Origin of the sequence: Paucibacter sp. PLA-PC-4 (assembly GCF_026241155.1) — a bacterium.
Lineage (GTDB): Bacteria > Pseudomonadota > Gammaproteobacteria > Burkholderiales > Burkholderiaceae_C > Roseateles_E.
The window spans coordinates 57,672-105,341 of the sequence record NZ_JAPFGP010000019.1; the positions used below are offsets into that span (position 1 = coordinate 57,672).

The window sequence follows — 47,670 nt, forward strand, 5'->3', positions numbered from 1 at the left end:
AAACACGAGGTAAACGCTATTTTCATGGTGGCCGGTATCCAGTTGACGCTGCGCAGCAGCTAAAACGCATCGCCTTCCAGCCGGGGGCGATCGCCAAGGCCAAGCATGGCAGCCCAGCGCAAGGCCAGCGGATGTTCTGCGCAAACCCGGCTGGGAAGCATCATCAACATGAACCAGACTGGTCCTTCCAACGATGGCTCGCAACCGTACCCAAGGCGCAGCTTGCGGGGGAGCAGCCCACGCAGCCGTATGGCCTGCCTGTTCGGGCAATGACGCGAGCCGCCCGCACAAGCAGACTGCGGCTATCGGAAATCCAGGCTCCCGCCATCAGGACGACGAGGCTTGCATGAGCGGCGGCGTCTGCGCTGACGTGCGTTTGCTTGTTCTGGCCGGCGGCAGCATATGCACACCAGGCCCTCGCCCTGGTCGTCAAGACGGCACCTGACTCCCCGTCCCCGCTCCCCATCAGAAGCTACGGATGGAGCCGCCCGACCGGCACGGTGAGCTTGGCCAGCACATCGTCGGTCTGGCGTCAGTCAAGCAGCATCAGTGGGTCGCACAACGCGCAGGCATGCACCTGCTCAACGACCTTGACCCCAGCGCCCAGCGCCCAGCCCTGGCAGTTTGGCGGTGATGCATTGCCCGGACCGGGTACGGACGGGCAAGCGCCACTTGCCTTCACGCCCTGCGTCAGCGTGGTCTCGCCGTCAGGGGCGCAGTCCCTGGTGTGCGGCTGCCCTCTCCCACTTTGGCCAGAAGCACGAAGGCCGCCCAGTCACGGGCTGGTGCGCCATCCGCCATCGCCTGCCGCTGGGCCTGCCGCAGCGCGGTGGCTGCGGCATTGCCATCTTGGCTCGCACGGGCGGCATACGCGGCGTAGAAGCGTTGCATGAAGCGCGCCGTTGCGCGGTCGTCGACTCGCCACAGGCTGGCCAAGACCTGCGCAGCGCCGTTGTCCAGCAAAGCCGCAGCCAAGCCATCGACCTCGCGACCGTCAGCGCCGCTCACATCGGCAACGGCTGTCTCGCAGGCCGACAAGGTCACCAGTTGCGGCGTCCCCCACCTCATGCCGCGCATGCGCTCCAGCGGCAGCCGCGTGCCATCGCCGAGCAGCAGCCATGACTTGGCGATGCTGCCGGGGCGCAGCACAAAATGGGTGCCGATATGCAGCAGATTGCCCGAGCCGGACATGGCGCCCGCACGGGTCAATGCGTCCTCAGTAAACAGCGAATTGAGCCGGCCTTGACCGGGCACCGGGCCATTTCCGCGGGCGTCTTTGCCGCAGCGGCTGATGTTGCCCGCATCAAGCCCGAGCACCGGACCATCCACAATGTCACAAAGCTCATCCGCCACGGCCGGCAGTGCAGGCAAGCCTTGCAAGGCCTGGGTCACCCCGAAGGCGGCGATCTGCGATGTGCCGCTGTGGCGAGGTACGGCCGATGTCTGGGCCTGCCCTCCGGCCACGACCCAGCGGTAACGTGTCGCCAAATGCTGCTTGCCGTCGTGCATCACGCCCAGCGGCAAGTAGCGCAGCGGCCCGTCCAACCAAACGACGATCTGCTCAGCCTGGTTGCGATGGGCCGACTGGGCGATCAAGTGTCCGAGCCGACCGTACAGGGCTTCGCTCAATAGCCTGACAGGGCCCGTGTCGGCAAGCGCATCCCTCAGCGCAGCAACCTGTTGCGCCAGTTCTGAGGCCGGCAGATCGAGCTGATGCAGCTGCGTGCCGGTAGCGCCGACGAGTAGCAGGCTCAGACGTTGCTCGCCGGCCAGTGTGTAGACGTAGAGTTGTCCGGCTGGCGGCCGTTGCACGGTGCTGCCGCGACCGAGCTTGCGCGCCGGGGCTTGCAAGCCGATCAGCAGTTCGTTCAATCCGGCCAAGCGGGAGCCCTGCTGCAAAGCGTCGTCGCGACGCAGCTGTGCCAAGCGTGCGGCCTCCTCGGCGGTGATGCGCTGGGCCGCTGCCCGATCACTCAAAGCGCGCAACTCGGCCGCACGAGCCTTGTTGTCACTTTGTAGGGTTGCTTCGAAACGCTGCCATGCGGCCTGTTCCGCCGGATTGAGGCTCACGCCGTCGCCCGTGAAGGCTTCGCTGAACCCGCGCTCGTTGAAATCAGCTTGCTCGTGTGCCTTGAGCAAGCGCATCACCTCCAAGGCTTCCGGCAGGCGCTGCGCTTGCAGCAGCCAGTCGGCCACGCGGCGGTACAGCGGCGCCTTGTCGGCCAGGTAGCGCGCGTCGGCAACTGTGCCCATGGGTAGCAGCCGCTGGCGCTGCTGCTGCAGTTGGCCCAGTGCCAGCTTGCCCAGGAAGATCGCTTGCTCGCGTTGACCGGCATCGGCCTTGATGTCAGCCCACAAGGCCAGCGCCTGCCATTGCAGGCGCGGTTGACCCGAGGCCAGTGCCGCCGATACGGATCGGCGCGCTGCAGCGTCTGCGCCAATGCCATCGCCTGCGACGCGGGCGCGGCGCGCCAGCGACATCTGCATCAGCGCGTCAATGTCCGGTTGGCCTGCAGCTGCGGCGGCCGCATCTTCGGCTGGGCAGGCGGCGGCCGCCAACTCGCAGGCCTGGGCTTGGATGAGGCGGCGGCTGGGGTGTTCGGGCGGCAGCGCGCCGGCGAGTGCTTGGTCGGCGGCCAGCCAGGCGAGGGCTGCAGTCGCGCCATCGCCCCGGCGCTGGGCCAGCGTGGCTTGCAGCACCTGCGTGCGCGCTTGCTCCTCGGGGCTGCGCGGCCTTGCATCGGCCATCACGAGCTGCAAGTTGGCGGCGGCCTCGCCCAGTTCGCCCAGCTCGATCATGGCCAGTGCATAGCCCAGGCGCAGCGCATAAGCGGTATCGGCCTCCGGAGCTCCCACCGTCGTGGCCAGCAGCGCCAGCGCGCGCCGGTAGCTGGCAATGCCCTGGCCCAGGTCACCGAGCGCCATTTGAGCCTCAGCCAGTCGACGCAGCGGCCGGGCGCCCCGCGCGGTCTTGGACTCGGGTCGGCCGGCCACGCTGGCAACCGCATCCTGAGCCAGTTGCAGGGCTTCGGCCGGACGGCCCCGCGCGAGAAGCAGACCCGACAGCGTTTCTCGAACCGAAGCCTGGTGACCCATCATGTCGACGGCGCCAGAGGCTTGCGCCTGCCTGGCCTGTTGCAAGGCGGCTTGTAGCGCAAGCTCGGCCGCGTCGAAGCGCGCCAGGCTCATCAGCAGCAGGCCCCGGTTCTGCAGCGCTATGGCGATGTTCACGGGGTCGTTGGTCAAACGCTCCTGACGCAGCGAGATCTCTCGCTCTGTGTAACCAAGGGCTTGCTCCAGGCGCGACTGGCGGCGAGCCAGATTGGCCAGCGAGTTCAGCGCACCTGCCGCATGAGCAGCCAGGGTGTCGGGATCGGACAGTGATTCGTCGAGCAGCCCCAGCAGCAGGGTGTTTGCCTCGTCGAACCGACGTGCGCTGGACAGCAGAGCCCCATGGTTCAGGCGCAGGCGCAGGCGGTCGCCCGTACTGAGGCCCGACGCCGGGCTGCTGGCGGAATCAATTGCACGCTGGGACCACTGCAGCGCCGTTTCCAGTTGGCTGCGCTGCAACCAAATCACCACCAGCATGCCCGCAATCATGCCGCTCTTGCCACTGTGTACAGGGCCTGCGGCGACGTAGCGTCCATACGCGGCGGTCAGTAGCGGCTCCGCGTCTGCCGACCGGCCCGACCAGACCAATGCCGACGCAATCTTGGCTTGCCAGTCGGCGCGCAGCAACACGTCATCCGGGTGGTCGCGCATCACCTGCCGCCAGCCCAGACAGGCCTCCCCGATCCCAGTGCCGGACTGCGCCGTCTGTGCGTCGATGATGCGCTGATTCAGCACGTCGAGATCGACCCATGTGCCCTGCTGGATAGGCGGCACGGCCGCGCAGGCCTTCTCAAGAATCGCTGCTTCGTCAGCCAGTGCGGCACTGGCGGCCACTGCCGTCAGCACGCCGGTAAGCAGCAACACGTTTTTTCTTGTCTTCTTCCATATCGAGGTGCTCATTGGCGGGCTGGAGGCGGCGTGGTGATTTCTATCTGCAGGCTGGGGCCTTCAGGCGGTTCGAGACCAAGGCGCGTCAACGTCGCAGCCTGGGTCGCAGGCAGCGGCACGGGCAGCGCCAGGTCGATACCGATGCGCCCCAGGCGTTCGAAGGGCTGGGCGTCGAAGCCGGCCCCCCGCAACTCATGCAGCAGTTGCTGGCGGCGTAGCGTTGCGTCCCGCGCTTCGATGCGCTGCACCGTCGCTCCGCGCCAAATGCCGTCGGCCGGTCCAGCCTCGTCGATGCCTTGCCGGGCGGGCAGCAAAATCAGCACGGCGCCAAACGCAACAACGCTGGCGGCCAAGGCGTAGCGCCATTGATTGGCTGCCTTGCGGGAAGCCGGCGGTTCCTGCGCGGCGGCAGCCAGCACACCGGCTTCACGCGCACGGGCCAGCAAGCGGCCCACTCGATCGTCGGCCGCCGCCGGCGCCCCCGGTGGCGCGGTGACCCGGTAGCTCAGCAGCGCCGCGCGCAGCCACGCTGCTTCCTTGCGCGTGCGAGCGTCGGCCTCGGGTACAGAGCGACCTGCCAACAGATCCAGCCACTGCTGATCGTCGTTCGCATCGTTCGTGCTCATGGCACGCCCCCTGGGCTGACCAAACCATACCAGTCCGCGAAATAGGGTCGAGCCTTTTTACGGCACTGTGAGATGAACTCTCGCGTTGCGCCGGGGCTGCGTTCCAGCAAGGCTTCGATGGCAGCATTGTCCAGTCCATCCTCGACCACCCATCGCAACACGGTCCCATGCTCGGGATAGTCGGCCGCGAACCGTTCGAAGCAGCGGCGGAACACGAGCTCGACCTGGCGTTCGGACAAAGCGCTCTCTGGAGTGCTCCCCTGCACCGCCGACAGATCCTGCACCGCCTCTTGCACCTGCACAGTGAGTTGCCCCGCGTCATCGTGCAGCGGTTCCTCATGGGGCGCCTGCGACTTGCCGCGGCGCAGCGCATCCAGCAAGGTGTGGCGAACGATCTGGTGGATCCATGCAAGCGGCTCACCAGGTCCGCGAAAGGTCGCGCAGCGCTGCCAGACCTTCACCATCGCCTCCTGCACCACATCCTCCGCCGCCTGCCAGCTGCGCAGCGCGGCAGCGGCCTCGCGGTAAAAGCGCGCGCCATGCTCGCGATCGACTACGCGCAGCCAGGTCTCAATTTGCTGACCGCCTTCGCGGCAGGCTTGGGTGAAGGCGTGGGCGGATAGTGGCATGGGGCAGACGAAGCCAGGTTCGGACAATCCTACGGGCAATACAGGCTGACTGGCGAGGCTCGGCACAGAAAATGGCGTCGATGCCCTTTGGCGGGATTAAACCCGGCCGGCCAGTGAAGCCAGCCGGCCGGGTCGCCTCTCTCTTCAGATCTTGATTCAGCAGATACGGTCCAAGCCGCGACGAGCCCGCAACTTGCGGACACCGACCAGAGCCAGCCCCAATGCCCACAAGGCGTAGGTGGCAGGCTCCGGCACCGCGGTCACCCGCAGCGTGATGCTGTCTGCGTTGTATTCGACCGCGAACTGGTCGGCGGCCAGGCCGTGCCAACTGATGCTGTCAAAGGTGGAGTTGGACAAGCGTTGGTTGAACGTGGCGATGGTGTAGACGTCGCCGAGTTGCAGCGTAGTGCCCGCGCTGGCCCATACAGACAGCTCACCGTTCCACGAGGCATCATCGGTGACGACCAGCATGTCTGACGCGCCGGCACTGGCGAGGTCGATTCGCAGCACCGCGCTGTCCCTGAACACCAGGTCGCCGTCGATGGTCAGTGTGCCAAGGACATTGCCCAGGCCCGGATCCAAGGTGCCGCGGTTGACAAGCGCATAGTTGTTGCGGCCGGCATCGACGGTTCCCACACCTGTGATCAGGCCCGCGTTCTCAAAATCGGACTGCAGCACCGCCGCTTCGGAGATCTCCACAGTGCCTGTATTGCTGAAGCTGTCGTAGGTGCCGAAGGTACCCGACTTGATGCTCAGCAGCCCGTGGTTTTCGAAGCCGTAGGCCCGCGTGGTGCCCAGGCCGGTGCGGACATAGCTGCCATTGTTGACGAAGGTGCCCACGTAACCGCGCAGGGTCTTGTAGGCATTGGCAGCGCTTGATGCCGTACCGAGATCCGTAAACTGGGCGTTGTTGATCACAGCGCCGTTGAAGACAGAGCCCGCGATGCCCCCTTCGCCGGGCGTCCAGGTGCTGTTGCCCTGCAGTGTCAGCGTGTGGTTGAGACTGACACCTTGGCTGCTCGCACCGTCGAAGACGGTGTTTCCGGTGACGGTGGTCTGTCCAGTTTGGTAGGAACCTGCAATACCGCCCAGGTCACCTTTTCGGAAGTCGAGGCTGGCAACAGTCAGGTGCCCCGTGCCGGTGAGTTGCCCTCCGGACATCACCAGTCGATTCAAGGTATTGGTGCTGGCATTGTCCAGCGTGCCATCGAAGATCTGCACATTGCCGTTCAGCACAGCGCTGCTGGCGACGTCTACCTTGGCGCGTTCAACGGTCATCCAACCTTGGTTGTCGACCTGCCCGCTGAGGGTCGAGTTGCCGAATCGGTACGCCAACTCGGCGCCTGCAGCCACATTGATCAGCCCGGCCGAGGCGCCGCGCTCTCGGAACTCGAACGTACCGCCTTGGATGTGCAGGGTGCCAGCATTGTCAAAGCCGTAGGCCCGCGTGGTGCCCAGGCCGGTGCGGACATAGCTGGTGTTGTTGATGAAACTGCCAGCAGAACCGCCCAGGGTCTTGTAGGCATTGGCCGCGCTGGAGGCCGTCCCGAGATCCATGAACGTGGCATTGTTGATGATGCTGCCGATGAACACGGAGCCAGCAATCCCCCCCTCGCCAGCCGTCCAGGTGCTGTTGCCCTGCAGTGTCAGTGTGTGGTTGAGGCTGACACCTTGGCTGCTCGCACCGTCGAAGACGGTGTTTCCGGTGACGGTGGTCTGTCCAGTTTGGTAGGAACCTGCAATACCGCCCAGGTCACCCTTTCGGAAGTCGAGGCTGGCAACGGTCAGGTGCCCCGTGCCGGTGAGTTGCCCTCCGGACATCACCAGTCTGTTCAAGGTATTGGTGCTGGCATTGTCCAGCGTGCCATCGAAGATCTGCACATTGCCGTTCAGCACCGCGCTGCTGGCGACGTCTACCTTGGCGCGTTCGACGATCATCCAACCCTGGTTGTCGACCTGCCCGCTGAGGGTCGAGTTGCCAAATCGGTAGGCCAACTCGGCGCCTGCAGCCACATTGATCAGCCCGGCCGAGGAGCCGCGCTCTCGGAACTCGAACGTACCGCCTTGGATGTGCATGGTGCCAGCATTGTCAAAGCCGTAGGCCCGCGTAGTGCCCAGGCCGTTGCGGACATAGCTGGCGTTATTGATGAAGGTGCCAGCAGCACCGCCCAGGGTCTTGTAGGCATTGGCCGCGCTGGAGGCCGTACCCAGATCCATGAACGTGGCATTGCTGATGATGGCGCCGCTGAAAACAGCGCCGACGATCCCCCCCTCGCCAGCCGTCCATGTGCTATTGCCCTGCAGTGTCAGCGTGTGGTTGAGGTTGACAGCTTGGCTGCGCGCACCGTCGAAGACAGTGCTGCCGGTCACGGTGGTTTGTCCGGCTGGGTAGATGCTGCTGGAGCCACCCATATTGCCACTGAAAAAATCCAGACTTTCGGCAGTCAGCATCCCGCCGTACAGCTGGCCACCGTTGAGCACCAGGCGTCCCACACTGCGCACGGAAGACAAGGCCGTGCTTCCGCCCGTCAGCGCCGCCGTGTCGCCGGGACCTGGCACGCCCAGCAAGGTCCACTGATTTGCATCCTCCCAGTTTCCGTTGGCCCCCTTCCACAGATAGTCCAGCGCCGTGGCTGGCGTCTGCAAGGCCATCAGTGCCAATGCAATGCTGCCCAGGCGAAGTGCAGCGCGGGCGTCGCGCCGCTTACGTTCCGAGCCAGTTTGAGAGCGGTTGGTGCTTTTCATGATTGGGTCCATTTCAGGAGATGACAGCGAAATCACAGGCACTCGCCGGCGGCGGGCTCAGGTATCGGGGGACTGTGCTCGGCGGGAGCACCCGTGTCGTTGCCCGTTTGGGCAAGACCTGGCACCTGAACGCTGCAGGCCCCTTCAAGCGAGGGGTGCGGAGGCATCGCTACGCTGCGCAAGATCAGCGATACAAGCTGCGACTGCCGACGCGTCCCGCTCTTTGCCAGCAAGCGTTTGATGTGCGACTGGATGGTGTTGGCTTGCACACCCATGGCCATGGCCAGTGCTGCGCTGTCCAGCCCCTTCGCCAGTCCGGCGGCGACCTGCGCCTCGGTGGGCGTGAGCCCAAAGAGGCTTTGCAGCAGCGTGGGGTCGGGCAATTCGAGCTCAGGGTCACGCAGACTGACAAGAATCCACGAACCGAAGTTCGCAGGAAGCCGCTCGGCACGCAGGGTGAGGGCGAGCTGTCCGGGCCTTGGCAGTTGCAAGGCCGAGCGTTGTCCCCGAGCGGCCAGATCAAGACTTTGCTTCAGACCCGGTCCATCGCCGGGCGCGTGCAAGCGGCGTTGACGAATCGCCAGCACCTGGACGTTCCTACCCAGCAGACTGAGCGCGGCAGGGCTTACTTGAACCACCGTGAGCTGTGTGTCAAGAAGAATGCCCGGCCTCTCGGGTATGTTCGCTTCGATCATGATGCTCCTCCCCCTGCAACGCGGGGCGAACGCCACTCCGATGGAGTGAGTTGCCTGCGTTTGTCACAGTGAAGACGAAGGCGGCGCCGATTTGTCAGGCCGGCGAGGCCGCCAAGGCCGCTGTGGCCAGTAAAAGCTCCAACAGGCCGGCCCCACGGCAGTGCAGCTGAGGGAAACGGTGAGGCCGGCAAGAGGGGGTCACCCGGGAGGGTGATTCGAGGTTGTGGGGTGGCAGGGCGGAATGGATCCTGTAGCGCTTCGCGACAGGCAAGGCTGGCGCGTCAAGAGCAGACGAAGCCGCGCGAAGAACGTCAGGCCTCACGCACCCGCCCTCGATAAAACCATCAAGGTCCCATGCGAGCGAACGCAGTGCCAACTCTCAGGCGTGTTGCCCAGGTAGCCGCACCTCCACTGGGTACGGTGACGGCGGCAGCGGCCGGCATGCCCCCCATTCGAAGGGGTAGAACGCAGCCGCAGTCCAAACTTGCCCATATGGGCAACGACGTCAAGTGCAGCCGCCGATAGGCTTTCACGACATGTTGCCAGCTCCCCTGCAATGGCAACCCTCCAACGAAGCCGAGCCATTGCCCATGACCAGACTCTCCCGTGTTAGCCGCCGCCTTCTGCGCCACAGTGCGCTCACCACCGCCTCGGTGCTGGCCCTGCTGGGCAGCCAAGCAACCATCGCCAGTTCCGTCACGGTGGGTGTGAACAGCTGGCTGGGCAGTGCCAACACGGACTGGTTCCACGCCTCCAATTGGTGGGCAGGCGACTTGTTCAACCTGCCAGACCCTATCTTTCCGGTCTACTTCGGTCCAGTGCAGTGGATCGTCAATGGCGTGCCGACCGACACCTACGACAAGCCCTCCTCGGAGGCGGTACTGCGCGGCGCCTTCAGCACCAGCAGCCTGGACATGCGGGCCTGGGACGGCATCTCGCAGCTGCGCTTGGACAGCGGTGCACAGCTGGCAGCCGGTAGCGCCTCGATCGGCCAGTTGCATACGGTCTACCAGCCCAGCGGACCGATTCAGAAAGCCACACTGGTGCTGGCCGGCGGCCAGATCTCAGGCAGCTTGAGCTTCTACTCGCAATCAAGAGTCGTGGTGTCAGCGCTCTATGACAGCCCATCGGGGAACTGGTCGGGCACCTTGGGTGAACTTCAGATCGACAGCGGCGCTGCGCTGACGCTGCCTTCCGGCAGCCTCACCATCGCCCAGATCAGCAATGCGGGTGAATTGAAGATCGCCAGTGCAGGCAAGCTCACCCTGGCCGGTGCCGTCCAGAATTCGGGCAGCTTCACCTTGGGTGGCAGCGGTAACGTCGGCACCGCCGCGCTCTACCTGGCCGGCAACACAATCTTGACCGGCAACGGCAGTACCGTTCTCACCGATGCCAACTACAGCTACCTCGGCGGGACCGGCGTGCTGACGGTTGGTCAGGGGCACACACTGCGCGGCAGTGGCTATGCCGCCGTCGGCATTGTCAACCAAGGCAGCGTCGTCGCCGACGGCGTGCTCACCGTCAACGCCGGCAGCGGCAACACCTTCGACAACAGCGGCGGGCAAGTCCAGGTGGCCGGTGCGGGCATGCTGGCACTGTCGGGCGGGACCTTCAGTGGGGGCACGCTGCATGGCTTGGATGCAGGCAGTCGCCTGGGCGGCAATGGTCGGTTCCAGAACGTTGCGCTGTCCGGCTCGCTGACATTGACAGGCGGCACCACGCTGGACTCGGTGTCGAACACCGGCGCGCTCGCCTTGGCGGGCGGACATCACGTCAATACCCGGGGCACACTGACCAACACGGGCACGCTGACCATCGGCGGCAGTGGCAACGTAGGTACCGCCGCACTCTATCTGGCCGCCGACACCACCTTGGCCGGCAACGGCAGTACCGTTCTGACCGATGCCAACTACAGCTACCTTGGTGGGACCGGCGTGCTGACAGTCGGCCAGGGCCACACCTTGCGCGGCAAAGGCTATGCCGCAATTGGCATCACCAACAATGGCAAGGTCATTGCCGACGGCACGCTCACTGTCAATGCCGGCACGGGTGCAATCTTTGACAACAGCAACGGTCTGGTCCAGGTCGCCGATGCAGGCCTGCTGTCGCTGGCAGGCGGAACCTTCACTGGCGGCACACTGCAGGGCCTGGGCGCCGGCAGCCGCATGGGTGGCAGCGGCACGTTCCAGAACATCGCGCTGCAAGGCACATGGCAGGTGACGCCGAGCGTCCCGCTCAGTGTCGCAGGCACCGTGACCAACTCCGGCACGCTGACGATCGGCGGCAGCGGGAACACAGGGACGGCGCGGCTGAATCTGGCCGGCAACACCACGCTGGCCGGCTCTGGGAGCACGGTCTTGAGCGATGCGAACTACAGCACAATCAGCGGCAACGGCGTCCTGACAGTCGCCCAGGGCCACACCCTGCGCGGCAGCGGCTACGTCACGGCCAGCATCGCCAACCAGAGCAGTGTCATCGCTGAGGGCCAACTCACCGTCAATGCCGGAACCGGTAACGCCTTCGACAACAGCGCCGGCCAGGTGCAAGTGGCCAGCAATGGCCTGCTGTCGCTGGCAGGAGGGACCTTCACTGGTGGCACCTTGCACGGCATGGGCACCGGCAGCCGCCTGGCCGGCAACGGCAGTTTCAAGGACGTCGCCGTGTCCGGCACGCTGCTATTGACTGGGGGCACCACGCTGGACTCGGTGTCAAGCACTGGCGAGCTGACGCTGGCCGGCGGTCACAGTGTCAATACTCGAGGCACACTGATCAACACGGGCACGCTGACGATCGGCGGCAGCGGGAACACAGGCACGGCGAGGCTGAATCTGGCCGGCAACACCACACTGGCCGGCGCTGGCAGCACGGTCTTGAGCGATGCGAACTACAGCACGATCAGCGGCAGCGGCGTACTGACAGTCGCCCAAGGACACACCCTGCGCGGTAGCGGCTATGTCACAGCCAGCATTACCAACCAAGGCAGTGTCATCGCCGACGGCCAACTCACCGTCAATGCCGGCACCGGCAACGCCTTCGACAACAGCGCCGGCCTGGTGCACGTGGGCAGCAATGGCCTGCTGTCATTGGCAGGGGGGACCTTCATCGGCGGCATGCTGCAGGGCACGACAATAGGCAGCCGGTTGGCTGGCAACGGCACATTCAAGGACGTCGCCCTGTCCGGCACGCTGCTATTGACTGGGGGCACCACGCTGGACGCTGTGTCAAGCACTGGCCAGGTGACGCTGGCCGGCGGTCACAGTGTCAACACCCGAGGCACACTGATCAGTACGGGTACGCTGACGATCAACGGTAGCGGGAACACGGGAACGGCGAGGCTGAATCTGGCCGGCGACACCACACTGGCCGGCGCTGGCAGCACCGTCTTGAGCGATGCGAACTACAGCACCGTCAGCGGCAGCGGCAGCCTGACAGTCGCACAAGGCCACACCCTGCGCGGTAGCGGTTATGTCACAGCCAGCATTGCCAACCAGGGCAGCGTCATCGCCGACGGACAACTCACCGTCAATGCCGGCACCGGCAACGCCTTCGACAACAGCGCCGGCCTGGTGCGAGTGGGTAGCAATGGCCTGCTGTCGCTGGCAGGGGGGACCTTCACTGGTGGCACCTTGCACGGCATGGGCACCGCCAGCCGCTTGGGCGGCAGCGGCACGTTCCAGAACATCGCGCTGCAAGGCACATGGCAAGTGACACCGAACCTCCCACTCAGTGTCGCAGGCACCGTGACCAACTCCGGCACGCTGACCATCAGCGGCAGCGGCAACACGGGAACGGCGAGGCTGAGTCTCACCGGCAACACCACGCTGGCCGGCAGCGGAAGCACCGTCTTGACCGATGCGAACTACAGCACCATCAGCGGAACCGGTGCGTTGACAGTAGCCAAAGAGCACACCCTGCGCGGACCAGGCTATGTGACGACCCAGCTCACCAACCAGGGCAACGTGCTGGTCGACAGCGGTGATGTGCTGCATGTCGCCGGCGTCGCCCTGCGCAACCAGGGCCAGTTCCATGTCAACGCCAACGGCACACTGAACGCGGGCGGCATCGTTTCGGGCTATGTGCAGGACGGCGCCAGCGCCACCACCATCGTCGACGGATTGCTCAAGGCCAGCACCTTGCGGCTCGAGGCCGGGACACTCAAGGGCAGTGGAACGGTACAGGCCGACGTCATCAACCTTGGCGGCACCATCGCCGCCGGCAACTCGCCCGGCGTTCTGACCATCGATGGCGATCTGACGCTGGGCACAGACAGCCTGCTGGTGGTCGAGGTAGCCGGCTTGCTGCAAGGCGCGCAGTACGACTGGCTGCGGGTCAACGGTGACGTGACACTGGGCGGTGCACTGCAACTCGACTTTGGCGGCTACAAGCCGGTGATCGGAGAGACATACAGCTTTCTCACATCTGGCAACGGCCTCATCGACGGCAGCTTTGCAAGAGTCTTTGCCAACGGGTACGAGCTGACCATGAACTACGGCACCGACGGGGTCATCGCCAAGGTCGCTGCCGTCTCAGCCGTACCCGAGCCGGCGACCTACGGGCTGATGATGCTCGGCTTGGGCCTGCTGGGCGGGTATGCACGGCGGCAGCAAAAGTGCGGACGCGACAACCCAGCGCGTCTTGCCGCCTCACGACCCTGCACGATGGCCTGAGCCTGGTCCCTTCCAGCGCAGGGTTCGGCTGGCCGCAAGCCGGCGGACCTCGCGCAGCCAGGGCATTGGCATTGCCCTGCCACAGCTCGAGTTCCGTGTCATCGCGAAGCTGCCGAACTTTGAGGCCATGCAGCATGGCCACTGTGCGCGCAAAGCTCGCGCCCTCTCCCGTCTTGAACGCCCGGCTGATTTGCAGACTGCCCAGCCCGGCGCCATCGAGCACACGGGTCGGCGCCAAGCTGTAGCGGTTCATCTCGACCAATTTCTGCGCAACACAGGCGTCGTCGAGGATCGCCTCCCCACGTCCACAGCCCAGCACCTGGTCGAGCCGTAGTCGGTTCATCTGCGCCTTGAGCGCAGCATCCGTCTGACCACACAGCCGACCTGCCAGCCGCCGATGCTGCCCCGGCGTCTTCGCGACGGCCGGCACGAAGTCGGTAGCAGGCGAGCCTTGGGCCGCACCGCGCAGCACCACCCTGCCCTCCTCGGCAGCCTTCGATGGCCGCGTGCGGCGCTCTATGAAGACCGTGCCCACGACCACCCAGCTGCTGCGAAACCATGCCGGGAGAAGGCTTTCCCAGCTTCGCGATGGCAAACGCAGGCAATGCCGCAGCCCGGGCTTGGCCTCAAATCACCGCCGCCGCACTCGAACGCCGCCGCCGCGTCCAGGCAAGGGCTGCGATACCCGCCAGCAACATGGCCCAACTGGTGGGCTCCGGCACGGGAGCGGTGACGACATTGATACGCACTTGGGCGCGATCCGGTTCGAGCATCGCGATCTGCTCATCGAGCAAGAACTCATAGGTACGCGTTGCCAACTGGCCACCGCCGAGGTTCTGCAGATGCAGACCCATCCAGTCACCGCCTGATGCCACGCCGAGGCGCAGCAGCGACGTGATATCAAAAGCTTGGCTATCGGGACTGCCGTTGAACACCTCGTGCTCGACCGACCCGAGCGAGGTAGCGGGCGCGTCCCAGGCCATTCCCAGATTGCCGACACCGTTGTCGAACCCTGTGAACCGAACCAAGGCCGTATTCGGCGCGTCCTGGCCGTCAAGGATCTTGAAGCTGAGTGTGGCCGAGACAATCTGCTGGCCCTGCAGTGGCGCCAGGTTCACTTGCATCAGCGTGCGGCCGTCATTGGCGTTGTTGAGATCGAGCGCATGCGACCAAGTGATGCCGTGATGGCTCCAGCGGTCGTTGTACATGCCGACAAAGCCGTTTCCCGTGAAAGTGGCAGAGCCGTCCTCGGCAATGAAGTCGTCGAACTTGCCGATGTCGGGCAAGTCGAACTGATAACCTGCAGCATGTGAGTCCGGTGCGGTGGCCGCGGCAATGGCCAGGGCGCAGGTGCAGATAGCGAGCAGTCTTTTCATGATTTCCTCTGGAGCAAAAATGGAGAATGACGGGAAAGGCAGGAGAGAGTCGCCCCCCTCTTGGGCCGCTGACATCAAGCAGCAACAGCAGCGCAAGAAGAAGCACCGCGGCCCTGTCGTCGAAGCCACCGATGCCGTTGGGCTCTGAGGGAGTAGCGGTATGCACTGTCTGCGCGGCCCGTCTGCTGAGCGTCCGGTGGGCCGGGTGTTCGCCTTGGCTGCCGGGCAGGTCGCGAGACTTCAGGCGCGAGCCTCCTGGCATCGCGTGACAGGGACTGCGCGCGGTCAGGGGCAGTTCGTGAGCCAGGCACTGCCGATCGAGTTCTGACGCGAAGAGGGCGCAGTCACGCAAGGCGGCGGCGCTTGCCGCCCTGAGGTCTGGCAGCGGCAGCGCCCGCCTTCAGTCAGCGCTTGGTCGAGCAGGTCGCGCTGAGCACCTGTGGACGGCAAAACAACGCAGCGGCGGCAAGCAAAGCGCGGATGAATCCGTCAAGCGCTGTGTGGGCCCTTCCCAGGTCCGTTGTGCAAGTGCTTGCCGCAATGCCATGGCAGAACCTATGAAGTCCGGCTCGCCACGAATTGCTCCATCTGATCGAGCACGGCCGCCGTGTCGCCGCACCACATGAGGTGGTCGTTGCCGTTCAGCATGACCAACTCCGCACCGGGAATGCTGGCGGCCAGATGACGCGCGGCGCCGGCGCGAACGACCCGGTCGCCTTCGCGCTGCACGATCAAGGTGGGCGTTCGCAGGTGCGGCAGACGATCACGAACGTCCATCTGCGCGAAAGCCTGAAGCACAAGCGGCACGCTGTTGCGCGACATCGACTGGCGCAGCATGCGCGCCCACCAGTCCTGCGCGACAGGGTCGCTGGCCATCGACGGTGCGAACTGCTGCCAACTGGTGGCCTGGCCCCATGAAGTTCGAAGCTCATCGAGCCAAAGTTCGAGTTGCTGGTAGGTCAGCGCCCAGGGGTAGTCCTCAGCCCATGTGCCGCGTGAGCCGGCACCGTACAGCAGCAGGCCCTGCACATGATCGGGGTAGCGGTGGGCATGTTCGATAGCGATCGTGCCGCCGACGGAGTTCCCCATCAGCCACACCCGTTCTGCGCCGATTGCCCGGCGCACGGCCTCAACATCGTCGGCACCCGTGCGTGCGGACAACTGAACGCCGACCCGCTCGGACAGGCCGGTGCCGCGTCGGTCCATCAGCACCACACGCCAGCGGCGTGCGAGCCGTTGCAAGATCGCGCGGATGCTGGGCTCTTCCCACGCCACTTCGACATGCGACCACAGGCCGAACAGGATGATGACCGTGGTCTGTGCGCTGCCGAGCTCCAGGTACGCCACTGCGCCGTCGTCGGCGTCCGCAAAGCGGATCGGCGGCAGGCGGTTCGGGCGCGGGGCTTCCTGGTCAGTGCTGGCCTTCAGCCGCGCCTGCGCAGCCGCGTAAGCGGCCTCTATCCTGGCGGAGGGCCGCACGCCCAACTCGGTGCGCATCAACTCCGCACACGAAAAATACGCCGACTCGACCCCTGATGCGTCACCAAGCATGGCGCGCGCCTCTAACAGCAGCGCGTGTCCGGTGTCTCCCAGCGGCTCCAGGCTGATGAGCCGCACCGCGGCTTCCGCAGCCAGCCCCGGCTGCCCGGAGGCGACCAAAGGCCCTGCGGCATTGCCCAGCGCGCGTATCACCAGACTCTCGTGCTCCAAGCGGCGCGCGTCGAGCCAGGCGTTGAAGAGATCGCTGTTGAGCTCAAAGCCGTCGGCGATCTGGTGGGCTGTCGGCGCCAGCAATGTTTCAAGCGACTGGCGCGACTCACTGGCGTCCGGTGAAGCGAGCAACTGCCGAGCTGCACGACGAACCTGCACCACGTCCGAGTCGATGTCCACGGCTGCGTGGTCGAGCCACAGGGTGTCGGCGTCACCGAGCACAAGAGTCAGCCCGAGGATGGCGTTGATCTCATGGATCAGACGACGCAGTCTGGCGCGGCCGACATCGCCTGGCGCGCTGGCCCACAGCATCTCCGCGAGCTGCCCGCGCGCCAGCTGCCGAGGCGCCTCTGACAGCAGCAACAGCAGCGCCAGGCCATGCTTGAGGCGCAGCTGCACCGGCCTGCCATCGAGCGCGAGGGCTGGATAAGCCTGGCAATGGAATACCAGGGTCTGACGGGATGCGGAATCGGCTGGGGACGCGATGCTCATGGGGCGTGCTTGGATTGCAGTGGCGCTCGGAGGGTCTGGCATGCCGGTGGACTGCCAGTTTGCCAGCACACCCCGGCTCTGGTCACCAGGGGCGAACACGCGCAACACGCATCCTAGGGAGTGGGCATCCGCCACCCGTCCGTTGCCTTGCCAGGCGGCTGGCGGACGCCGAACAGACGCTTATTGCCGACAGTTGCGACATCGCCGGAACTCGTCCGCAGTTTCAGTGCCACAGCGGCGTCCCGCCCATTCAGACAATTTATAGGAGCTTCCATGTCCTGGCTAGAGATCTTCGCGCTGGCACTGCTGCCGGCCTTCTTGCTGCTCGACTTCTTCAACCCACCGCCCAAGGGCGTGCGCACGCGCTGGTGGCGAAGCCGTGCCTTCGCGGTGACGGCGGTCAACTTCGTCCTTGCGCTCTTTGTCGGCCAGGCCTGGGGCAGCTGGATGGGTGGTGCTCACCTGTTCAACGGCGCCGCGCTCGGCACCTTCGGCGGTGCGGTGCTCGGGGTCGTGGTCTACGAGTTCTTCCACTATTGGTACCACCGCTCGGCGCATCGCATCGGATGGCTGTGGCGCTTGGGCCACCAAATGCACCACAGCGCCGAGAGCCTGGACGCCTGGGGTGCCTACTATCTTCATCCGATCGACACCGCGCTGTTCACCACCTTGTCGAGTCTGGTGCTTTTCCCACTGCTGGGCTTGAGCCCCGAAGCGGGTGGATGGGCCGCTGCCACGCTCACCTTTCTTGGCATCTTCCAGCATGCCCACGTGCGCACGCCGCGCTGGCTGGGCTACCTGATTCAATGTCCCGAGAGCCACGCCGTGCATCACGCTCGCAGCGTGCACGCCTTCAACTATGCGGACCTGCCCTTGTGGGACATGGTATTCGGCACGTACTGCAACCCGCGCAGCGGCCGCGATGAGCGGCGACTCCAGGGCTTCTACGACGGCGCATCCTCGCGTATCGTCTCCATGCTGTTCTTTCGGGACGTCAGCGCTGCGGCGCACAAGCAAGGTGGGGGCCAATGATGCGCATCAATGACATTCAGGGCTACGCGCTCAGCGGTGCCAATGGCGCGGCTGTTGACGCCTACGAACAAGCGAGCCACGAGTTTCGCTGCTTCACCGGCGACCCGCTGGCCGGGGCTCAACAGGCGATCGCTCTGAGTCCGGACATGCCCATGGCGCATGCGCTGGTGGCTTGGCTGAACCTGCTGGGCACCGATCCTGCCGGCATCGAGCCGGCTCGCCATGCACTGGCACAGGCCAGCCGGCTGCCCGCCACCGAACGCGAGGCCTTGCACCTCAAGGCAATAGGCCAGCTCATCGACGGCCATTGGCACGCCTGCGGCCGTACGCTGGAAGACCTGTCGATCGGCTGGCCGCTGGACACCCTGGCCCTGCAGGCAGGCCACCAGGTCGACTTCTTCACCGGCCACTCTCGCATGCTGCGCGACCGGATCGCGCGGGCCTTGCCGCACTGGCAAAGCGGCCGTCCCGGCCGCCACGCGGTGCTGGGCATGTTCGCCTTCGGTCTGGAGGAGATGGGTGACTATGCCCAGGCTGAACGCCTGGGCCGTGAAGCCGTCGAGCTGGAGCGGCGCGACGGATGGGCCTGGCATGCCGTGTCGCATGTGCTGGAGATGCAGGGCCGACGCCAGGAGGGTATTGCCTGGCTGCAGTCCGACGACAGCGCCTGGTCGGACCGCAGCTTCCTTGTCGTGCACAACACTTGGCACCTGGCCTTGTTCCACCTTGAGCTGGGTGACACCGCCCAGGTGATGGCGCTGATGGACCGGTGCATCGTCGCTGCGTCGTCGGCCGTCGTGGTCGAGATGATCGATGCATCGTCGCTGCTATGGCGGCTGCATCTGCGCGGTATCGATGTGGGGACGCGCTGGCAGGCGCTGGCCGAGCGCTGGGCACCGCTGGCCGAAGCGGGCAACTACGCCTTCAACGACATGCACGCCATGATGGCTTTTGTCGGTGCGCATCGCCACGACGACGCCCAGCGCCTGCTGGCCTCACAGCTGCGCGCGGTGCACGGCGCGGGCGACAACGCCGGTTTTCTGCGCGACGTGGGCTGCGAGGCCACGCAGGCCATCGCTGATTTCGGGGCTGGCCGCTACGGCCTTTGCGCTGATCGGCTTCGCAGCGTGCGCAGTCATGCTCATCGATTCGGCGGCAGCCATGCCCAGCGCGACCTGATCGACCAGACCTTGATCGTCGCAGCCGAGCGCGACGGACAGGTCTCGCTGGCGCAGGCGCTGCGCAACGAGCGGACGCGGGCTCTGCCGATCAAGCAGGGATGAACCTGCCATGAACTGCCTGTTTTTCAAATCTCCGCGACCGTCCCTACTGCCTGCCGCTGCATCAGGCCTGGGCACGAATCTGGTGCTACCAATGCCGGCGCCGTTCTCGGCTCGGGCATTCGCCCGCGTGCGCTGCAGCCGCAGCATCGACACGCTGAACGTGCCTTCGAAGCTGGCCGTGCTCTGGGCGGCACTCGCGCACGCCCCCAAGCACGGCGGCAATCTGCTCGCCTGCGGCCTCGATGCCGCGATCGCCATCCACGACCTCGCTGCCGACGGCCGATCGACGCTTGACGGCGGCGCCGGGCAGGTCTTCATGCATCAGTGAGCTGGCCATGCACGACACCCGCACTCTCAGCCATCGCCTGATCACGCCGCTGATCACCGCGATCCTGTCATTCGCCGCCGCGGGCTGCGGCGGCGGCGCCGGTGATGCGCCGCAACCGGTGCCCCCGCCGCCGGCTACGCCTCAGTTCATTCCCGAAGGTCTGCAAGGTCGCATTGTCAGCCGCCTGCGCCCAAGCGATGCGGGCGTGCTGGCCGCCACCGACGCCGGTGTGTTCCAGCGCAGCGGCGGTGCATGGGAGCCGCGCGGCCTGGCTGACCAGACCATACTCGATGTCATCGCCATCAGCGGTCAGCGCTGGATCGCCAGCGCCCGTCCGACGGCCGATGGCCCGGCGGCGACGCCGCAGTTGCTCAAGACTGTTGATGGCGGTGCCAGCTGGGAGCCCATTCCCAGCAACTTCGGTGGGCCCCTCGGGCCTGAGCCGGCGCATGCGCTGGCATTCGACGGGCCGCGCCAGCGTCTGGTGGCCACGGGCTCGGACGTGCTGGCCGAGTCCCGCGATGAGGGTCGGACTTGGACCGTGCTGCACGGGGACTGGCACGGATTCTCCCAGCCCAAGGCAGCGCTGGTCGTTCACGCCGGCAGTGGCGACATCTGGTACGGCGGGCAGGACGCTATCGAAGGCTTGATCCTGTTTGGGCGTGCCGAGGCCACGCGACAGGTGGTAACGCATGCAGGCCTCTTGCCCAGCCCCAGCGTCGTTAAAGGCCTGCAGTTCGCCACCGCTGTGGACGCCGCTCACCTCCTGATCGCCGGAGAAGGAGGCGTTGTGCAGACCCGGGACGGCGGTGCGACCTGGGAAAAGCTGCTGCACGATGGCTACAACTTCTACTTCGACGTCGCGTTTGACGCCTACAAACCCGGGCGCCTCGTCTCGGCGCGTTGGATGAAGAACTACGACACGCCACAAGCGGCACACCTCGTGGTCTCCGACGACGCCGGCAAGACCTGGCGCAGCTTCCAGACCACGGACCCCGCGCTGTTTGGTGGCGCCTGGGCCATTCACGCATTGCAGGAGTCGGGCCGCACGTCCTACCTGCTGGGTCTGTACAAAGGTGGCGTGATGCGCGTCGAGCTGCCGTGAAACCTTGTCGAGCCTCTGAAGATTCCACCGTGCGAGCCGCCGTCCTCATTGCACCCGCGCTGGGCGTGCCACCCGGGTACGACCAACCCCTGCAGGCAGCCCTGCGCGAGCTGGGTGCAGATTGCCACTTCGTTGCATTGCCCGCGCTCGCACCGGGCTGCAAGCGCTTGTTCAAACCACGTTCGCCCGGTCTTGAGTCCTTCATGCAGGCCATGGCCGTGGCCGCGCAAGGCCTGCGCTAGCGCGGAGCGGAGCGGATCGGATCATCCTCATCGGGCACAGCGTGGGCGGACAGATGGGCATAGCGGCCGCCGCAAGAGCGCCCGAACTCTTCGACGGCTTGGCACTGGCGGCCTGTGGCACCCCCGACTGGCGCGCGTGGCCCGCCGCCAGGCAGCGCAGCATTCGCCGCGGCTTGATGATGATCGACTGGGTATCGCGACTGCTGCCGTGGTACCCGGGGCGCCCGCTCGGCTTTGGCGGCAAGCAGCCGCGCCGCCTGATGCGTGACTGGGTCGGCATGGCGCTGACAGGCAGCTACCGCCATCTCGCCATCGGCCAGAGATGCGAGCAATCCATGCGTCATCTGCAGCTGCCGGTGCTGGCCATCAACATCGAGGGCGATGAACTGGCGCCGAGGTCTGCGACGGACTTCCTGCTCGCCCGAGCTGCCGCAGGTCAGCACCCGGCGCGCGAATGTCGACGCCGCAGCACTGGCAGGCGCCAGGACAGGCGTCCCGGGAGGCATCACGGGAGGCAAACGCCACACGGCCTGAGTCGAGCAGCCCCTGTGCGTTGTTCCCACGATTGGCCGATGGGTCGATGGGTCGAGACCCTGAAGTGAAGCGGCGCTGGCCGCCCGGCCGACGGACGCCAAGCGGACGGTTGCACGGCACATTGGGACTGGGTCCTCAATAGCGCCTGGACATGCCTCTACTTCAAACCTCCGTCTCACTGCTTGCCCATTGGAGCCCGCGCCTCATGTTCAAGGTCATCAAAAGCCAGCTCAGCCGCTCGGTGCCATTCACCAAGCTTCTCGGCATCGAGATCACCGACATCTCGGCAAGTGACGCCTCGGTCAGCATGAACGTGGGCCCGACGCTCAGCAACCATGTCGGCACTGCCCACGCCGGCGCCTTGTTCACGATCTGCGAGTCAGCCTCGGGCGCAGCCCTGACCGGCGCGCTGCTGCCGGTCATCATGCAACTACGTTTTGTCGTGCGCGACGCCCGAATTGACTATCTCAAGCCTGCCAAGGGCCAGGTGTGGGCCAAGGCAGTCCTTGTTGAGGAGCCAGCAAGCGTTCTGGATTGGCTCCAGCGAACCGGCCGCGCCGAAGTTGCAGTGGACGTCAGTGCTCGCGCCGACGACGACACCGTGGTGGCCAAGGCAAGCTTCAACTGGAATCTGAAGTTGACGACGCCCCCCTGACTGCTGCGGCTGGGAGGCGTCGTAGAGAGCGCAAGCGCTCGTGAAGACCCTGCCCGGTGCCCGCAGGTGGAGATGCAGCGCCGGCCTTCTGGCCGTTCGCATCAGCAAGGAGAACTTCCCCTTCGGCTCAACACGCGTCCACTTCCTGACCGATTTGGCCCTCAGCACTGACGGCAAAGCTCCGGGTTCCAGGCATAGGCGCTCTCAATCTCACACTGCGAAATCCGATGAATTTTGGTCAAAAGTCATCGCCCGAGTGGGTGGTTATGGCGCCTAGAGTTTTCTCACAGGACGCAGCATCGCGGCCTGCAGCGAAACCCCAAGGTCTTCACCACTGCCAGCGCCGCCATGACTACCTGCCCGACATCCGCGCCCTGCCCAGACACCAGGCCTGTCGCTGCCGCGCCCACCTGCCGCAGGGTCGGCGTTGTCACCACGCTCACGACCGCGGCCGCGCTGCTCAGCACCAGCCTTCCCGCCGCAGCCGTCGACGGATGCAAGGTCTTGCTCTGCCTGGCCGCGCCGAGCTGGCGGGCCATTCCCCCGTGTGTGCCGACGATCACACAGCTGCTGCGCGACCTGGCCCGGGGCAAGGCCTTCCCCTCCTGTGCGATGGCGGGCGGCGGCAACGCTGCCGGCCACGCCTGGGCGAGCGCGCCCAGCTTCTGCCCGCCCCAATACACACGCCTCGTTGAGACCCAGGGCGGTCCCCGCTATTTCTGCGACTACTCCGGTGCCGTGTCCGTCACGGTCAATGGCACGGCCTTCACCCGAACCTGGTGGAGCATGGACGGCAGCACCGTGACCGAGTTCAGCCCCGCCGCCAAGGCTCAGCTGGGCCGCTGGGACCCTCGCTTCGACGACGACTACGCCGCCTGGCTCGCCACCCAGCAGCAGGAGACACCGGCGGCTGAGCCCAGCCACTGAGGTTACACACCATGGACGCCTCCACCTTCCTCTCCTTGACCCTGGCCTGTGCGCCGCAGCTGCATGCCGACACCGCACGCGCACTGGTCAGCACCGAGAGCGCCTTCAATCCCTGGGCCATCGGCGTGGTCGGCGCTCGACTGACCCGCCAACCGCGAAACCGCGCTGAGGCGCTGGCCACCGCGCGCGCCCTGCAAGCCAGCGGCTGGAACTACAGCGTCGGGCTCGGCCAGATCAACCGGGGCAATTTCGCGCGCCTGGGCCTGACGCTGGACACCGCCTTCGACCCCTGTACCAACCTGAGCGCCATGCAGACAGTGCTGACCGAATGCATGGCCAGAGTCCCGCATCTGCATAGATTGCCGCGAACTGAGCAGCTCGCATTGCGACAGGCACTGTCTTGCTACTACAGCGGCAACTTCGTCACCGGATTCAAGCACGGCTATGTGCGCCGTGTCGCTCGAGCCATGCCTGGCGCCCCGCCGTAGCCACCTGCGGCTGATTCCACACTCGTCGATACGCGTTCCCACACCCGCAGGGAGGTGATCTCATGCGCCCGATTCTTCGTACACACACGGGCCCAAGCGCCCGCGCTTCACTCGTTGCCTACGTCCTGCTGTGCTGCGAACTCGCGGCGGCGCAGGGCTTCGAGAAGGTCAACACCACGGTGATGAACGTCAATGCCATCTTGGTGGTGGTGTCCGTCGCGGTGGTCACTATCGCCATCATCTGGGCTGGATTCAAGATGATCTTTCAGGCGGCACGCCTGTCGGATGTCGCGAACATTCTGATCGGCGGCACGCTGATCGGCGGCGCCGGCGCCTTTGCCGCCTTCATTGTCAGCTGACGGCGAAGACACCGATGCAAAGCGAAGCCATCTTCAAGGGCGCGACGCGACCGGCCATGACCTTCGGTGTTCCGCTCACCCCACTGGTGGTGTTGGTCGGCAGCGGCATGCTTGTGATCGTCTGGGGCGGCATCCTCATCAGCTGGTGGATCGCTCTGGGCGTCCTGTTGGCCGTCGGTCCCGCGTGGCTTTGGATGAGGATCGTCACTGCGCAGGACGATCAGCGCTTCAAGCAGGTCTGCGTCGCTCTGAAGCTGCGGCTGCACGACCGCAACCACCGGTTCTGGGGCGCGCGCAGCTATGCCCCCCACCTCTACCGAGGAGCTCGGGATGCCTGGCATGTCTGACAGTTCCGGCGCAGCACCAGGCTGGCCGTGGCGCCGCAAGGCACAGCCGCGGCACTGGTACCAAGCGCATACCGAAAACCCCGTCGCCGCCTTTGTGCCCTTCTCGTCGCTGCTCGGCGCACACGACGTGATCACACGCGGCGGCAACTACCTGCGGGTTTGGCGCTTGGATGGCATTGCCTTCGAGTGCGCGGACGAGCACCAGATTGCAGAGCGCCATGAGGCGATGTGCAATCTGCTGCGCAACCTGGCCGGCGGTCACTGGGCCGTGTGGACCCATCGGCTGCACCGACGCGTCCTCGATCAACTGCTTGACCCCCAGTCGCCCGGCTTCGCCCGCGATCTCTCGCGCGCCTACCAGGCCAGTCTCGGCCACAGCCAGTTGAGCGGGCGGCCGATGATGAGCACCGAGCTCTACCTGACCCTGGTCTACCGACCCGACTCGTCGCGCCTGCACCGCGCGCTGCACTCAGCGCCGCGATCCAGGGCCGCCGTTGCCGAGGCACAGGCGCAGGCCATGCGCATGATGCAGGAGCAGTCCGCGCTGGTGGCGCGCGTACTGAGGGGCTTCGGCCCCCGGCTGCTGGGCATACGGCATCAGGGCGGCCGCCCCTACTCCGAGCTCGCCGAATTCCTCGGCTATCTGGTCAACGGACGCTCAGATCCAATGCCATTCGTTGCGGGCCCGCTCTATCGAACCCTGCCCACTGCCCGGCTGTTCTTCGGCGGCGACAAGCTCGAGCTGCGGCACGGTGATACCCGCCGCTACGCGGCCCTGGTCGACATCAAGGAGTACGCCGATTCGGTCGAACCCGGCATCCTGAACGCGCTGCTTTACGAGGACAGCGAATTCATAGAGACGCAGAGCTTCTCTATCCTTCCCCGCCGCGACGCCATGCGGGCGCTGGAGCTGCAGCGGGATCAGCTGATCGCCAGCGAGGATGTCGTTGCAAGCCAGATTGCCGAGATGGACACCGCGCTCAATGAGCTCGGCGATGGCCAGTTCTGCATGGGCGAGTACCACTACAGTCTCGTCGTTTTCGGGGAGGATCTGGCAGATGCGGGCAGGCGCGCCGCGCAGGCGATAGGCGCCGTCGCAGAGGCGTCGAGCTTGCAGATGTCGGCGGTAGACCTGGTGGCGGATGCCGCCTGGTTCGCCCAGATGCCGGGAAACTGGCAATGGCGGCCCCGGGATGCCAAGCTGTCCTCACGCGCCTTTGCGGCGCTGGCCAGCGCTCACAACTTTGCCAGCGGCAAGCGCGACGGCAACCCCTGGGGTGAGGCGCTGGCGCTGCTGCGCACGCCCTCTGGCCAGCCCTTTTATCTGAATCTGCACAGCAGCCCGGAGGGTGAGGATTCCGCCGACAAGAAGCTGCCGGGCAATACGCTGATCATCGGCTCCACCGGTGTCGGCAAAACCACGCTGGAGATGTTCCTCCTGACGCTCACGCGCAAATGGGATCCCCCACCCCGCCTGGTGCTCTTCGATCTGGACCGAGGCTGCGAAATCGCCATCCGCGCGCTGGGGGGCCGCTACTTCACGCTGGAGGCCGGCAAGCCGACCGGGTGCAACCCGCTGCAACGCGAACCGACGCCCGCGCGCATCCAGTTCTGGGAACAGCTGGTGCGCACCTGCATCACCAGCGCCGCCCTGCCCCTGCTGCCCGCCGACGAGCGCGCCATTGCTGCGGCGGTACGGGCCGTGGCGATGATGCCGGCACCTTTGCGCCGCTTGTCGACCATCCGGCAGAACCTGCCCAAGTCTGGCGAGAACAGCCTCTTCGAGCGGCTGGGCCGCTGGTGCGAAGGGGGAGCACTGGGCTGGGTGTTCGACCAAGCCGACGACCGGCTGCTTGAGCTGCAGGCAGCGGCGATCATCGGCTTTGACACCACCGAGTTTTTGGACCTGCCCGAGGTGCGCACACCCGTGATGATGTATCTGCTGCAGGTGATGGAAGAACTCGTCAACGGCGAGCGGCTCATCTATGTGATCTCGGAATTCTGGAAGGCGCTTGATCACGAGATCTTCAGCGACTTCGCCAAGCAAAAGCAAAAGACCATCCGCAAGCAAAACGGCCTTGGCATCTTCGACACGCAAAGTCCGTCCGACGTGCTGCGCCACCCCATCGGGCGCACGATGATCGAGCAGAGCGTGACCAAGATTTTTCTGGCCAATCCCGAGGCCTTGCGAGAGGAGTATGTCGAGGGCTTCGGCCTCAGCCAGGCCGAGTTCGACATCGTTCGAGGCCTCAGCGCGCAAGGCGGGCGGCGCTTTCTTGTGAAGCAGGGCCATGCCAGCGCCATCTGCGAGCTGGATCTGGCCGGCATGGATGACTTCATCGCCGTGCTCTCGGGCACCACCGACAACGTGGTGCTGCTCGATGCGCTGCGTGAGCGCCACGGCGACGATCCGTTTGAATGGCTCCCGGTTTTTCGGCGGGATGTTCAGAGTCGAAGGCTTCGCAATTCCGGGAGAACGGCATGAACACAGTTCAGCATCTCGCAGCGCTGAGCGCGCTGGAACTTGTCCTTGCACTGGCGGCAACAAGCGCCTGCGCGCAGTTCGTCAAGGGGAACGAGGCGGTCAGTCTCGCCCCCGACGGCAGCGCCAGAGTCGAGACGCCGCCCTTGCCGAAGGCGACGCTGGGCAAGCCTTGCCCGGCTGCCTCACCGGCATGCAGTACTGGGGGCTGGCTGATGGTCGAAACGCACGAGGGCTTGCGTGAGTGCTCCGAGATCTATGCGCGACCGGGTACATGCCGCCCATCTTCGTTCGGTACGGAGAAGCGACCCAGGCTATGGATCGTCAAATCCAAGGGCAAATGGCTGCAGTGCGAGCGGCCGACCCTTCACAGCAAGTGCGTCACCACCAAAACGTTGCCCAACGTCGTCGTTCAGTGAGTAAGCATCATGTTCGCCTGGGTCGGTTCGCAATTCGACAGTGTGCTGAACACCTACGTCATCAGCGTCGTGGCAGCGCTGATGACGGGGATTACGCCGGTGGCACTGTCCGCGATGACGATCTGGGTTGCGCTTTTCGGATGGGCCGTGCTGCGCAACGAGGTGTCGGACACGGTTCCAGCTTTCACCTGGAGGGCCTTCAAGATCGGCCTGGTGCTGGCATTCTCCCTGCAGTCCGGCGTCTACATCAGCCATGTGGTCGACACAGCCAATGCACTCGCAACCGGTGTGGCCACGACCTTCCTGCCGGCGGCAGCGAATCCCAACGCGATCGCCACCCCTTACGCCATTCTTGACGCGTTCAATGAGCGAGCCAGTCAGCTCGTGGTCGATCTTCTGAAGGATGCCGGCATCACACGTCTGGACCTGGTGTTCGCGGCCATCGTCACGGCCTTCGGCAACGTCGTCTTCCTCTGCTTGACGCTGTTCGTTGTGACACTTGCGAAGGTGTTCCTCACCTTCACTTTGGCGGTGGGTCCCCTGTTCATCCTCTGCCTCGCCTGGCGGCCGACAGCCCGCTTCTTCGACAGCTGGCTGTCCATGGTGCTGAACGCCGTCGTGCTCGCCTGGTTCGCGTTCTTCGCGCTGGGTCTTAGTGCATCCTTGGGCGAGAGACTCGTACAAGTCATTCAGGATCAGGGCGGCTTCCTCGGCCCCACCTTCAATGTCGTTGCGGAGTCGCTGAAGTACTGCATCGTGATGGTACTGATGGCCATCCTGTGCTTTCAGGCGCCGAGCCTCGCGTCTGCACTCACCGGCGGCGCAGCCGTGCAGCAAGGCGTCCAGATGATCCAGAACGTCATGATGGTCTCGGGTTTGCGCTCGCGGTCCTTCACGAGAGGGCCAGCCGGCAACAGTTCACCAGGCGGGGTTGTCCGCGCCGCAGGCGGCGCTGCATCCACCACAGGCCGAACGGCCGGCACGGCACGAACCGCCGCCTACCGGTTCGCCGCGATGCGCGGCCGGGTGTGATCACCCTCCAGTTCAGGAGTATTGCCATGTCTACACGTCTGAAGCTTGTCGCCGCCATCTGCGTGATCGCCAGCGCATTCGGCCCGCACCGAGCGCAGGCTCAGGGCATCCCGGTCATCGATGCCGCCAACCTGGTCCAGACCATCCAGCAGGTGATGAACGACATCACCTCGATCAACAACCAGGTGCAGCAGATCGTCCAGTTGCGGGATCAGCTCCGCAGCATCACCGGCATCCGAAATCTCGGCGAGGTCTTCAGCAACCCGCTGCTGCGCAACTATGTGCCGGCCGAGGCCTACACCCTGATCAATGCGGTCGACACCTCCGGCTACCCGGGGCTCAACACCACGGCCAAGGCGCTGCGTGACTTGCAAATGGTCTACAACTGCCTCGACCGCAACGGGGACGATCAAACCCGCTGCCAGGCCGCGCTGGCCCAGCCCTACCAACAAAAGGGTCTGCTGCAGGACGCCATGAAGTCAGCAGCGGGCCGGCTCAACCAGATCCAGTCCTTGATGCGCCAGATCAATGCGACGGTCGACCAAAAGGCCGTGCTGGAGATCCAGGCTCGCATCGGCGCAGAAAACGCCTTGTTGGCCCACGAGATGTCCCAGGTGCAGATGCTGCAGGGCATGTCGGACAGTGAAGAGCGCATCGCGCGCTCGCGCGAGCGAGAGCGTCAGTACCAGATGCTCAGCCGTACGGGCAAGGTCGCCGACTACTTGCCCTGAACACTGACCCGGGCCACGCGAGCGCGTGGCCCTGAGAGGATCCGCCATGAGTGCATTCTTGATGCGAGGTCGAGCCGCCGCATTGCCTGACCCCATTGATCACGGTGACGATGAAGAAGCGATCTCGATCGCCGCCAACAGCGCCTGGGAGATCGACCGCGCGCTGATGCTCGAATCCTCTGAGCGGCGCGCCTGGTGGGTCGCGTGCGCTGGGATGCTGCTGGGTCTGACGGGGATCGCCGCGGTATTTGTCCAGGGTCCGCTGCGCAAGGTGGTCGAGATTCCCATCGTGGTGGACCGACTGACCGGAGAGACCACCATCCAGCAGCGGCTCAGCGTCGAGACCGTGCCTGCGCTGGAGGCGCTCGACAAACACAATCTGGCCCGCTTCGTTCGCGCGCGGGAGGGCTACAGCTGGATGTTCCTGCAACGCGACTTCGACCAGGTCGCCCGCATGGCCGTGCCGCCAGTGTTTGCGGACTACAGCCGGCAGTTCGACGGTGAGGGCGCCCTGCACAAGAAGGTCGGCGCGTCCGAGGACTGGCGCATCAACATCGTCAGCGTCCGACTCTCCGCCGCCGGGCGCAGCGGCAACAAGGGCGAGGCCACGGTCACCTACGACAAGCTGGTGCGCGCGACCGACCGCAAGCTGCCGGAGATCAGTACGCGCCATGTCGCGAGCATCGTCTTCCAGTACCAGCCTCACGTTCTCGCCAAGGAACGCGACCGGCTCGAGAACCCCTTCGGTTTCGTCGTCGTGGCCTACCGGTCCGATCCTGAGATCGCTACCTCGGGAGCCCGGCCATGAAGGCGAGCGATCGCCTGGCAATGGTCTGCGGCTTGCTGCTCGGCAGCGCCGCTGCAGCCCAGGGAGCCACGACCCTAGGCGGCGATGCCCGCCTGCGCGAGATTGTCTACGACCCCAACTCGGTCGTCACAGTACCGGTCAGGCGTGGTGTCGTGACCCTGCTGGTGCTCGATACAGACGAGGCCATCGCCGAGGTGGGAGCGGGTCTGGGCGGTGACTGCGCCAAAGCGGAGGCGGCCTGGTGCATCGCGGCACAGCCAGGCGGACGGACGGTCTTCATCAAACCCAAAAGCACGGCGGCTGCCGCAAACACACTCGCGGTGGTCAGCAACCGGCGTGTTCACAACTTCCGGCTCTTGGTGCTCGGTGACGAGGACCCGAGGCCATCGGTCTACCGGCTCGTCGTCAAGGCCCCGCCTCTGGCCGTGCGCGCGACGCTCCCGCAGGCCCAGCGATCCACGCCAGCGCTGAAGGTCCCGCTGGCGCCGCCGCCTGTGCGACCCTCGGCTGAGCAGTTGGTGGCTGAACGACTCCGGGCGAAGCCGGTTGTGCTCAACACCCGATACGCCCTGGCCGAAGGCGAGAGCTCCGAGGACATCGTGCCGACCCTGGTCTTCGATGACGGCCGCTTCACCTACTTGAGGTTTCCGGGGAATCGCGAGCTGCCAGCGGTGTTCCATGTGTTGGGCGACGGCAGCGAGGCGCTTGTCAATGCACGCATGGAAGACGACTTGCTGGTGATCGACCGAGTCAGCCGCCGGCTCATGCTGCGCGCCGGTGCGGCGGTCGTGGGGCTTTGGAACGAGGCTTTCGATCTCGACGGCGCTCCTCCCGAAGGGGCCACAACGGTGCCGGGACTGCGCCGTGTGCTCAGGCATGCAGCCCGAGCTGGCCAAGCAGACCCCCGATCCGAACACACCGCAGGTGCCCCATGACCGAAGCATCATCACACATTGATGCCCAGGCGGCGGCACAGCCAGCCGGCTCGGCAGGCGCAACTTTCACGCCCTTGCCTGGAGAAGCAGGACTTCCGAACGTCGCGGCCCAGCCGCGCCAGCCGGTGTCCAAAAAAGGGATGCTGGCTGTGGTGCTGCTCGTCGGCAGCTCGGTGATCGTGTCGGCCCTTGCCATTCAGCGCTGCACAGCCAGCGCCATGAAGGCCGACGAGGGGGACGGCAAGAGGGTCCGCAACAAACCGGCTGCGGCGACCGCCGAGCCGCGCAGGCTCGACTTGGCGGGCGCACCGGCGGCTGAAGCAATGACGCCAGGCTCAGGGGCACCCGCGCCGAGAGTGCCGGCGGTGGTGCCGGCGCTGGTGCCGACCGAAGAAGAACTGGTCGAGCCGATCGGCGTGCGCCGCAGCGGGTCGGCCGCAGGCAACGCCCAGGGCGTCAGGCCGCAGTTGCCCGAGGACGCGCCCGTGCTGCTCGTCAGCACCCGACCCAAGCAAGGAGCGGTCATGGGCGCCGCGCCGGCGGCGATCGAGGCGCGCGGGCACAGCGATGCGACAGAACCCGACACGGACTCCCCTGCCGATGCCCTGTCGGACACATCTCGCAATCTCAAGCGCTACCAGCAGCAGCTCCAAGGACTGCTGGACAACCTGACCCGAACAACTGAGCTGGCCCAGGGCGCAGGCGCAGGCGGCTTGCCGGCCGTGCCATCGGCCGGCGCACCCGCATCCACCGGATTGTTCGGCGGCCAGCTCCTGGGCTCCGCAACGCCAAAGGCAATGGCGAGGCAACTCGGCCACACAAGCCTGATTTTGCCCAAAGGCAGCGCATTCACCTGCGCCTTGAAGAGCCGGGTGGTCACGGCGAGCTCCGGCATGGTCGGCTGCATGGTTCAGCGCCATGTGTACAGCGACGACGGGCGGGTGCTGCTGATCGAGCGGGGCTCACACCTGGACGGCGAGTACCGCGTGACCACGGTGCGACCCGGCATGGTGCGCATCCCCGTGCTGTGGACCCGGGTACGCACGCCGCTGGGCGTAACCGTGGACATCGACTCACCAGCCACCGGACAGCTGGGCGAATCGGGGATCGACGGCCATGTCGACAAGCGCTGGGGCGAACGCATAGGCGCAGCCATGCTGCTCTCGCTGATCGACGACTCGGTGAAGCTCATCATTCAAGAGCAGTCGCAGGACCGACAGGGCGACACCATCGTGCTGCCCGCCACCACGGCCAACAGCAGCAAACTGGCCGAGAAGGTGCTGGACAGCACGATCAACATTGCGCCGCTGATCTATCAGAACCAGGGCGCCATCGTCGGCATCTATGTCGCACGGGATGTCGACTTCTCCGGCGTGTATGCGCTTGAGCCCACCGAGCCGTCCCGGCCCTGACGCCATGGCCGAACTTCTGTCTCATGGGCTGCCCAAGGAAGCCGACATCGAAGCGACGTGGCAGGGCGACGCGACCTCGGTCGTGGAGTTTCTGCGGCCGCTGCGCGAGCAGCTGCAGGCGCCGGGCGTCGTGGAAATCTGCCTGAACCGACCCGGCGAACTGCTTGTGGAGAGCGCAAACGGGTGGCGGTCGGTGAGCGCGCCGGACATGACGATCGAGCGCTGCCTGTCGCTGGCAGGCGCGGTGGCGACCTTTTGCGACCAGCAGATCAACCAGGAGCGGCCGCTGTTGTCGGCCACACTGCCGTCCGGCGAGCGCGTGCAGTTCGTCATCCCGCCGGCCGTGCCGCGCGGCACGGTCTCCATCACCTTGCGCAAGCCGGCATCACTGATCAAGGACCTGCGCACCTTCGAGCAGGATGGGCTGTTCTCGCGCACGGTCTGCGCGGCGACGGCCAACACGGAGATCCGCCCATTCGAGGCCGAGCTGAGCCAGCTCAAAGCGGCGCATCGCTACGCCGACTTCCTCAGGCTCGCCGTACAAGAGCGCCAGACCATCGTCATCAGCGGGCGGACCGGCTCGGGCAAGACGACCTTCATGAAGGGCTTGATCGAAGCAGTGCCCAAGCAGGAACGCCTGATCACGATCCAGGACGCGGCCGAACTCACGCTGCCCAACCACCCGAACGTTGTCCACCTCTTCTACAGCAAGGACGGCCAAGGTACGGCCCGCGTGAGCGCCAAGTCCTTGCTGCAGGCCTGCCTGCGTATGAAGCCAGACCGGATCTTCCTGGCGGAGCTTCGTGGTGAGGAGTGCTTCCAGTTCATCCGACTTGCCGCTTCGGGGCACCCCGGCAGCATCACCAGCGTCCACGCCGGCAGTTGCGCACTGGCCATCGAACAGATGGCCCTGATGATCCGCGAGTCTGGCGCCGGCGCCGGCATGACCATGGACGAGGTCAAGCGGCTGCTTCGCCTGGTCATCGACATCATCGTGCAGTTCGACCGGGACGAGCGGGGTCGCTTCATCTCCGAGATTCACTACGAGCCTTTGGCATGCCGGCTCAGGCGCCAGGGTGATCCACCGGGCGACCTGCCATGAGCGCGGCAGGAGCTCTGCCCTCTTCAGCCTGGTCCCCCGGCAGGAGGCTCGCTGCCGGGCTCTTCGCGCTGGCCGCCTATGCCGTGCTGGCCTGCGCAGCGACCTACCTCTCAGGCGCTCTATTTCTGCTGCTGAACAAGGCGAACCCTGCGCAGGCCAGGCTCTCCAGCATCGTCCAGTACTGGCGGCTCTACGCCGACGATCCGCCACTGAGAAAAAAACTCCTGGCAGCCATCGGCGTGTCCGCAGGTGGCATGCTGGTGCTGGTGCCGCTGGCATTGGTCGCGGCAAGCCATCAGCGCCGCCCCCTTCACGGCAGCGCCCGATTTGCCACGCCGACCGAGGTGCGCCTAGCGGGTCTGAACCGCACGGACGGGCCGGGCATCCTGGTGGGGCGGCACCGCGGCAGGTTTCTCAGCCTGCAGGGCCAGCTGTCGGTGATGCTGTGCGCACCGACACGCAGCGGCAAGGGTGTGGGCGTGGTCATCCCGAATCTGCTGAACTGGCCCGACTCGGTCGTCGTGCTCGACATCAAGGGCGAGAACTACAAGATCACAGCCGGCTATCGCCGCGCCTGCGGCCAGCCGGTGTATGCGTTCTCACCCTTTGACGACGACGCGCGCAGCCACCGCTGGAATCCCATGACGGCGGTGAGAACGAGCGAGCTGCACCGGGTGGGAGATTTGTTGAACATCGGGCATATCTTCTATCCGAACGACGGCAGGGGCACCTCGTCCGAGTCCTTCTTCAACGATCAGGCCCGAAATCTGTTTCTCGGTTTGGGCCTGCTGCTGCTGGAAACCCCGGATCTCCCCCGCAGCATCGGTGAGATGCTGCGGCAATCCTCAGGCAATGGCCGATCGCTGCGAGAACATCTAGCCGACTTGATGGCGCAACGCCGCAAGCTGGACAAGCCGCTGTCCGACGAATGCGCCGACGCGCTGCAGCGCCTGCTCTCCAACTCCGACAACACCATGTCGAGCATCGTCGCCACCTTCGTGGCGCCGCTGACGATCTTTGCAGATGCCGTTGTCGACGCCGCCACCAGTGCCAATGACTTCCACCTGCAGCACCTGCGTCAAAGCCGCATGTCCGTCTACGTGCGTATCCCGCCGCATCGCCTGGCCAGCGCAAGGCCTTTGATGACGCTGTTTTTCTCGCAACTGGTCAGCCTCAATACCCAGCACCTGCCGGAGCACGACCCGACCCTGCGCTACCAGTGCCTGCTGATCAACGACGAGTTCACGGCCATGGGGCGCGTGAGCGCGATCACAGACTCAGCGGCCTTTCTTGCCGGCTACAACCTGCGCCTGCTGACGGTCATACAAGCCATGTCCCAGCTCGATGCGGTGTACGGCGAGAAGGAGGCACGGACCTTCGCCACCAACCACGGCTTGCAGATCATGTTCGCTCCTCGCGAGCAGCGCGACGCCAACGAGTACAGCGAGATGCTGGGCTGCTTCACCGAACAGGCCACGTCCCGGGGCCGCAGCCGGTCCTTCAGCGGCCAGGGCAGCACGACAGTCAGCCGCAATGACAGCGACCAGCGGCGCGCCCTGCTCTTGCCTCAGGAGTTCAAGGAGCTGGGAAGCGAGCGCATGGTGCTGGTGATGGAAGGCTGCAAGCCCATCCTCGGCGAGAAGATCCGCTACTACCGCGACCAGGCGTTTGGCCAGCGTCTGCGGCCGCCGCCCGAGGTTCCCAGAATGGACATGGAACTGCACACCGCCCGCGTCCGGCAGAGCCGGCGCAATGCCCCCCATGAGCTGCCGGCCGGACAAGGCCCCGGCATCCATGCCAAGGCTCAGGACCTGCCGCAGTTGCCAGACAACTTTGATCGACCGCCCGAGCAGCTTGCGACCACGCTGATCGATTTCTTCGCCCAGCCTGGCCCTGACGGCTCGCGCGCAGGAGGCGCCGTCGAGCCGATGGCCGACGGCGACGGCGTGCTCATCACTGGTCCCGAGCCCAGTGCAGACCGCGGTCAGGAACTCAACCACTCCTGAAGGGAGACGACCATGAGAACAGCGATCCTGCTCACCCATCTCGTAGCTTGGCTTGTGCTGCTGGCATCCTGCAGCGCACCGCCCAAGCCACCATCGGTGGACGAGTCGCGCAAGCGCCCCGCGAACACCGCAATGGCCGTAGACCTGCAGGTCTGCAAGCACGATCTTCAGAACACCCACCTGCGGGCGGTCGACTTCGGTCGGGTTGCTCAGGCCCAGGCCATCACCCAGGCGAATATCGCCGCGCTCCAGAAGGCGTTGGTCGAGCTGGATGCACAGACGCAGGCGAGGCTGTCGACGAGGGCGCAGCCCAACAGCATTGTCAACGTGCGCTTTGACTACGGCAGCACCCGGGTCGACATCCCGCCAGATATTGCAAGAAAGCTCATCGAGGAAGCGAAGGCCGCGCCGCTGGTCGTGCTGCGCGGTCGCACCGATGGCCAAAGCGAAACACCGGCCGAGAGCCAGATTGCGCGGGCCCGCTCCGCAGCGGTCAGCGACTACCTCGTGGCGGCCGGCGTGAAACCCTCACAAATCAGGATGACCTATCAACCTACCGGCGATCACGCCGCAGACAACCGAACCGCGATTGGCCGCGCACTGAACCGTCGCGTCGAAATCGAGATCTACCAGGCCATGCCCGTGGCGCTGGCGACAAGCGCGCCGACCACGAACTCCGCGCACTGAGCACGCACACACACGGCGTCCGGATCCGATGACCACGCGATACGACACACCCGAGCTGGCCGACCAATCGGCCAGCTCACCGACCCGCCCCACGGCAATCAATGGCGCGGCGCCGGACAATGCAAGGTCCGAGGCGGCGGCCAAGGCGACGTCCGAGGCGATCGCCGACATAGACCCACAAGCCAAGCGATCCGCCATGCTCGCGCGAATCGAGCTTTCTCTGACAGAGCGGGACATCTTCAAGCGTGCGCCGATGATGGTCGCAGCCATGAAGATCGGCGGCGCGCAGCACAGCTTCACTGAGGACGACGTCAAGCAGGACCGATCACGGCTCGCATTTACCGAGTCGACCTTGCGCTGGGCGACCGACACCAACAGCGCGTCGGTGGGGCGTTCGATGGTGGAACTGGTGGAAGTGGTGGAAGTGGTGGAAGTGGCTCAGGCCCGAAACTGGCGTGGCCTGCGGGTCACGGGCGGCGAGGAGTTTCGGCGCCTGATCTGGCTGCAGGCAAGCCGGCGCGGCATGAAAGCTGTCGGCTACGAGCCCAAGCCCGCTGATCTGGAAATGCCCAGGCGCGAGCGCGAGACCTGGCAGACCAGGCGCATCGAAGCGGCGCGCGAAGTCGGCAGCAGCGACGCCAGCGCCCCCTCCGAGAAACCGTCGGCTCGAGGTGGCGGCCACAGGAGTGTCCTTGTCGCCATCGAGGCGATACTGATTGCGAAGAAGGTGCCACAGGCCAGGCGACAGGCCAGGCGACGGGCCAAGCGACGGGCCAAGCGACAGGCAGTGCTGGCTGCCGCGACACAGCCGTTGGCCCTCAGCACCACCGCGGCGAAGATCAAGGTCTACGACAGGAGCGCGGGACGGCACAGGCCGATCCCCCCGCTGGCAACCGATCTCAAGCGCACGCAGGACACAGCGGCTGCGACGCGCATCCGTTGAACACGGCCATGAGTGCTTTTGCCTGCGCTGAGCGCGAACCCACCCTGGAGATCGAAGGGGCGCGGTATGCGCCTTCCTCTGCAGGCTTCGAGCAGGCCATCGCCCGGGCCTACAGCAGGCGGCGACGGCCGCGATGCGTTTGTACTGCCGCAGGGGTCGAGATGTATGTGGCTCGGCTGGGTGATGGCTACATCGTCAAACGCATGCCCGATACAGGAAGCCAACATGCGCCGGACTGCGTCTCTTTCGAGGCACCGGCCGAGATCTCTGGCCGCAGACACCTGCTCGGCAGCGCGGTCAAGGAGGATCCCAACACGGGCATGACGAGCTTGAAGCTGGACTTCTCGCTGTCCAAGCGCCAGGCGCGCATCACCCCTGCGTCGCCCCGACCACCCTCCGGCACTGCTTCGACTGCCGGCTCGAAGCTCTCCCTGCGCGGTCTGCTTCATCTCCTCTGGGACCGGTCAGCGCTGACACGCTGGCACCCTGGTTTCGAGGGCCGGCGGTCCTGGGGAACGGTACACCGCCAGTTGCTGCAGGCGGCCGAGCAGATGTTCATCCGCGGCCAGACGCTGGCAACCAGGCTCTATGTCCCTGAGCCCTTCTTTGTCGAGCGAAGAGACGAGATCATTGCGCGCCGCAGGGATACATGGGCCTGCGCCGTCGGGTCTGGCGCCGGGCGTCAGCGGCTGCTTTTGCTGATCGGCGAGGTCAAGGAGATGGTGCCGGCCAGACACGGCCACAAGGCCGTCATCAAGCACGTTCCCGATGTCGCCTTCGCCATGGACGACTCGCTCTACCGGCAGTTGCCACAGCGCTTCGGACCGGAGCTCGAGCTGTGGAGCGCCTCCGACAGCATCCGCATGCTCATGATTGCGACGCTGGTGATCAGTGACGCGGGCCTGCCTCATATTGTTGAGCTCAGCCTGATCACGGTCACAGCGCAATGGCTGCCGGTCGAGACGGCGGCTGAGCAGTATCTCGTTGAGGGCTTGGTGAGAAGCCAGCGCGCGTTCTTGAAGCTGCTGCGATATGACCTTCATTCGCAACCAGAGCTCGCGAGCCTTGCGTTGACGGACCGAGGGGCACCGGCACCGCTGATGTTTGCAAGGGACTGCGAGGGGACAACGTAAGGTGACCCGCCCCGTGCTTGCTTTGATCTGTGCGACGAAGCATTGATGCCCCAGGTCCGCTCAGTGAACCTGAGCTACCAGCTTGCGGCCGGCTGCGCTGAGCCACGGCCGACTTCCTGGACCTCGTCCAGGGCGGCCGCAATGACGAGGTCCGCAGCCGAGGTCAGTGGCTCGATGTCCTCGAATCAAGCTCAACTTCGCCCGCCCTCTGCGGCGCTACTCGGGCCTCGTCGCCTTGATACTGCGTGCCTGGCTGGATCCAATGCTCGAGACCAGAATTTCCCGCAGCTCCTGCCTGTTTCGAAGCGTCGCGAGCCCAATACCGACCGCCAGTTCCTCACCCTCGACCAGAGGCCGATAGCAGACACCAGCTCGCCGCAGTCCTGCAAACGATTTTGGCAGCAAGGCAATGCCACGCCCGCCCGCCACATCGGCAAGCAACACGTGATGGTCTGCAGGCTCCTTGATCTTTCTCGGCGCAAATCCGTGACGACTGAAAACCCGCTGACAGTGGTCGTAGAAGGCCGGCTGGCGCGCACGCTCGAACCAGAAGATCAGCTCTGCGGCAAGATCAGCGAGTCGCACCATGCGACGCCGAGCCAGGCGGTGCGACGATGGCATCGCCACCATCATCGGCAATCGATCAAGCTCCACCACGTCAAGATCTGAGGCCTCAGTGGGCAGGGCAATGAAAGCTGCCGCCAATCGACCAGCGCGCAGTTGGCGCACGAGTCTGGGAGAGGTGTCGACGACCACCGAGACAGCAGCTTCGGGATGCCTCGCCTGGATCCGTTCCGCGAGTCCGCCAAACCAAACCGGTTCTGCGGCGCTCGTCAGGCCCAACCTCAAACTCAGCGGTAAGCCCTCATTGGCCAAACTGGCCTCGGCCTCTTTGAGCAATCTCGCGACGTTGCGCGCATAGGGCAGGAGTTTGCGGGCTGCGTCAGTGAGGCTGACGCCCTGAGTACTTCGGTCGAACAGGCGTACACCCAGCCGCTCCTCGAGTTCACGAATTGCGCGGCTCAATGGGGGTTGCGACATATGCAGAGTCTGGGCGGCCTGCCGAAAGCTCAATGTGTCGGCTACAGCCAAAAAGAGTGCGAGCGAGCGGGAATCCAAGCGCGATGACATACCGAAAAGGTATCACGAACTTGGTCATTTCAGCGGCCGGCAGCGATCCCTACAGTGGCCAAGATCGCAAACCAGGAGTCACTCATGGCCCTCAAACACATCATCGCCGCGGGCAGCCTCGCCGCCATCTTCTCGAGTCCGACCTGTGCCGCAGAGCCGGCCAAGCTACGCGGCGATGGCGCTGTCTTGGGGACATTCTCTTCACCAACAGGACTTGCGTACGACTTTGACGGCGGCTTGTACGTCACTCAGTGGTCGGCCAACAGGGTGAACCACATCGATGCAAGCGGGGTCACGCGCCTTGTGACTGACAAGGTTCGCTCGCCTTCTGGCATTGTGGTGGGGCCCGACGGAGCCGTCTACGTGGCGTCGTACTCGCAAGGCGTGGTGCACCGCCTTCGCTCAGACGGCGTGCCGCAAGTGTTCGTGAGCGGCCTGCGCACGCCGGCGGGTCTGTCCATCGGCAGGGACGGCAGTTTGCTGATCGCCGACCGCGGCCTCAACCAGATTTTGCGAGCCAACGCATCAGGTGCTACGCAGGTGCTGGCGCAGGGGCTGCCAACTCCGGTCGGGGTCGTCGAGTTCGCCGATGGCAGTCTGGTTGTCTCCAACTTCGCCGGCAGTGTGGTGGAAGTTCGGCCCGGCGGCGCACAGCGAGAACTGACGAAGCGGCTCGGAGCACCTGCGGTTGGCATCGTGGCCGATGGTGCCGACGCGGTGCTGGTGCCGGACTACTCAGGCACGTCGGTCTGGCGGATCACCCGCAGCGGTGGCATCACCGTGCTCATTGAAGGCCTCCAAAGTCCCGTCGCCATGGCTCGCTCGAAAGGCGGCTCGGAGCTCGCTGTTGGAAACTGGGGCGATGGAAGTGTGCGTCGATATCGCTATGGAGCCGCGCGATGAGTGCCAGCCGCCACGAGCGCGGCGCCGCCATGCTGGCTGCCGTGGACGGCCCTGCGGGCCTGGCAGTGGTGGAGGGATTGGCGAAGTCCTTTCCCGATTTCGCGCGCTACTTGCTTGAGTTTCCGTTCGGTGACATCTATGCGCGCAAGGGGCTGGGCCTGCGCGAACGCGAGATCGCGACTGTGGCGGCACTGTGCGCTCTCGGTCATGCGCTGCCTCAACTTCGGGTGCACGTGCACGCCGCACTGCATGTCGGTTGCTCGCCGAGCGAGATCGTCGAAGTCGTGATGCAGATGGCCGTTTACGCGGGCTTTCCGGCTGCACTCAATGGCTTGGCGGTTGTGCGAGAAGTCTTCGCAGAGTCGGGTATTTCGCTGCCCCTGGCTGCACAGTAGCGGGCGCTGGACGAATCTCGGCGTGGAGCAGGAATGCTTCGCGTCGAGACTTGCCGCAGATGAAGATGAACCTCAGGAAGGTGAAGGTTTCTGGCTTGCCCAACCCGCGCCGCCTTCCAACCCTGATGAGCGGTCACTCGCCGTGTGACCACACTTTGGCAAGATCAAATGGGTTCAACGGACTGCTCTCGGACTGCGCCTCGGTCATGACCTGTATCGCGAGCGTACAGCGCGGATATCCTCAGCGTGTGCGGCGGCTGATCCTGGTCGGAACTGGACCGCGCGGCAGTGTGTCCAGCTCTGACGCCCCATTAGCGCCTGCAGCAACGCACGGAGTCCCCTCACTCGGCGACATCCTGCTGCTCTGCATCTCACCCTCGGCACAGAGTCAAGCCGCTCGCAAAGCGCTCTGAGATCGCCGGCATGAACGTCTGCACGATGTCGACCCACCCTGCTCGCCTGAGCCAATTGCTGCGCAACTAGCTGTTCGATCGTCGACTGTGGACAGGAAGAAGGCGAGTCCTTCGCCACCTTGCTGACGAAAGTAAAACAGCCGACCTTGGTGGTCAATGGCAACAACGACAGCATAGTTCCGACAATCAAACCCTACCACCTCGCCCAAGCGATCCCAAACGCCGCACTGATTCCCTCGTTAGCCAGTGGCCACAAAGCGGTCGGCGCGGGCAGCGTCTATTACCGCCGCCGGATCGATTGACACCATCGACGCTGGGCTTGCGTCTCGCAACCATGTGTTGGATGTCGCGAACCACTCGGCGAGCTCACCTTCATCGACGACATCGTGCAGTTCACGAATTGATTGCTCGACGCCCAAACGAACAACGAGCGAGCCGGTTTCGAACTGGAACAGCGGCAACCAGCGCTCACCCCGCGCCTCAAAGCTGACCACTTGGCGGTCGACAATCCATCGCGCCAAAACCGAAATCGGTTGTTGGTATCTCTCGCGCAGCAGAGCAAGGAGTTCGTCTGTGCTGACCAGGCCACCCGTGTCATGGAATAAGTTCTGTAGCCGCCACAACCACGAAACCGGGTCGTACGACAGCGAGGGCTTCACAACCGCCGGACACGTGATCGACCCGACAGCACAAGAGCAGCCCACAAGCTTGGGCGATCGATAGGCTCGAAGAGATCGTGGGGAAAGTGTGAGTGCGGACATGAGATCTGCGGCGACGTTGGTTTGACTTTGCCGATAAGCACGGTCTGCTACCTCATCGGCGAGAGCCCCCGAACAACCAATTCAGGCGGAGCAACCATCGGCTGGCCTTAGTTGTGGCGACGACGCTCGGAAGTGGCGTTGGTTGCCGCAAGCGGGCTGACGTGAGCCTGGCGCTCGCCACGACGGGAAGAGCCACGGGTTTTCGGGTTGAACAAGGCATGGTGTGCTCCTGGCTTTGCGTGTCGGCGCTGCTCACGAAGAATGGCTGCCCGAGAATGCAGGGTCCGCCAACTCAAAAGTGCAGCGAGCGACGGCGACATGACAGGATGGCGCGATGCTCCCGCTGGCGCATCTGCCGGAAGTAGCAGACGAGTATCCTGCGCGGTGTCACGAGGAGGGTTGACCGTTGGGAGGAGAGAGCGTGCCTGATAGCTTCGCTGGGACGTCGATCCCTGCATGTGAATGGCGGCCGGATCGGTTGCGCAGACCTCTTCATCAATAGCGACATGTGCGGCAAGCGCTCGGCGCAGGTCCGCATCTAGGCTTGACCTACTCCATGGCGCACATCGTCCTTGCGCGGCGCCTCTGGGCGGGCATCGTCTTGATCTTCACTGGCGGCCGGCGGCTGGGAGACGTCCGAGCAAGCCGAAATCAGGTCGGCAAGGGTTGGCGGCGTTCGTTTCGAGCGAGCGACCGACCGACTTCAGCGCCGTTCTGACCTCGCTCCCCAATGCTGTGGTTCGACGACGGACTCATAGGCATAGCCGAGCAACGCAGCACCTGATGAACACCACCTCGGGCCGTCCAGGCGGCAAAGTAGTCCTCGTAGACCGGTTGGGCGTCTCGCGCCGAGCCATGGACAAGAACCGATCGCACACGTACAATAACACGTACAATACAGGAGTGTCCCGATGGACGCCATCACCTACTCGGCCGCACGCGCCAATCTCGCCAGCACCATGGATCGTGTTTGCAATGATCATGAAGCGCTCATCATCGCGCGCAACGGCGAACAGGCTGTAGTGATGCTTTCACTTGGGGACTTTCAGGCCATGGAAGAAACGGCATACCTGCTGCGCAATCCGGCCAACGCCAAGCGCCTGATGTCCGCGGTAGCCCAGTTGGGCGCTGGCAAAGGCGTTGAGCAAGAACTGACCAAGTGAAGCTGGTTTTTGCTGAAGAAGCCTGGGAGGACTACCTCTACTGGCACAAGCAAGATCGAAAAATGGTCGAGCGCATCTACAAGCTGATTCAGGAAATACAGCGAGACCCGTTCGGCGGCATTGGCAAGCCCGAGCCCCTCAAACATGCGCTCGCCGGATTCTGGTCTCGCCGGATCACGGATGAGCATCGCATTGTCTACAAGGTCGAAGGCGACGCCCTTCTGATCGCACAACTTCGATATCACTACTGAGACGCCCAACGTTGGAGTCGAGCCGCAGACCGAGGCTTGCCGAGAGCTGTCGGCTCGAACGACTGGTTCGGCCTCTTGCGCTCGCGACCTACTTTTGTGCAATAGCCAACAACGCCTTCGGATTGGAGCTGGCGATAGCCAACAGTGTGCGTGCGGCACCGCTTGGCTGTTTGCGACCTTGTTCCCAGCCCTGCAGGGTACGAACGGAGACGCCCATCAGCGCAGCAAACTGTGACTGTGAAAGTCCTGTTCTATTGCGCGCCTCAATGACAGGCGATGAAACAACGCGAACTTGTCCCGCTTTCATCTCGCGCACCGACTGCAGCAATTCAGCAGCAAGATCGCGCTTGGCTTCGTCGGCGGCCAGTTCCGCATCGCTCAGGGTTTTACTCTTCGAGGGCACGGCGAATCTCCTCTAACTTTGGGCCGGTGAGGTTGTCCGTCTTGGCTTTTGCATACAGCGTCAGCAAAACCACTTCACCTGCAACAGTACGAGTGAACTAAATCACCCGTACGCCACCCGACTTGCCCGAACCTGCTCGACCCCAGCGCACCTTGCGAATGCCGCCGGATTCGGGCACGACATCTCCGGCAGTGGGGTGCTCAGCGATGTAGGCGGCGAATACGCCACGCTCTTCCTCGCTCCAGTAGAGCGGCCATTGGCGTCGGAAGAGAAGGGTTTCGACGACCGTGAGCATTGCCGAACTACACGCCAGAGGAGCATAGTAGTCCAGCTCCCCTCAAGATGCCGAACGTTGAAGTTAACCGGCGGGCAATGGCAGGACGCCGAACGACCAGAATGAAATGCGGCCCGAAGGCGGCATGCCGTTGCGGGTCCGGTTGAACGACTGGTTGGGCATCACTTCAACCATGCAACTCGCGCAATACCTCCGGGTGCGCCACGGCAACACGCAGCAACGTCTTTGCAGCACCATTCGGCTCGCGCCGACCTTGCTCCCAATCCTGCAACGTGCGTGCAGACACACCCAAGAGGTTTGCGAAATCCTGCTGCGACAGTCCGACTTGCGCCCGAGCTTCGGCCGCAGCCGGCAGTTGAACCTTCGTCACACGAGCGGCGTCACCGCGCTTCATCTGGCGAACCGACTCAAGCAAGTCCTGCTGGAACTTCTTCATTTCAGAGGGCATCTTCGACTCCTTGTTTCAGTTCCGCTAGGAACGAGGTTGGCAAGTTGTCGAACTTGCCTTTCGTGTAAGCGATGAGCAACCAAATCGTCTCGTCACTGACGTTGAAATAGATGACTCTCGCGCCGCCGCTTTTGCCCCGACCTGAGGCTGCCCATCGAACTTTTCGGCACCCACCACTTCCCTTGATGAGATCACCAGCCTCTGGGTTGACCGCGATCCACGCGATGAACTCCTCGCGCTCGGCTTGAGTCCAGATATCAGCGGCATACCGCTGAAAGATTGGGGTTTCGGCTACCGTTCTCACCCTCCAATACTACGGCATTGCCGTATTTTACGCAAGCACGACGACACACCTTGCCTGTGATGCCCAACGAGGCTGTCCAAAAACCCGAAATCCACAGGCACCGCCGCCGCTCGGTGCGCGTAAAGGACTGCGAAGTCTGATGGCTGGGTTCATGGGTGAAGTGAGATGTGTGAGCCAGTTTCTCGGCGTCTGAGCGCGATTGTGCCGCTTGCCACCCGGCTTACTGGACCCCGGTTGACCCGAAGCCCACTCTCGAGAGCTTCTCGATGTTGTGCACCATGCAGTACAGACTCCACTGCGTCCTGACCTTGGCTTGCCCGCGGTAGTTCAGGCGGTTCAGGCGCTTGTTGTGACGCAGGTTGGCGAATACGGGTTCTACGGTGCCGATGCGCTGGCTGTACAGCTGCCGGCCCCGGGGCGAATCGATAGCCTGGCGCATGCGTTCGCTGGGGTCAGTGAGATCAGGGGCTTTGGGAAGAAAGCGGCTGAGCTGCCTGCCTCGTGATACTTCGCGTTGGTCGTCCTGCCCCCTGCTCTTGATGCATCTTTGACGCAGCGCGCAGCTGCCGCAGTCAGTCGCTTTGGCGATGTAGGTCTGGTAGGGCTGACCACTGGCCGTGGTGTGGATTCGGCCTCGGCTGGTCAAGACCTGGCCCGCCGGGCAGGTGGCCGTGTTGTCGTCGTTGAAGCGGAAGTCCTTGGGCCGGAAGTGCTTGTCCTCTGGGGTCTCGCCGGTGGGCTGCTTACAGGACAAAGGGTCAGGCTTTGCCTTGTGCTTGTCTTGGTCGGCGAAGCGCTCGTCACGCTTGCGCATCTGGTTGTCGGCGATCAACCCCGGGGTGCTGCTGTCATGCAACCGCTGCACATTGGCATCGCTGTGATAGCCCGCATCGGCGGTGACCAGGGTGTTCTCGTCACTCCAGGGCTTCGCCTGCTCGATCATGGGGGCCAGCATGCTCTGCTCCGAGCCTGATCCGACCACGTCGGCGGCGATGATGATCTGGTTGGCGCTGTCCACCGCCGCTTGCGCGGCGTAGCCTTGGATGACGCCTTTGTTGGTCGCCATCTTCGCGCTGTCCGGGTCGGTGATGTTGGACTTCAGCTCCTGGTCCTTGCTGTTCAGGCGCTTGGGGTTCTTGGCGACGAACTCCCGCGTGCGCGCCGCCTCCTGGCGCAAGGCCTCAACGCGGGCTTGCCGCTTGGCCTCCAGGGGTTCCTGGGCTCCTGCCTTGTCCTGCGCCTGGTGCAGCGCCAGGATCTTGTCGGCGGCCTTGTCCAGGCGCTCGGCCCGGTGGCTCAGTTCTTCGTGCGTGCCGCTGCGCTCTTTGCTGGCGTTGCTGGGGAGCTTGACGCCGTCGATGGCGAACATATCGCGCCCGATCAGACCCTGGGCGTCGCAGCTCATCAAGACCTGGCTGAACAGCGGCTGGATCTGCTCGCTCAATGAGGCGACGAACTTGGCGATGTGGGCATGGCTGGGCTGGCTGTCGCCGCTGATGGTCATGAACTGGACGTTGCGTGCGCAGGCGGCGGCGATGCTGCGGCTGGAGATCAGGCCCTGGCTGTAGGCCAGCAGGACGATCTTGAGCATCACGCGAGGGTCGAAGGCGCTGGCGCCTGTGATGTCATTCTTGAAGCGCGCATCCAGGGCTTGCAAGTCCAGCTCGCGGTCGACCAGATAGTCCAGCGCGAAGGCAAAACTGCCCGGCACGATCTGTTCAGACAGCACCACGGGCAGCAGCAACATCGACTCACGAACCCGGGGCTTGTAGCGCGCCATACAGTGCTCCTGGAAGGTCTACATATTTGAAGCGCTTGAGGGCGCGCGGGCTACTGGGGGTGCTGCGGAGTCGGGAGTTTTTTTACAGCCTCAACGTTGGAATTCAGCGGCAGCCGAAGGCAGTCCGCTGCAAGGACGGGTTGGGCGTCATTGGTTCAGCCACAGAGTTGCTTGACACCAGGAATCAACCTGGCTGAAAGACGGGTCTTGACAGAGTTCTTGGAAAGAAACTTTAGATCAGCTTGCATCTCGAAGAGCTCATCGGTTGCCGGAGTAAAAGTTACCGTTCCTGAAATTGCGAAATCGCAGGGATAGCCTCCTACGGGACACAAACTAGCTAGCGCACCACCCCACCCATCTGCTTTGGCAATGTTCCACTGGCGTGAGCGCCTGACGACAGCAAGCGTTTCGTTGACACGAATGTGAAGTTCTTGATTGCCAACCAGCGGTAGCGAATACACGGCTGGTGAATAGATCAAAGTCGGGTCTTTGACAGCGACCGTGGGTAGTTCGTCGCTCACCTTGAAGAGAAAGTCCACGGCTGGACCATCGTTGTTCGCACACCCTTTGCGGGCCACACCCGTCGATTCGACGCGCACAGTCACTGACGGCGGAAGGTCTGGTGCGTGTACTGTTTCGTCGATGTGGTTCCTGATAGTTCTTGGGCTGTTCTCCGCTTTCGAGCAGCCAAGAACAAGGATGCCTATCCCTACTGCAGCGAGCAATTGGAGCAATCGCATCGATGACGCCCAACGTTCGAGGTAAGGGGCAAATTGCGGCTCGACACAATTTGTCCACCGGACTGAGGGGTTAAGCGTCATTGTGGTCCCAAGCGAGGCAGCCACAAGCCTGCGAAAAGAATGATGGCAAGACCGCCGACAAGACCAAGTGCGAGAAAAAAAGAGAGCCGGACCCTACGGCTGAGCGAGGCTGCTTCGGTTGCAAGAGTTGGATCCATGAATTCCCCGAACTCCCCTCGCAAGAGTTTCGACCACTGCTCCCGTTCGAACGCAGTATTGCCACCGTCATCGATGCTCCGATGATTCTTGAGTTCTTCGCTTCGATTGGTAGCTTTCGCTACACGTTCGCAGTACGACCGGAACTGAAAAATGACAGGAATCGAATACGCGGCGTACGCAGCGATCAGAACGACAAAGATCAAGATCGCTGTGGGAATCATGAGTGCTGACGCTCAACGTGAAAGTGAGCGGACGCCGAAGGCGGTCCGCTCGAATGGCAGGTGTGCGCCCAGCATGGGCGCGAACTTATGGGGTGAAAGTCCCCTGTGGAGGTACCGACTTGGACTCATCGTGAGCAAGGATAACCACGAGCCGAAGGCAAGGGCAAGCCCGCGAGGGATTGTCTGAATGCGTATTCCACTGATCGCGGACACCCATTCCAGGCTGATCGCGGACAGTGTTCCGGGCGATCGCGGACACCCTGAGTGGGGTGCCTGAGTGACGGCCCGGATGGTAAGCCAACTGTCCGGCATCA

47 protein-coding genes and 1 pseudogene (1 of these 48 cut by a window edge) are annotated in these 47,670 nt (G+C 64.5%); 29 read left to right on the forward strand and 19 right to left on the reverse strand.

Translation table 11 applies throughout. The annotated features are described in order from the left end of the window. The 6 genes from OOZ63_RS24065 to OOZ63_RS24090 form a co-directional block, all read right to left on the reverse strand. Positions 1-26: the 5' portion of an alkaline phosphatase D family protein gene (locus tag OOZ63_RS24065; protein WP_266008183.1), read on the reverse strand. Its footprint begins 934 nt before the window's first position; the window shows 26 of its 960 coding nt (coding positions 1-26); it begins with the start codon at positions 24-26; its stop codon lies beyond the left edge, outside the window. 664 nt (positions 27-690) lie between these two features. Beyond that, positions 691-4,011, reverse strand: coding sequence for a CHAT domain-containing tetratricopeptide repeat protein (locus tag OOZ63_RS24070; RefSeq protein ID WP_266008184.1), 3,321 nt, complete (start codon positions 4,009-4,011; stop codon positions 691-693). After that, the gene (locus OOZ63_RS24075) at positions 4,008-4,625 is read right to left on the reverse strand and encodes a hypothetical protein (protein ID WP_266008186.1); all 618 of its coding nucleotides are present in this window, start codon (positions 4,623-4,625) and stop codon (positions 4,008-4,010) included. Before OOZ63_RS24075 ends, OOZ63_RS24070 begins: the two co-directional genes overlap by 4 nt. Beyond that, positions 4,622-5,254: an RNA polymerase sigma factor gene (locus tag OOZ63_RS24080; RefSeq protein ID WP_266008187.1), complete on the reverse strand. Its 633-nt coding sequence runs from the start codon at positions 5,252-5,254 to the stop codon at positions 4,622-4,624. Before OOZ63_RS24080 ends, OOZ63_RS24075 begins: the two co-directional genes overlap by 4 nt. A 156-nt stretch (positions 5,255-5,410) precedes the next feature. Then, complete coding sequence (locus tag OOZ63_RS24085) at positions 5,411-7,999, reverse strand: beta strand repeat-containing protein (protein ID WP_266008188.1); 2,589 nt, start codon at positions 7,997-7,999, stop codon at positions 5,411-5,413. Between the two features lie 32 nt (positions 8,000-8,031). Then, a complete protein-coding gene (locus tag OOZ63_RS24090) occupies positions 8,032-8,694 on the reverse strand; it encodes a helix-turn-helix transcriptional regulator (RefSeq protein ID WP_266008189.1) in 663 nt (220 codons plus the stop codon). A gap of 590 nt (positions 8,695-9,284) precedes the next feature. On the opposite strand from OOZ63_RS24090, the gene OOZ63_RS24095 reads away from it, so the two are divergent. Continuing rightward, a complete protein-coding gene (locus tag OOZ63_RS24095) occupies positions 9,285-13,361 on the forward strand; it encodes a beta strand repeat-containing protein (protein ID WP_266008190.1) in 4,077 nt (1,358 codons plus the stop codon). 626 nt (positions 13,362-13,987) lie between these two features. Here the strand turns inward: OOZ63_RS24095 and OOZ63_RS24100 are convergent. Together OOZ63_RS24100 and OOZ63_RS24105 are read right to left on the reverse strand one after the other, a co-directional pair. Beyond that, positions 13,988-14,737 carry a PEP-CTERM sorting domain-containing protein gene (locus OOZ63_RS24100; protein WP_266008191.1) on the reverse strand — a complete coding sequence of 250 codons (750 nt, stop codon included), beginning with the start codon at positions 14,735-14,737 and terminating at the stop codon, positions 13,988-13,990. A gap of 555 nt (positions 14,738-15,292) precedes the next feature. Then, a complete protein-coding gene (locus OOZ63_RS24105) occupies positions 15,293-16,939 on the reverse strand; it encodes an alpha/beta hydrolase (RefSeq protein ID WP_266008193.1) in 1,647 nt (548 codons plus the stop codon). 273 nt (positions 16,940-17,212) lie between these two features. On the opposite strand from OOZ63_RS24105, the gene OOZ63_RS24110 reads away from it, so the two are divergent. The 7 genes from OOZ63_RS24110 to OOZ63_RS24140 all read left to right on the forward strand — a co-directional run bounded on the left by OOZ63_RS24110 (position 17,213) and on the right by OOZ63_RS24140 (position 22,118). Continuing rightward, positions 17,213-17,971, forward strand: a complete 759-nt coding sequence (locus tag OOZ63_RS24110) for a sterol desaturase family protein (RefSeq protein ID WP_266008194.1) — start codon at positions 17,213-17,215, stop codon at positions 17,969-17,971. Then, entirely contained in the window at positions 17,968-19,254 is a 1,287-nt protein-coding gene (locus OOZ63_RS24115) for a tetratricopeptide repeat protein (protein WP_266008195.1), read from the forward strand. Before OOZ63_RS24110 ends, OOZ63_RS24115 begins: the two co-directional genes overlap by 4 nt. A 91-nt stretch (positions 19,255-19,345) precedes the next feature. Next, a complete protein-coding gene (locus tag OOZ63_RS24120) occupies positions 19,346-19,582 on the forward strand; it encodes a hypothetical protein (protein WP_266008196.1) in 237 nt (78 codons plus the stop codon). A 7-nt stretch (positions 19,583-19,589) separates the two neighbouring features. Then, positions 19,590-20,687: a WD40/YVTN/BNR-like repeat-containing protein gene (locus OOZ63_RS24125; RefSeq protein WP_266008197.1), complete on the forward strand. Its 1,098-nt coding sequence runs from the start codon at positions 19,590-19,592 to the stop codon at positions 20,685-20,687. Positions 20,688-20,716: 29 nt separating this feature from the next. Then, a complete protein-coding gene (locus tag OOZ63_RS24130) occupies positions 20,717-20,929 on the forward strand; it encodes a hypothetical protein (protein ID WP_266008198.1) in 213 nt (70 codons plus the stop codon). A gap of 53 nt (positions 20,930-20,982) precedes the next feature. Further along, positions 20,983-21,531, forward strand: coding sequence for a hypothetical protein (locus tag OOZ63_RS24135; protein ID WP_323055783.1), 549 nt, complete (start codon positions 20,983-20,985; stop codon positions 21,529-21,531). A gap of 137 nt (positions 21,532-21,668) precedes the next feature. Next, entirely contained in the window at positions 21,669-22,118 is a 450-nt protein-coding gene (locus OOZ63_RS24140) for a PaaI family thioesterase (RefSeq protein WP_266008200.1), read from the forward strand. Positions 22,119-22,402: 284 nt separating this feature from the next. Here the strand turns inward: OOZ63_RS24140 and OOZ63_RS24145 are convergent, their stop codons facing one another. Then, positions 22,403-22,657 (reverse strand): hypothetical protein, encoded by a 255-nt coding sequence (locus tag OOZ63_RS24145; protein ID WP_266008201.1) that lies wholly within the window; start codon positions 22,655-22,657, stop codon positions 22,403-22,405. A gap of 10 nt (positions 22,658-22,667) precedes the next feature. On the opposite strand from OOZ63_RS24145, the gene OOZ63_RS24150 reads away from it, so the two are divergent. From OOZ63_RS24150 to OOZ63_RS24225, 16 genes are all read left to right on the forward strand, one after another. Further along, a complete protein-coding gene (locus OOZ63_RS24150) occupies positions 22,668-23,045 on the forward strand; it encodes a hypothetical protein (RefSeq protein WP_266008202.1) in 378 nt (125 codons plus the stop codon). Between the two features lie 11 nt (positions 23,046-23,056). Further along, positions 23,057-23,533, forward strand: coding sequence for a lytic transglycosylase domain-containing protein (locus tag OOZ63_RS24155; RefSeq protein ID WP_266008203.1), 477 nt, complete (start codon positions 23,057-23,059; stop codon positions 23,531-23,533). 62 nt (positions 23,534-23,595) lie between these two features. Then, positions 23,596-23,892 (forward strand): TrbC/VirB2 family protein, encoded by a 297-nt coding sequence (locus OOZ63_RS24160; RefSeq protein ID WP_266008204.1) that lies wholly within the window; start codon positions 23,596-23,598, stop codon positions 23,890-23,892. A gap of 14 nt (positions 23,893-23,906) precedes the next feature. Next, complete coding sequence (locus tag OOZ63_RS24165; RefSeq protein ID WP_266008205.1) at positions 23,907-24,239, forward strand: type IV secretion system protein VirB3; 333 nt, start codon at positions 23,907-23,909, stop codon at positions 24,237-24,239. Then, positions 24,232-26,724, forward strand: coding sequence for a VirB4 family type IV secretion/conjugal transfer ATPase (locus OOZ63_RS24170; RefSeq protein ID WP_266008206.1), 2,493 nt, complete (start codon positions 24,232-24,234; stop codon positions 26,722-26,724). Before OOZ63_RS24165 ends, OOZ63_RS24170 begins: the two co-directional genes overlap by 8 nt. Next, the gene (locus OOZ63_RS24175; protein WP_266008207.1) at positions 26,721-27,140 is read left to right on the forward strand and encodes a hypothetical protein; all 420 of its coding nucleotides are present in this window, start codon (positions 26,721-26,723) and stop codon (positions 27,138-27,140) included. The genes OOZ63_RS24170 and OOZ63_RS24175 overlap by 4 nt, the downstream gene beginning before the upstream one ends. Before the next feature lie 9 nt (positions 27,141-27,149). Beyond that, positions 27,150-28,172, forward strand: a complete 1,023-nt coding sequence (locus OOZ63_RS24180) for a type IV secretion system protein (protein ID WP_266008208.1) — start codon at positions 27,150-27,152, stop codon at positions 28,170-28,172. A 26-nt stretch (positions 28,173-28,198) separates the two neighbouring features. Continuing rightward, on the forward strand, positions 28,199-28,903 hold the full coding sequence (locus tag OOZ63_RS24185; protein ID WP_266008209.1) for a type IV secretion system protein: 705 nt from the start codon (positions 28,199-28,201) through the stop codon (positions 28,901-28,903). Positions 28,904-28,949: 46 nt separating this feature from the next. Further along, positions 28,950-29,711: a virB8 family protein gene (locus OOZ63_RS24190; protein WP_266008210.1), complete on the forward strand. Its 762-nt coding sequence runs from the start codon at positions 28,950-28,952 to the stop codon at positions 29,709-29,711. Next, complete coding sequence (locus tag OOZ63_RS24195) at positions 29,708-30,646, forward strand: TrbG/VirB9 family P-type conjugative transfer protein (RefSeq protein ID WP_266008211.1); 939 nt, start codon at positions 29,708-29,710, stop codon at positions 30,644-30,646. The genes OOZ63_RS24190 and OOZ63_RS24195 overlap by 4 nt, the downstream gene beginning before the upstream one ends. Then, on the forward strand, positions 30,643-32,058 hold the full coding sequence (virB10, locus tag OOZ63_RS24200; RefSeq protein ID WP_266008213.1) for a type IV secretion system protein VirB10: 1,416 nt from the start codon (positions 30,643-30,645) through the stop codon (positions 32,056-32,058). The genes OOZ63_RS24195 and virB10 overlap by 4 nt, the downstream gene beginning before the upstream one ends. Before the next feature lie 4 nt (positions 32,059-32,062). Beyond that, positions 32,063-33,160: a P-type DNA transfer ATPase VirB11 gene (virB11, locus tag OOZ63_RS24205; RefSeq protein ID WP_266008214.1), complete on the forward strand. Its 1,098-nt coding sequence runs from the start codon at positions 32,063-32,065 to the stop codon at positions 33,158-33,160. Next, complete coding sequence (locus OOZ63_RS24210) at positions 33,157-35,166, forward strand: type IV secretory system conjugative DNA transfer family protein (protein ID WP_266008216.1); 2,010 nt, start codon at positions 33,157-33,159, stop codon at positions 35,164-35,166. Before virB11 ends, OOZ63_RS24210 begins: the two co-directional genes overlap by 4 nt. A gap of 96 nt (positions 35,167-35,262) precedes the next feature. Next, on the forward strand, positions 35,263-35,853 hold the full coding sequence (locus OOZ63_RS24215) for an OmpA family protein (protein WP_266008217.1): 591 nt from the start codon (positions 35,263-35,265) through the stop codon (positions 35,851-35,853). A 28-nt stretch (positions 35,854-35,881) separates the two neighbouring features. Then, a complete protein-coding gene (locus OOZ63_RS24220; RefSeq protein WP_266008219.1) occupies positions 35,882-36,796 on the forward strand; it encodes an LPD7 domain-containing protein in 915 nt (304 codons plus the stop codon). 8 nt (positions 36,797-36,804) lie between these two features. Further along, the gene (locus OOZ63_RS24225) at positions 36,805-37,929 is read left to right on the forward strand and encodes a DUF1173 family protein (protein WP_266008220.1); all 1,125 of its coding nucleotides are present in this window, start codon (positions 36,805-36,807) and stop codon (positions 37,927-37,929) included. A 216-nt stretch (positions 37,930-38,145) separates the two neighbouring features. Here the strand turns inward: OOZ63_RS24225 and OOZ63_RS24230 are convergent, their stop codons facing one another. Further along, positions 38,146-39,060 (reverse strand): LysR family transcriptional regulator, encoded by a 915-nt coding sequence (locus OOZ63_RS24230; RefSeq protein ID WP_266008221.1) that lies wholly within the window; start codon positions 39,058-39,060, stop codon positions 38,146-38,148. 84 nt (positions 39,061-39,144) lie between these two features. On the opposite strand from OOZ63_RS24230, the gene OOZ63_RS24235 reads away from it, so the two are divergent. Beyond that, positions 39,145-39,963 (forward strand): hypothetical protein, encoded by an 819-nt coding sequence (locus tag OOZ63_RS24235; protein WP_266008222.1) that lies wholly within the window; start codon positions 39,145-39,147, stop codon positions 39,961-39,963. Next, positions 39,960-40,358 carry a carboxymuconolactone decarboxylase family protein gene (locus OOZ63_RS24240; RefSeq protein ID WP_266008223.1) on the forward strand — a complete coding sequence of 133 codons (399 nt, stop codon included), beginning with the start codon at positions 39,960-39,962 and terminating at the stop codon, positions 40,356-40,358. Before OOZ63_RS24235 ends, OOZ63_RS24240 begins: the two co-directional genes overlap by 4 nt. A gap of 133 nt (positions 40,359-40,491) precedes the next feature. On the opposite strand, the pseudogene OOZ63_RS24245 reads toward OOZ63_RS24240, so the two are convergent. Beyond that, a pseudogene (locus tag OOZ63_RS24245) lies at positions 40,492-40,584 on the reverse strand (hypothetical protein); the annotation flags it as partial. 336 nt (positions 40,585-40,920) lie between these two features. On the opposite strand from OOZ63_RS24245, the gene OOZ63_RS29305 reads away from it, so the two are divergent. Beyond that, on the forward strand, positions 40,921-41,073 hold the full coding sequence (locus OOZ63_RS29305) for a hypothetical protein (protein WP_416234779.1): 153 nt from the start codon (positions 40,921-40,923) through the stop codon (positions 41,071-41,073). On the opposite strand, the gene OOZ63_RS24250 is transcribed toward OOZ63_RS29305, so the two are convergent. Then, on the reverse strand, positions 41,011-41,430 hold the full coding sequence (locus OOZ63_RS24250) for a hypothetical protein (RefSeq protein ID WP_266008224.1): 420 nt from the start codon (positions 41,428-41,430) through the stop codon (positions 41,011-41,013). The genes OOZ63_RS29305 and OOZ63_RS24250 overlap by 63 nt on opposite strands. 1,013 nt (positions 41,431-42,443) lie before the next feature. On the opposite strand from OOZ63_RS24250, the gene OOZ63_RS24255 reads away from it, so the two are divergent. After that, the gene (locus OOZ63_RS24255; protein WP_266008225.1) at positions 42,444-42,695 is read left to right on the forward strand and encodes a type II toxin-antitoxin system Phd/YefM family antitoxin; all 252 of its coding nucleotides are present in this window, start codon (positions 42,444-42,446) and stop codon (positions 42,693-42,695) included. Further along, complete coding sequence (locus OOZ63_RS24260; RefSeq protein WP_266008226.1) at positions 42,692-42,946, forward strand: Txe/YoeB family addiction module toxin; 255 nt, start codon at positions 42,692-42,694, stop codon at positions 42,944-42,946. Before OOZ63_RS24255 ends, OOZ63_RS24260 begins: the two co-directional genes overlap by 4 nt. Positions 42,947-43,034: 88 nt before the next feature. Here OOZ63_RS24260 and OOZ63_RS24265 read toward each other — a convergent pair whose 3' ends face one another. The 7 genes from OOZ63_RS24265 to OOZ63_RS24295 all read right to left on the reverse strand — a co-directional run bounded on the left by OOZ63_RS24265 (position 43,035) and on the right by OOZ63_RS24295 (position 47,356). Continuing rightward, on the reverse strand, positions 43,035-43,349 hold the full coding sequence (locus OOZ63_RS24265; protein WP_266008227.1) for a helix-turn-helix domain-containing protein: 315 nt from the start codon (positions 43,347-43,349) through the stop codon (positions 43,035-43,037). Between the two features lie 97 nt (positions 43,350-43,446). Next, on the reverse strand, positions 43,447-43,644 hold the full coding sequence (locus OOZ63_RS29145) for a hypothetical protein (protein WP_323055782.1): 198 nt from the start codon (positions 43,642-43,644) through the stop codon (positions 43,447-43,449). A 166-nt stretch (positions 43,645-43,810) separates the two neighbouring features. Beyond that, positions 43,811-44,092, reverse strand: coding sequence for a helix-turn-helix domain-containing protein (locus tag OOZ63_RS24275; protein WP_266008228.1), 282 nt, complete (start codon positions 44,090-44,092; stop codon positions 43,811-43,813). Continuing rightward, positions 44,082-44,396 carry a transcriptional regulator gene (locus OOZ63_RS24280; protein ID WP_266008229.1) on the reverse strand — a complete coding sequence of 105 codons (315 nt, stop codon included), beginning with the start codon at positions 44,394-44,396 and terminating at the stop codon, positions 44,082-44,084. Before OOZ63_RS24280 ends, OOZ63_RS24275 begins: the two co-directional genes overlap by 11 nt. A 220-nt stretch (positions 44,397-44,616) precedes the next feature. Further along, a complete protein-coding gene (locus tag OOZ63_RS24285; RefSeq protein ID WP_266008230.1) occupies positions 44,617-46,176 on the reverse strand; it encodes an IS1182 family transposase in 1,560 nt (519 codons plus the stop codon). Between the two features lie 155 nt (positions 46,177-46,331). After that, a complete protein-coding gene (locus OOZ63_RS24290; RefSeq protein ID WP_266008231.1) occupies positions 46,332-46,715 on the reverse strand; it encodes a hypothetical protein in 384 nt (127 codons plus the stop codon). Positions 46,716-46,993: 278 nt separating this feature from the next. After that, positions 46,994-47,356: a hypothetical protein gene (locus OOZ63_RS24295; RefSeq protein ID WP_266008232.1), complete on the reverse strand. Its 363-nt coding sequence runs from the start codon at positions 47,354-47,356 to the stop codon at positions 46,994-46,996. Between the last annotated feature and the right edge of the window lie 314 nt (positions 47,357-47,670).

What these genes read in the sequence shown, in the direction of transcription:
- OOZ63_RS24120 (WP_266008196.1), top strand. Translation starts at nt 19,346, where the DNA reads ATGCCGGCGCCGTTCTCGGCTCGGGCATTCGCCCGCGTGCGCTGCAGC.
- OOZ63_RS24135 (WP_323055783.1), top strand. Translation starts at nt 20,983, where the DNA reads ATGGGCATAGCGGCCGCCGCAAGAGCGCCCGAACTCTTCGACGGCTTG.
- OOZ63_RS24085 (WP_266008188.1), bottom strand. Translation starts at nt 7,999, where the DNA reads ATGAAAAGCACCAACCGCTCTCAAACTGGCTCGGAACGTAAGCGGCGC.
- virB11 (WP_266008214.1), top strand. Translation starts at nt 32,063, where the DNA reads ATGGCCGAACTTCTGTCTCATGGGCTGCCCAAGGAAGCCGACATCGAA.
- OOZ63_RS24090 (WP_266008189.1), bottom strand. Translation starts at nt 8,694, where the DNA reads ATGATCGAAGCGAACATACCCGAGAGGCCGGGCATTCTTCTTGACACA.
- OOZ63_RS24230 (WP_266008221.1), bottom strand. Translation starts at nt 39,060, where the DNA reads ATGTCATCGCGCTTGGATTCCCGCTCGCTCGCACTCTTTTTGGCTGTA.
- OOZ63_RS24160 (WP_266008204.1), top strand. Translation starts at nt 23,596, where the DNA reads ATGCGCCCGATTCTTCGTACACACACGGGCCCAAGCGCCCGCGCTTCA.
- OOZ63_RS24165 (WP_266008205.1), top strand. Translation starts at nt 23,907, where the DNA reads ATGCAAAGCGAAGCCATCTTCAAGGGCGCGACGCGACCGGCCATGACC.
- OOZ63_RS24145 (WP_266008201.1), bottom strand. Translation starts at nt 22,657, where the DNA reads ATGGCCCGCCAGCTCGGCGCGGCCAGGCAGAGCAAGACCTTGCATCCG.
- OOZ63_RS24275 (WP_266008228.1), bottom strand. Translation starts at nt 44,092, where the DNA reads ATGCCCTCTGAAATGAAGAAGTTCCAGCAGGACTTGCTTGAGTCGGTT.
- OOZ63_RS24105 (WP_266008193.1), bottom strand. Translation starts at nt 16,939, where the DNA reads ATGAGCATCGCGTCCCCAGCCGATTCCGCATCCCGTCAGACCCTGGTA.
- virB10 (WP_266008213.1), top strand. Translation starts at nt 30,643, where the DNA reads ATGACCGAAGCATCATCACACATTGATGCCCAGGCGGCGGCACAGCCA.
- OOZ63_RS24080 (WP_266008187.1), bottom strand. Translation starts at nt 5,254, where the DNA reads ATGCCACTATCCGCCCACGCCTTCACCCAAGCCTGCCGCGAAGGCGGT.
- OOZ63_RS24175 (WP_266008207.1), top strand. Translation starts at nt 26,721, where the DNA reads ATGAACACAGTTCAGCATCTCGCAGCGCTGAGCGCGCTGGAACTTGTC.
- OOZ63_RS24180 (WP_266008208.1), top strand. Translation starts at nt 27,150, where the DNA reads ATGTTCGCCTGGGTCGGTTCGCAATTCGACAGTGTGCTGAACACCTAC.
- OOZ63_RS24240 (WP_266008223.1), top strand. Translation starts at nt 39,960, where the DNA reads ATGAGTGCCAGCCGCCACGAGCGCGGCGCCGCCATGCTGGCTGCCGTG.
- OOZ63_RS24185 (WP_266008209.1), top strand. Translation starts at nt 28,199, where the DNA reads ATGTCTACACGTCTGAAGCTTGTCGCCGCCATCTGCGTGATCGCCAGC.
- OOZ63_RS24285 (WP_266008230.1), bottom strand. Translation starts at nt 46,176, where the DNA reads ATGGCGCGCTACAAGCCCCGGGTTCGTGAGTCGATGTTGCTGCTGCCC.
- OOZ63_RS24155 (WP_266008203.1), top strand. Translation starts at nt 23,057, where the DNA reads ATGGACGCCTCCACCTTCCTCTCCTTGACCCTGGCCTGTGCGCCGCAG.
- OOZ63_RS24255 (WP_266008225.1), top strand. Translation starts at nt 42,444, where the DNA reads ATGGACGCCATCACCTACTCGGCCGCACGCGCCAATCTCGCCAGCACC.
- OOZ63_RS24075 (WP_266008186.1), bottom strand. Translation starts at nt 4,625, where the DNA reads ATGAGCACGAACGATGCGAACGACGATCAGCAGTGGCTGGATCTGTTG.
- OOZ63_RS29145 (WP_323055782.1), bottom strand. Translation starts at nt 43,644, where the DNA reads ATGCTCACGGTCGTCGAAACCCTTCTCTTCCGACGCCAATGGCCGCTC.
- OOZ63_RS24295 (WP_266008232.1), bottom strand. Translation starts at nt 47,356, where the DNA reads ATGATTCCCACAGCGATCTTGATCTTTGTCGTTCTGATCGCTGCGTAC.
- OOZ63_RS24095 (WP_266008190.1), top strand. Translation starts at nt 9,285, where the DNA reads ATGACCAGACTCTCCCGTGTTAGCCGCCGCCTTCTGCGCCACAGTGCG.
- OOZ63_RS24170 (WP_266008206.1), top strand. Translation starts at nt 24,232, where the DNA reads ATGTCTGACAGTTCCGGCGCAGCACCAGGCTGGCCGTGGCGCCGCAAG.
- OOZ63_RS24115 (WP_266008195.1), top strand. Translation starts at nt 17,968, where the DNA reads ATGATGCGCATCAATGACATTCAGGGCTACGCGCTCAGCGGTGCCAAT.
- OOZ63_RS24225 (WP_266008220.1), top strand. Translation starts at nt 36,805, where the DNA reads ATGAGTGCTTTTGCCTGCGCTGAGCGCGAACCCACCCTGGAGATCGAA.
- OOZ63_RS24190 (WP_266008210.1), top strand. Translation starts at nt 28,950, where the DNA reads ATGAGTGCATTCTTGATGCGAGGTCGAGCCGCCGCATTGCCTGACCCC.
- OOZ63_RS24220 (WP_266008219.1), top strand. Translation starts at nt 35,882, where the DNA reads ATGACCACGCGATACGACACACCCGAGCTGGCCGACCAATCGGCCAGC.
- OOZ63_RS24110 (WP_266008194.1), top strand. Translation starts at nt 17,213, where the DNA reads ATGTCCTGGCTAGAGATCTTCGCGCTGGCACTGCTGCCGGCCTTCTTG.
- OOZ63_RS24210 (WP_266008216.1), top strand. Translation starts at nt 33,157, where the DNA reads ATGAGCGCGGCAGGAGCTCTGCCCTCTTCAGCCTGGTCCCCCGGCAGG.
- OOZ63_RS24140 (WP_266008200.1), top strand. Translation starts at nt 21,669, where the DNA reads ATGTTCAAGGTCATCAAAAGCCAGCTCAGCCGCTCGGTGCCATTCACC.
- OOZ63_RS24235 (WP_266008222.1), top strand. Translation starts at nt 39,145, where the DNA reads ATGGCCCTCAAACACATCATCGCCGCGGGCAGCCTCGCCGCCATCTTC.
- OOZ63_RS24070 (WP_266008184.1), bottom strand. Translation starts at nt 4,011, where the DNA reads ATGAGCACCTCGATATGGAAGAAGACAAGAAAAAACGTGTTGCTGCTT.
- OOZ63_RS24100 (WP_266008191.1), bottom strand. Translation starts at nt 14,737, where the DNA reads ATGAAAAGACTGCTCGCTATCTGCACCTGCGCCCTGGCCATTGCCGCG.
- OOZ63_RS24125 (WP_266008197.1), top strand. Translation starts at nt 19,590, where the DNA reads ATGCACGACACCCGCACTCTCAGCCATCGCCTGATCACGCCGCTGATC.
- OOZ63_RS24195 (WP_266008211.1), top strand. Translation starts at nt 29,708, where the DNA reads ATGAAGGCGAGCGATCGCCTGGCAATGGTCTGCGGCTTGCTGCTCGGC.